The organism is Scytonema sp. NUACC21 (genome assembly GCF_054684315.1).
Genome location: NZ_BAAFZH010000082.1, coordinates 1 through 57,671 on the forward strand (window position 1 = coordinate 1; position 57,671 = coordinate 57,671).

A 57,671-nucleotide genomic window follows, 5' to 3' on the forward strand; every position below is an offset into this window, starting at 1 on the left:
GGGAGAGGGGGGGAGAGGGAGAGGGGGAGCGAGTTTTCTGGTTTTTGTACAGATTGTTTAATCATAACTAATTAACCAGACTTGATATTAGTAGTACACTTGAACGCGTTGAAAGGGCTGGCAGTGCCCACCCTACGTCATGGCAAATGACAAAGGACAAATGACCAATGACATTTTTTAGGTAGATCCCCGGTTGCCTTTTAGCCAATTTTGGTGCGGAAAGATAAACTGGGATCTAAATCAAAAACTCTATGACAAGCGATATGGCAGTAGAACAATTACGCCGTTATAAGGAATATGGGGAATCTGTACTCCAGAGCTTAGATTTAGTATCGCAAAACCCACCTCCCAAGGATAGCTGGGTTCCGGTAACCCTTCACGAAAGCATCCAGCGCCTTCAGCAATCTGCTACGCGGGTCGTAGAACTTGCCTCTTCCCCTGTCAAGATTGGAATTATGGGGGAATTCAGCAGTGGAAAAACGTTGCTTTTGGGTAGCCTCATTGGCTATGCTGATGCTTTACCCGTAAGTGAAACCCCCACGACAGGAAATGTCACTGCCATTCATCTCGTTCAACAACCAGATTTACAAACAACAAAAATTAGTAAGTTTACGGTTGAATATCTTTCTCACGAAGGCGTGAGAGAGTGCTTGCGCTATATGTTGCAGGAAGCAGAACAGCGGATAAAAGCCGTAGATTTACCCCCATCTGAACTGGCTGGTCTGAAAAGCTTGTACCCAAAAACACAAGTTGATAGTCAAGGTATACTGAGATGGTGCGAGCAAACGTGGAAAATTCAAAGCTTGGAACTCAGGTCTTTATTACGAGAACTGGTAGTCTTCCTTCGTACCTATAATGTCTACGGAGATGATATCTGCGGGAAAAGCTACCAGATTGATAGTACCACCGCTCACAAGGGGCTGAGGTTAGCTGAGCCACCCATAAATATTTTAGAACTCAGCTTTGACCGATTGCCCCCGACTCCCAAACCTTGGGAAACTCTGTTGCAGCCTTCCGCTAAAGATTTACAGGGTAGCTTCTCCCTCATTCGCCGTGTTGATGTGACGGTTGAAGTTTCAAAACAAATTTGGGATTTATCTGCCCTACAGGGTACAAATGAATTTATTCTTTTGGACTTCCCAGGGTTGGGGGCTGCTGACTCTAGCGTGAGAGATACTTTTTTATCTCTGCGGGAACTCAGAGATGTGCAAACAATTCTGCTGTTGCTGAATGGTCGATATCCTGGTGGCGTAACTGCAACTAAAATCCGCAGTATGTTGGAACGGGATAAGGGACAAGACCTCAGAGACCGAATTGTTGTTGGTGTTGGACGCTTTAATCAAGTACCTCTCAGCAGCAGTGATGAACGAGCGATCGCCGATCTTTTAGATGAGCCGCTGCTTTCAGAAGAAACAGTCCTGGAACAGCTTAACATTCTGAAACTAACTATTGCTAGCGCTGGTAATTTGACCACAGAGAAAAAAAATATCGTTCTGCTGTCACAACTGTATGGATTAACAAAACTAGCAGAACAATCCTCTCTACTACAAGTTTGTTCCAGAGAGTTTTTCTCTGAACTAGATAAACCAAATAAACCAGAAGAGTCGCAACTGCGAGAGAAGTGGCGACAATTAAGCGAAATGCTCCCTTCCTCCAGCTATTTGCACAAACAACTGAGTGATTTTGCGGAAGATGGTGGTATTAATAGGTTACGTTCTTTACTTAAAGACCATGTGGCTTTACATGGAATGAAGCAACTTGTAGAAGATACAAGAAGAGCAGCTGAGGCTTTGAGAAAGGAACAAAACAACCTGAAAAATCTTTTAGCCGAAATCCCCGCCTACATACCCGTGGTAGAAAGCCCTGTTTTTCTTATCCTGAGGGAATCTATAGAAAACCTAGTGACAGCTTACAGGGAGTTTCAGGAAGATTTAGAAAAAAAACCAATTTTGACTAACCGTAACGGTGTATCAGTAAGCGATGTAGTCAAAGATGAACTCACCAATAAAATCTTCTTTGAATGGAGTGAATGGACATTGCTTTTCGACAGAACTAAAAATGGAACAATTGTTCTGACGAAACGTGAAAGCTTTTTTGAAGAAGATGAGATTGATGATACTATCCCCACCAAAAGTGATGACTTTTATTCAGTCTTTGTGCAAACTATCAAAGATATGCAAGCCTTTGCTCACGATCGCACTACAGAAGCAGTGACAGACTTGTTTGGCAAATTATCGACTGATGTGCAACTAGAAAGGGACAAACTCAGCGCCATTTTACTACAAGAAAAAGAATCTTTGATTGAGAAAAAATTTGGTCGGTCTCAAGTCCGCCTGTTTAGAAACCTTCTGCGTGCGGTTGAACCAGCAAAGAGATGGCAAAACCTCATTGTCCAACACAGTGGGCTGGGTGGTGATGTCGTTCCTATTAATGCCGATGTTTTATTCCCCCTAGCACGTCAGGATGACAGGCATCAGAACGGTCAAATTTTTGACTGGAGTCCTGATAAAAAATTCCCGGTTCCCCCAAGACCATTCAATCACCAAGTCGCCGTTTTACGATTGCGGGATGAAATCACCGCTAGTGCTGGATTACACCTAGTGCAGTATGTCAGCCAACTCACCAAGCAGGTGAAAGTTTCTTTCTCTAAAGCTTTGAAGGAAATTGTGGACAATTTGCAAGAACTTCTCAAATCAAAGCACGAACCCCTACTAAGATACATTGCAGCAGTTGAGCAAACCTCCACTCCCCTTCCACCTTGGTTGGAAACTTTGTCCCAAATTCCAGTAATTTCTTATCCAGAGGAAAAATAACCTCAGGTAAAGACGCACTTGTTGCACTATGGGGTGCGTCTTTCCATGAGATTTAATGTTTAAGGAATACATAAAATGTCTGTCAAAATTGAACTATTAAATCGTTACCAACTGCGTATCAAAGACGAAGATTTACTGCTGCTGCCAGTTATTGAAATTAAACCGACGGATAATTTCAACTTACCTCATATCTCTAGAATTGATATTTCTGTCAGTGGCACACCCGAAGATTTAGCTTCACAGATACAATCAGCTTATAAAAGTGTCAACTTTAGCACCACTAAACTGCTGAAACTTGCTACGCCACAGCGATTAAAGCAGATAGATTGCAGGTGGGATAAACCCTTACCAATAGGTGTGAACTGCACTTTATTGGTAACAGTGGAGTATTTTGATTCTGATGAAGTTGGTAACCCCAAATTGTCCTTATCTCAAATCTCCAAATCTGAATGCAATATATGGACTAGTCCACAAGTTGAAAATATGGATCGAATGTCAGCCAAAACTACACCACCTCCTCCCATACCTTTTTTTCAACCCGAACTACTTACAGAAATGCAAAAGCCAGAGATTTCTTATCCGGGCTGGTTCGCCATAGATTTCGGTACGTCTAATTCTACGGTCACACTTTACGACCCTAAAGTTATTGTCACTCCAGATAGTTTTCCCAGCGAGCAAGAGGCGCGGTTGCGGGGACGCATGGCAGCATGGCTAAATCAACGCCCCGTGGATAATTTACCGGGTATTAGCCGGGATGCGTGGGAACAAGAGTGGCAGAAGTTTGTGATTGAACTCAGCAAGGATTTTAAAGAAATTAACTTGACAAGCCGTCAAAACTTGGGCGAACAACTCTTTCGAGGTGTTAACAGTACTGAATTGTTAGAAACTATCCGGCAAATAGAAATTGGTTTGAGCAAACGCCTCAGCTGGTTTCGTAGTGCTGCTAGCAAAAGGCTAAATCAAATATATCACGAAGTTTTTCGCGTTCCACCCTTAGAATGGCAAAGTTTAATATCAGTAGAATTAGATAAGGATCGCCGTCTTAGTGAAATTTCCAGTGAGTTAGAAGTTGTTAATCTCGACCCATCTCTACCAAAAAATGACTTGGCAAAAGTGAAAGTGGTTTTGGGGGAACAGGCAAAGCAGCACAGGCTTGATGCGATCGGAAATGGAGAGGAAATTGAAGGAAGGTTTCTCCACTCACCCAAACGTTACTTCGGTCAAGAACGCTCTTTTAAAATTACCGTCAATGGCAATTCAGACACCATTGAAGTCAACCAACTGCTTCAAGCTGCTTATGCCCAACTAATAGATTTAACTGAAAAGTATCGCCAGCGTTACCCCGGTAAGTGTTCTGAAGGAAAATTCTATCGCGCTGTGGTGACTTACCCAACAATTGCCTCACCATTTGTCCGTCGTGAAATTGAAAATTTGGTGAGTCAACTGGATATTGAAGATGTGCAGATGGCTTACGATGAAGCTGTCTCAGTTGCCCTCTTTTTCCTCTGGCGAGAATTTGGCGGCGATTTGAATGTAGGAATTGAATCTTTTAAAACTCGTTGCCGTTACAATGGGGACAAATGGTGGCAAAATGTTTTAGTTTTAGATATCGGTGGAGGAACTACAGATTTAGCTCTGATTCGCCTGACTTTAGAGGAGATTAACCCCTTTGAGCCAGGGGAAGATAGAGGTGATGGCGGACGGTACTATAAACTCACTCCCAAATTATTGGGTTCTTCCGGTCATTTGCAATTGGGTGGCGAATTGATTACTTTGCGATTGTTTCTGTTGTTGAAAGCAGCGATCGCAGATTGTTTGCTAACAGCAATTGCGGAAGAAAAGTTAGACAAAAATGTCTTGAAAGTACAACCAGAAGAGTTAAGCGATTACTTCCTTGATAACGGCAAATACCTACCCGGTAGCATACTAGCTTGTGTTGATAAAGAAATTCGAGAAGGTGACGCTTATAAAGATGCATTAAATGCTGCGGAAAAAGTACTAGCAACGCGTTGGAAAAACTCATCATCTCGGGCGCAAACTTTTTACACCCTTTGGGAACAAGCAGAGACTGCAAAAATTACCCTCGGTCAGAAGCGACAAAAAGAGGCTCCCGAACCGATATTTGTGGTGGATGGGCAAAAAATCTTTGAACTTCTTCAACAAAATGATATCCAGTTACCGACACAAGTTATTGATACTCTCAAAGTAACGCTGACAGTCAAGCAATTTGAAAGAGCAGTTTCTCCTGTCATTCAAGAAGCAATTGGTATTGCCCAAGGGCTGGTAGAAAATGCTTTAGGGAATCAGCCCTCTAAGTCTCAAAATTCACAAAACACAAAAGAACAAGTTGATTGGGTCATTCTCTCGGGCAAAACCTGCAATCTTGAATTAGTTGGTCAGGAACTTTATCGAGTCTTCAGTAAGTCCGACTATTTTATTTGGAATAACGAGCGAGTCACATTTGAACCCGAATATACAAAGCTTGCCACTTCTGCTGGAGCCTGCTTTGCTGAAAAAATTAGACAGCTTGGATTTTCTCCCAAAGAATCAAAAGAACTGCTGCGTAGAGGAGCAAATCAACTTTATATAGATGTCAAAAACCTGTTTTACTTCTTGCCATGCTCCTTCAAAAGAGAAGTTATTGGAGGAAATTTAGACCCCATTTTTTCAGCAGGTCAAGAACTTTATCAACTCCAAGCCAATGACGCATTAGCAAGATTTCGCAGCAATTGGCAGGGTTTGCAATTGACGAATAACATTATACGTCAAGATTTTGAGAATATCAAACCCCAGCTTTGGGGCAGCTACAATGGTGATGTCCTCAGAAAGAAACTGAACATGAGTGAGGAGGATTTTAAAAACCTCATCAAAGTTCAGTTTGAAATAAATCAAAAACTTGATATTGATTTGCTACTTTGCCGGGGCAATCCACACTACTTAATTCCTACCAATATTCCTTGCTTGGATGCAGCAAAAGCCATCTCAACATCAGCAGTTATTTCTGATGATGGTCAAGTGATTTGCGATATTGCTGTTAACGTTGCTGAATCAGCAAATGCTTTGAAAACCGATGCTCATACCGTCATCTTTCATGCCAACAAAGACTACAGCAACGAGTTAAGAGTTTTTCGCTATGATGATGGTGGCGTACAGCCTCAAGGAATGGGATTAATTGCTGAGTTACCTCCTTTTCCTGCAAGCGGGAAACATACTTTTTACTTTCAATTCCACAATCCCCAATCCAATAAGTGGGAACTCATCGGTCAATTACCAGAACCAGTCGTGAAAACCGAGTATCCCTGTCGATATTACGTCTCTTTGAACGAGAAAGGTATTCTGAGAGTGCATGCATTTGAGGTACCTTACTGGACATCAACAAATCCAGAATCTCTCAAACAAGAGGGATGCGTTTTTCGGGATGCCCTCCAAGCCCAACCAAATGATGTTAGGGCAGAACGCGATCCATTTTCTGGGGAACACTAAGGGATTTCCAAAAAATAAATTCTCCATCTTCTTGTGGTACGGGCGTCCCCACCCGTCCTGTACAACTGGCGGGCTAAAAGAGGAAGTACAATTAGCGTTCTAGAAGCCCCACACCACAAGAGAAAGTAGGGTGGGCACTGCCCACCAATATGATGTGTAGTAGTAGTAGGGTGGGCACTGCCCACCAATATGATGTGTAGTAGGGTGGGCACTGCCCACCAATATGATGTGTAGTAGTAGGGTGGGCACTGCCCACCACCAATATTATGTTTGTTAGGTAGCACCCTACAAGCCATCCGTAATTTTCTACTGAAATGGAGTTATTACGAATTAGTAATTAGGAGAAAGTATGCAACACCTCAGCAAGTTATTAGAAATTGAAAATTCAAATTTAGCTTGGACACTGCGCTTGGGGTTGCACGGACTGCGGGCTCAATTACAAGAAGCTTTAAAAATAGCCAAGACCGACCCAGGAAGCAGTGTATGTGAGGAATTGCTGAGGGAATTGGATAACCTTTTAGAATTAAAAACTACACCAGAATTGACCGATGAAGAAACTGTTTTACCTGTAGAAGACAATTCTTCTTGGGAAGATGTGTTAGAACCAGTAGCCACTGAATCAAAACTCAGACCAATTGCTGAAGCTATCCTTTCTGACCGAGACTTATCAAATTATATAGGTCAGTACGAATTTCGCAGCACCAATGATTCCGACTTGTGGAATGAAATACAATATTTACTGCTACGAGTTCCTGAAAAAATAGCTCATACTTGGCGAGAGCAAATTTTGAAAGCAGTAAGTCAACTCGGGGCTGTGGAGGATAAGCAACTTTGCATATCACTCCCCTTTACCCGCAATGAATGCATTTACCCCGGTTTGACAGGAACAGTCAAAGCCACGGGATTGTGGTTGTCAGAACGAGTGAATTTTGATTCTCAACTGATGGTGGAAACACGAGGAGGAGAACTAGATTTTCTCGCTGGAGTTGTCTCGACTTGTCTCCAGTTTATTGCACTCGATCCATCTTTGCACCATGCACTTAAAAGTGTAGATAGATTTGGTGTTCGGTCTTTGAACTCAGAATCAGAAAGGTCAAGATATATAACTGTGTTGATAGATCGTTTCCGCCGAGTCCAAGCAACTGCTGACAGTCCCGACCTACCAGTATCTTTACGTGCCAGACTTGATTTAGACGAGGCAATCCACTCATTAGTTTACTTGCCATGTAGCGATCGCTTCTCTTGGTGGGGTAAACTGCAACAAGAAGCACGGCGAACCCTCGACCCAGTTGTAGAAAAAGCACGCCATGCCGGATATCACGTACAAATCCGCCCATTATGGGGAACCTACGCCGACGTTTTTAATTGGTCAAAAGATGATTTGCAATTAGATATTGGTGGGGTACCTGGGGAAGTTTCTGCCTGCTTGCGAGTTTATGCCAAAATTAACGATGAAGTCCTTCCCGGTCGCGTACTTTTTCGTTCTTCTTAACAGGATGCCTCAGACTTGGGAAAGAAACTATGCATCAGTTGATCGTGTTGCTCGTTGCGTTCTTCTCTTGTTTGCTGAATGTAGTCTTCTATTGGTGGGTCAAATGGTTTTCCTTCACGACGAGCGTTAATTTTGTCCCCCAACTCAATCAGCCTTTGAAAAGCCGCTCGTGCGTCTGACTTTTGCAGTTTTTTATCTAAAAGCGTCCGTTCTTCTTGAGAGAGGGACTGGATAATTTGCACAAGAGAATCTACGAGTTGTGTGTTCATAGCTTAAAAGTACAAATAATTTATGCGATCGTACCACAATCCTATCTCATACAAAGCTTTTGCCATGTACGGGTAACTATTTATATGAGGTTATCTACTCATTAGTTTACTTGCCGTGTAGCGATCGCTTCTCTTGGTGTGGTAAACTGCAATAAGAAGCACGGCGAACTCTCAATCCATTCATAGAAAAAGCATTACCTAGTCTACGACCGTGAATCTTCATCATAATATTTCTACCAATCTACCAAAGCATCAATAACAAAATTGGCTGTAGGATGACTTAGAAATTCTCCAAAAGCTTCAGTGCCACCTACATCTAATGCATTAATTCCTCTTTATTAATTTATCCAAAGCTGCCAAAATCCTTAATTTTTATTATTCAACAGATGGAGGGTTTGACAAACTCTTAAAGTACTCAACAACTATTTTATGAGCAGCTGGGTCATCGTGGTAAGCTTCAATCATTAACTTTAGAGTTTCACTTAGCTCGAGTTTCTCTAGTCTTTCTAATTGGTAGATATTTGCCATTACGTTAGCAATCACAGACCCTATTAGAGACAGCAGTGATGGAACAAGGGGCAACCACCAACCGTATAAGAAGAGCAGGAAAAAGACAGATGTGAGACCAAATCCCAAGGAGAGGATAACAAGTATAGACTTGAAAGAACGCAATAACCCACTACCGCTGAAACCCATTAAGGAGAAAGCAAAAATGCACAACCATTCCATGAGGTCAGACCAAGTTTTGAGTAAAGGTCTTCTTTCAAGGACAGCCGAAATTAACTCGCTGATAAAATAAGCTTGTAGTTCGTTACCGGATACAGGCTTTGCCCCGCCAATCAGACGACTGGAGTATGGGATGAGGACAAAATCTTGGAGACTGGGTGCTGTCGAACCAATCAGGACAATGCGGTCTTTGATCCAGCTTTCTGGCACGCGATTGGTTAAGACATCCCGCATTGATACTGTGCGAAAACTACAACGATCTTCTTTGGGTTGCCTGCATCTGACCTTGGGAAAGTTGGACAAGATTTGATAACCTCCGTTATCTGCACCTGCGTAGCTTCCAGAGTTGGGTTGAAAGCGATGAAATACGGTGTTACCTAACTGCATAAAGTTGGGGTTGCTTTTTGCCTTTTTAGGAGTAATGCCTTCAGGCTTGAGATAAAGTAAAGCCAGCTTTAAAGAAAAACTTTCATAGACTTGATTGTCAAGGTGCCAATACAAAAAATTGCGTCGTACTTTGCCATCGGCATCATAGATCACATTGTTAAAACCTACTTGGTTAAGCTGATTGAGTAAAGGTGGGGGTGAAACACTAATATTTTTGTTATGGGAGAGGAGGTGAATGCCAACTAAGTTTGGTGTGGACGCGAAAGTGCGAACTAAGTCCTGATGACCTGGTTTTACAGGTAAATCGCGGTAGATATTCAAGCCAATAGCCCGAGGTTGGAAATCTTTTAACTTTTGTATCAGTTGGGAAATCTGGCGGTCTGGAATCGGCCACGAACGTACATATCTGAGAGAAGCCTCATCAATCGCTACAATAGTGATGCGTTCTTCTGAAGCTTCCTGGGGGCGAAGTTGAAAAAAGTAGTCCAATGCTGCCCATTCTATAGATTGTAGAAATCCGACAGAGCGTAATAATACAACACAGGCTGTAATGCTAGAGGCAATCAATATATTGCTTCTGTGCCAAATTTTTTTACCCAGAATTTTATCTTTGGCTTTCTGTTTGGTTTTAGCCAAAATTACATTTGCCTGTTCTTGTATCTCTTTAACTCTTCTTTCTGCTTCTAAAGAAATTTGAGCTTGCAATTTTTCTATTTCTCTGGCTTTTTTTTCTGTCTCAAAAGCAGATTGTAATTCTTGTTTATCTAATTTCTGGCTAGCAGTTAAAAATCGATAATCCGTATTACTCAAATATTTGTCAGATGCCCATAGCAGCGCATCTTGTAATACTTGTCCATGCAAAAGCCAAAATTCCTCTTTGCAATTGGAAGCTAACCATGCTGATAATGCTTCTGCATAAGGTCGTAAATCTGCTAAAGCTCTGTCAACCCAATCTTTGTTAAAAACAGATTCGTAAATGCGGTTATAAAGCCTTAACTTTCCTTGTTGCTTAACAACTAATCCAGACAGCCGCAATTCCATTTGTTCGTAAGTCTCATTAGCTATAACTTCTTGCTGTAGAAAAATTTGCTGATACAACTCCAGTAGTCTACCAATACGTTGTTCATCTCTGAGAATTCTGTCCCTAATAGTCCTCAAGTGCTCGGGCTCATCCTGATATTCCCAATTCTCAATGATGCGCGACCTTACTACTTGTTCCACAGAGCGAGGATTTTCTCGAGCAGACTCCTCCACCATAAACTGACACAGCTTTTGTGTTAGAAAAGGTTGTCCTCCCGTCCAGTCTAGAATTTCCTTCATTACCGCTTGGGGATCTCGCAATCTTAAGCGCAATCCCTTGATGAGTGGCTCGACTTCATCAATCTGAAAACCATGCAGTTCAATTGCTTCACCAATGTTAAAGGGTGTTTGGGTTTTATCGGTCATTAAATCACTTGGAGTTGCCACACCTAATAAAGCAAATGTGAGCCGTTCAAAAGCTGGATTATCAACACGCTGATTTTGAAAAAATCTAATCAGCGCAAAAAAATCATCCAGAGAAAAATTTTGACTCAGCACCCTGTCAATTTCATCAATGAAGATGACTATCTGTTGCTCAATTTTTGCCAGCAATACTTTTTCGATAAACAATCTCAAACACATTACTGGGTCAAAAACTTCCTGGTGCTTTTGCCACCATGTCTGCCAATCGAAATCAAATTTGTCTTCTAACTGGCAGCTTTCTACCAGTGCGTAAACAATTCCCCCATACCACTGCGCTAGTGTAACCTTATGTTTGCCAATACCCGTTAAGTCGATCGCAGCACAAACTCTCCCAGAAGCTTGCAACCTTTGCATTGTCTTCACTCGCAGGCTAGACTTACCCATTTGCCGAGAGTTGAGCACATAACAAAACTTACCCGCCTTCAATTTTTGGTAAAACTCTTCGTCTGCAAGTCGCTTGACATAGCTGGGAGCATCAACTGGGAGACTTGCCCCAACTTGATAGAAGTTGGAAGTAGGTACTGCCATATCGTTACTCCTTACAAGACACGGCGGAAATACTCACGGTAAAGTTGGCATCGGGGCATAACATAATTACTCTGCCGATGCACCAGTGCGAGACTGTGCAACTTATAAATCTGGATTGAATCTAATTCTACTGGAACAGTTGAATTCACAACTTTTTTCATTGCTTGGGCTAGTTCTGGTACTGGTTGCAAGATGTTCAGTAGCGAGCGCAAGTGATTGGCGTAAATTCCTGCTTCTGTTGTCGCCGACTGTAACAAATGTTTTAAGGTGACTTTCCCAGTAGCAATATGATACATGGCTAACCGTACTAGATAAGGATGCCCTCCTACCATTGACCTGAGTTCTTCTATAAGAGCATTGTTTCCCTTCATTCCATGCTTGTGCGCCAAATCTTTTACTTGCTGCTGATTAAACTCTTCTAGCTCAACAGGTACGCCAGCATTAAAGGGAGATTGATGGATATCTAAGGGGATATAGGCTTCTGTGGAATGTGCTAACACTAGCCGCAGTTGTTTCCAAACATCTGAAATCTTCCCCTTCTCATGCCAAGAGCGTAGCATCCCGAAAAAATCTTCCACCACTTCACTATAAGGAAATAACCGATCTACTTCATCCAAACCTAAAACCAAAGAAGAATCGATTTGAGCCAAAATATACTTTTTGAAGTAAGCTGTGCAGTTATCGTTACTACCCAGAATTTTGGTATTCCAAACCTCATCCACTTTATTATTGAGGTTAAGTTCATCACCAACCTTTCCACAAAGCCAGCGTAGAAATCTATCGAGATTGGTGACTACGGATTTATCTATGCCACCAAAATCCAAGTAAACGGCTTGATAATTCTGAAGAGTTCCATGTGCAAGAATCCTAGTTAGCAAAGAAGTTTTACCCATTAGTTTTGGTGCTTTAATACGAATTAGGGAACCTGGCTTAACTAGTGTTTCGTAACAACCAGACTCGATCCCATTGTGCTCTACATAGAAGGGAGAAGAAAGCGGCACATGACCATTTGGATATTCTAACTCCAATGAGGAAGGAGTGTTCATTAGATAGCTAGAGCGTGGCGGTTCTTCTAGTGTGGAGTGTTTCCTCTGCAGGAGTTGAGGAGTTAAATGCTCTGGTATTCCTGTCATGCGAATAAGTTGACAACCTAGTTTATAAGCAAATTCGTAATCTTTATCTGCTCCAAGTGCATCATAAAAACCAACAGCAAATTCAATAGCTGCTTTATCTCCTATTTCCTGACTCATGCCTACTACATAATTAATGTGTTGGGCTATCTCAGTAGCTTGATACTTGGAGTAGCAAGCATTGAGGACAACACACTCCACTTGGTCAGCAAACAATTGAAACAATCCCGCCAATGCCTCTGCATCAACTAACTTCTGTTGATCCGCCTCCGATTCAAACAATAAGCCGTCTTCTCCTGCTCCATGTCCTGAAAAATGAATGATGTGCGGTTCGTATTCCAAAATGGCTCTGTGTATATCTCTGTAGCGTTCCCGGCTTTGACACTAACAGATACGTATTTATGTCCCCGTCACGGCGCTTTTGAAGCAAATCCCAAAACTGGAGAGTTAATCCATCTACAGTCAGGGCGTCATTGGCGCAGGTGGAATAACGAATGGTATCGGCAACATACACATCCCGATGGCATTCGCTTTGAAATTCATGAGGCGCTAGACAAACTATACACCCAAGGCTACCGAGCAACGCGGGTGATTATTGCCAGGCGTTATCAAGAACTGATGAGTGGTTATCTAGAACGCAGCACCCCTTGGCGTTCCGGACAGTCGGACACAACATCAGCCCGACTATACGGTTTACCTGTCGAGTTTAGCCCCGATCCAACAGAAGAACCCTGTTGGGAAGTGATTAACTTTGACTTGGAAAAAGAGCCAGGAGTGCCAGTTCGCTATCCTTATTTCCGATTATTTGAATAATCGTCATTTGTCATTTGTCATTTGTCACTGGTAATTTGGCAAAGGACAAATGACCAAGGGCAAATGACAAAATTATGATGCACCACACTTCTATTCGTACCGCGAACATTCATCGAGCGATCGCCTTTTACGAACAACTCGGTTTCACGGTTTGCGAGCGTTTCACTACAGGTTATACCCTAGGTTGTTGGATGGAGGGGCTGGGTGGCAGAATAGAGCTCATCCAAATTCCCCAACCCAAACCCGCCCCAGACGCCTTTGAAGACGAACATTATGTGGGGTACTATCACCTCTCTTTTGACTTAACTGAAATAACACCAGATCTATCTAGTTGGTTAACCAATTTAAAAGAAAGGTTTGCCGTTACAGCACAAAGTAATTCAGAATTGTTGCAACCACTGCGAGTTTTGTTAGAGCCAACACAACAGCAAATAGGCAGCCGTATTTACGAAGTGACTTTTATTGCCGATACTGATGGATTACCTTTAGAATTTATTCGTGTTTTAGCAACACTTACCTAGTTGAACTTCCTATTTTTTGCCAGTAGAATATTTAACTCTCTACCGTGTTGCTTAGGCGACAAATTGGTCAGAGGAATTAAAATATAGTCTACAAAATCTGTAATCGAAGTTACAGATATATTAATAGAATATATGTGTGTGTGGTCTAAATCATATCGATATCGTTTTCAGTTTTTACTGTTGAGTGTTCTAATTACAGTGCTTATCCTTGGTAGTGATTCTGCTTATAGTCAATTGATACCTTCACCTACATTGGTAACTACACCTAAAACAACCATTTCACAAGAAACATTATCCACCTCAGTGACAAAAAATGTCCTGAAGACAGTGCTGGAAAATGGTCTGACTGTCCTAACGAAAGAAGCGCACTCTAACCCAGTGGTTACCGTACAAGTATGGTATAAGGTGGGATCGCGCCATGAAGAATCTGGAGTCAATGGCATAGCTCACCAACTGGAACACATGATGTTCAGAGGTACGAAAAATCGTCCAATTCAATTTGGAAGATTATTCAGTGCCTTAGGTAGCGACTCCAATGCTTTTACAAGCTACGAGCAAACGGCATATTACAATACAGCAGAACGCAATAAGCTGAAAGCTTTATTGTTGCTAGAAGCAGACAGAATGCAAAACGCTGTCATTGATACTTTGCACTTAACAAGCGAAAAGCAGGTCGTTATTTCGGAACTTCAAGGTTATGAGAACAGCCAAGAATACCGATTGAGCCGTGCTGTAATGCAATCCGCCTTTCCCAACCATCCTTACGGTTTGCCTGTAGGTGGTACTAAAGAAGATGTGCAAAAGTTTAAAGTCAGGCAAGTACAAAAATACTACCAAAACTTCTATAACCCTGACAATGCTGTACTAGTCATTGTTGGCGATTTTCAAACCGAACCAACTTTAAATTTGGTAAAAGAGATTTTTGGACAAATACCGAGTCGTCAAAATTCAACAATTGTCGAGACTCGTTACGGGGCGTCTGTACAAAACTCAAAAGCTCTCCCCAGTCCCATCATTCTACAAGAACCGGGAGCCGCACCATTATTACACGCAGTCTATCCGTTACCAGATGTTAATCATCCCGACGTACCGGCACTGGATGTCATAGACTATATTTTGACAGATGGACGCAATGCTCGCCTGTACCAGGCACTTGTGGAATCGGGTTTAGCTAGCGATGTTTCGGGATCGGTTGTCAGCTTGCAGGAATCGGGCTGGTATGAATTATCAGTGACAGTTTCCCCAAAGCAAGATGTGAAAAAAGTTGACTCAGTGCTCAAAAGAGAGCTCGCCAAACTGGTGAACAAAGGAGTAGCACTAGAAGAAGTGAATCGAGCTAAGGCGCAGCTGGAAGCATCTCTCATACTTGGCAACCGCGATATCACCAGTCAAGCGATGCAGTTAGGTCATGATGAGACAACTGCTGGTAACTATCATTACACAGACCGCTATTTGGCATCTGTGCGGCAAGTGACAACAGTGGATGTACAACGTGTAGCGGAAAAATATCTGAAACCAGAAGTGTATACAGTAGGGTACTTTGAACCAACCCAGGCCAAAGGCAAAGGCAAAGGCAAAGAAACTAAGGAAACCTCGACTCTAGTTGCTGAAAACTTCTCTTCAGATTCATTAGCAACTAAAGAAGAAATAGAAAAGTACTTACCATCTGTTGAGTTTGCAGAAAGTTCTGTCTCTCATGCATTACCAGAACAGTTCACACTGTCTAATGGGTTGCGGATATTGCTTTTTTCCGATCCCAGTTCTCCTACAGTCACCCTAAGTGGTTATATCAAAGCAGGTAAAGAATTCGATCCACAGAACAAAGCAGGGCTTGCATCTCTTGTGGCAGAAAATTTAATGAATGGAACCAAAACAAAAGATGCTTTGACCATTGCTAAAGTTTTAGAAGACCGAGGAGCAAATTTGACCTTTGAGGCAATCCGCGAAGGTGTCCGAATTGAAGGTGACAGCTTGGCAGCAGATTTACCAGTTTTAATTCAAACTTTAGCAGATGTTATCAAACATCCTACTTTTCCAAGTCAAGAGTTAGAACTCACTCGCAAACAAGCACTCGCAGCACTCAAGCAGGAGTTAGACGATCCCTCAGAGGTGGCAGAAAGAACATTTGTACAATCTGTTTATCCGGAAAAACATCCTTTACACAAGTTTCCAACAAATAAGAGTTTGCGGCAAATTAGCCGTGAAGATGTTGTGGCATTTAAGGAAAAACTCTATCGTCCCGATACAACAGCGATCGCAATCTTGGGAAATTTTTCTCCAACCGAAGTAGCAGCGCTCATTGAAAAAGAATTGGGGGATTGGAATGCCAAGGGTCAACCACCAAAATTAGAATACCCAAAAGTATCTCTGCCAGAAAAAGTTGTCAGCGTTAACCCAATTCTCCCTGGTAAAGCTCAAGCAATTACTTACATGGGCAATCAAGGTATTAATCGTAAAGATCCCCGCTTCTATGCAGCCTTAGTACTGAATCAAATATTAGGAGGCGATACCCTATCAAGTCGTTTGGGCGCAGAAGTACGCGATCGCCAAGGGCTCACCTACGGAATTTACAGCAACTTTTTGGCAGGAAAGAATTCAGGAACGTTTTTAATTGAGATGCAAACCAGCCCGGAAGACACCCGTCAAGCAATTGCAAGAACTCGCGAACTACTACAACAAATCCATCAACAAGGAGTCACAGAAGAGGAAATAGAAACAGCTAAACGCAACCTGATCGGCAACTACATTGTTTCCCTGGCAAACCCAGAAGAATTAGTTTACAGAATTTTAATGAACGAGGTTTATGGGCTAGACAAAGAAGAATTGCGTTCTTTCACTGCCAAAATTCAAGCAGTTTCTCTCGAACAAGTTAATCAGGCCGCTCGTGAGTTGCTTTATCCAGATAAAATTATTGTAGTCACTGCTGGACCTGCTTTATCCGCAGACGAAAGCATGAATAGTCATTAGTCATTAGTCATTTGTCATTAGTAGTAGTAGGGTGGGCACTGCCCACCACTTTAACTAGAAAAAACTTAAGTAAGTCAGTGGAAATAAAAGCAGTTATTTTAAGGAATGTAAAAATAGCCATAACCCCTGACAAATAACTAATGACAAATGACAAAGGACATTTGTGAGATGAGAAATTTCTTAATACTCGTATTACTTGTATATCTTTTTGCAGTCAACCCAGCTTCTGCTAAGGCAGCAAACGCAAAAGATATTCTCAAGCAGCCAGTAACAGAAATGACAGTTGGCTTAAGTAATTCTACAAACGAACTTAAGTTTGAACCAAACCACCTAGAATTTGAGGCAGGAAAACGCTACAAACTCCGACTCACCAATCCCAGTACTCTGAAGCACTACTTTACAGCCAAGGATTTTGCAGACGCAATTTGGACACAAAAAGTCGAAGCAGGAAAAGTTGAAATCAAAGGAGCCATCCACGAACTGGAACTTAAACCGGGAGCAGAGGCAGAGTGGGTATTTGTACCACTCAAGCCAGGAGCTTATAGCTTGCGCTGTCCAATAGCAGGACATACAGAAGCGGGAATGAAAGGAGACATTACGATATTTGCTGACCAGTAATCAGGAAAAATAAGCTAACTTGGAAGTATAAGTAATGTTTCTCAATAACAGAAGAATCATTGACACCTAGGCACTAAGGTACAAAAAATACACATTTCCCATGAATATTCTCAGTCACCTGCTTTCTCAACCGGCTCAAAACGCTAGTAAAACTCCAAAAAAACAACGCAGAGGAATTGAAATCAAATCACCGCGTGAAATAGAAGTTATGCGGCAATCGGCAAAAATAGTGGCAACTGTGCTAAAAGAAATTTCCGAGCTGGTTAAGCCAGGGATGACCACAGCTGATTTAGATGCTCATGCGGAAAAGCGCATTCGAGAAATGGGTGCGACACCAAGTTTTAAAGGATATCACGGTTTTCCTGCTTCCATCTGTTCCAGCATTAATAATGAAGTCGTACACGGCATACCCAGTTCCAAGAAAGTTATCCGTCCTGGAGATGTCTTAAAAGTAGATACGGGTGCCTACTATCAAGGCTTTCATGGGGATTCTTGTATTACGATCGCTGTTGGTGAAGTCACTCCAGAAGCAGCCCGATTGATTCGTGTTGCAGAGGAAACCCTTTACAAAGGTATTGAACAAGTAAAAGCCGGAAATTATCTCATGGATATTGCGGGAGCAATTGAAGACCACGTAAAAGCTAGTGGCTTTAGTGTTGTAGAAGATTTTACCGGGCACGGTGTTGGACGTAATTTACATGAAGAACCTTCTGTCTTCAACTTCCGAACCCGCGAAATGCCAAATGTAAAACTGCGGGCTGGAATGACGCTTGCGATCGAGCCTATCTTAAATGCTGGGTCTAAATTTACACGGATATTATCCGATCGCTGGACAGCTGTTACAGTTGATAATTCTTTCTCTGCTCAATTTGAGCACACAGTCTTGGTAACAGAAACCGGGTACGAAATTTTGAGCGATCGCACAAAGTTGTAATTTAGTGGTTAGTGGATAGTAGTTAGTGGTTAATGGAGGATAGTAGTTATTAGATAGTGGTTAGTAGTTAATAGCTGGTAATTAGTAGAACAACTAACAACTAACAACTAACAACTAACAACTAACCACGAACTATTAACCATTTACTTGCAATAGGCATTCGCCAACCAGTCCCGAAAGCACGGTCGGTAATCTTCAGTCCAGGAGGGGCTTGCCGTCGCTTAAATTCTGCTCGCGCCACTAGATGAATCACTCGGTCTACAGTGACGGGATCGTGACCTGCGGCAACAATTTGCATTGGTGATTGATGGTCGTGAATCAGACGTTGTAAAATATCGTCCAAAATATCATAGGGCGGTAATGAGTCTTGGTCAACTTGACCGGGCTTGAGTTCGGCGCTGGGGGCTTTGCTCAAAACATTTTCTGGAATCGTTTCTTCGTTGCGATTTAACCACCGACAAAGAGAATAAACGCGGGTTTTCGGAACATCCGCAATCACTGCCAATCCGCCATTCATATCCCCGTAAAGGGTGCAGTAACCAACTGCCATTTCTGATTTATTGCCTGTAGATAAGAGCAGATGACCAAATTTGTTAGAAATTGCCATTAACAAATTACCCCTAATTCGGGATTGGATATTCTCCTCAGCTAGCCCAAACTCTGTGCCTGCGAATAACTCGGCTAATGTATTGTCATAATCTTGCATTAACTTTCCGATTGGGATCGTATGAGTTTTGATACCAAGATTATTAGCTAATGCTAAGGCATCACCGATGGAATGGTCGGAACTATAGGGAGAAGGCAGAAGAATGCCGAGAACATTTTCCTTCCCAATGGCTGCAGTAGCAACGGCTGCAACCAATGAAGAATCTATACCACCACTTAAACCCAGGACAACTTTAGAAAAGCCACACTTACGCACGTAATCTCGCAATCCTAAAACTAAAGCGTGCCAAATTTCCTCGTCTTCAGACTCATATGTCTGTGCAATGAAACCCACTTGCAAATCTCGCTGCACTTCGTCAAATTCCACTACAACCAAGTCTTTCTTAAAACCAGAAGCACGGCAGACCATTTCACCTTGACGATTTAAGGCAAAACTTCTGCCATCAAAAATTAAATCGTCATTACCCCCTACCTGATTGGCGTAGAGGATTGGTTGCTGGTATCGCACTGCGCTATACTTAAGCATTTCTTCTCGAAACCTTTGTTTCCCAACGCTGTAGGGAGAAGCCGACAAATTTACAATAAAATCTACGCCCAAAATAGCTAAGTCGGCAATTGGATTGGTGGCGTAACTGCGCTTTCCCCAGAATTCTTCATCATTCCATAAGTCTTCACAAATAGTTACGCCAATATCAATCTCATCTAAAGAAAAATAATTAGCTTGTAAACCTGCTTCAAAATAACGATGTTCGTCAAATACATCATAAGTAGGCAAAAGTCTTTTGTGAAAAATCTGCTGTACTTTCCCTTTCTCCAATAAAGCAATACTATTGAATAAAGTTTTGCCACCAGTACTTTCTGCCTGTAAATTTTTGTCCACTGTTCCAACCAAAACAGCAAGTTCTGGCGGCAAATCTCTTGCCAATTGTTGAAGGGTAAAATCCATTGCCTGTAAAAAACTGGGATTCAGCAATAAATCTCGTGGCGGATAACCACATAAAGAAAGTTCCGGCGTCAATAGCAAACGCACCCCATCGCTAGCTGCTTTTTGTGCCGCTTCCAGAATTTCTTTTGCATTAGATGGCAAATCACCAATGATAGGATTAAGTTGAGCGATCGCAATTTTCATAATTGATTTTATTGCTAAAAAAATATGAAATATAAAGGATTGAAGATGAAAAATAAATTAATAGATGGATACAAAATACTCAATTTATCGAGCTATTTAAGTAAGTCGGAGTGAATAAACAGAAACCCGTTACAAAACGTAAATGCTTTTGAAAACCTGACAAATTGCCCTCCGGGTATCTCCTTACGGAGACGCTTCGCTAACCCCAGTCCCCAGGGCGCAGGAAACCCGCCTACTTTCTCTGGACTCACCAATGACAAAGGACAACCTTTACCAGTTGCGTTTTTTCTTCCCAACCAACTTACTTCATACTTCATCCTTTATACCGTTTTTCTAGATAAAAACTAAAGGTTTATCTTTAAATGGAGCAAAAGCTTCGGCATTAAATCGATATAAACTAGCTGGACGACCAGCACCTCGTGACACCTTTATTCCCGTATCGCATAAAAAACCTAACTTAAGTAGACGTGCTCGAAAATTAGAATAATCAGAAAAGTTTTCCCCTAAAACCGTAGTATATAACTGATATAAATCATTCAAAGTAAACATTTCTGGCAAAACTTCAAAAGCCACTGGGCTATACTCCAACTTATTTCGCAAGCGCCTGTGCCCATACGTTAGGATTTGGTTATGGTCAAAAGCTAGTTGCGGTACCTGTTTTACAGGATACCAAGCTATTCCAGTCACTTTATCAGCAATTAATTCTGCTTCTTCAAATCTTACAAGGGCAAAGTAACTGACTGAAAGATAACGTACACCGTAACTACCGATGTCTTCCCGTGGGTCGCGTTGTGGTCCTCCAAAGGTATACAACTGCTCTAAATAGAGATTGTTAACCCTAATTTTTTCTGACAAAATCCGATAAGCTGCATCTTCTAAAGATTCACCTTGACGCACCAAAGTGCCGGGAAGGCTCCAATAATTCAAAAATGGCTCCTGCTGTCTCATAACTAATAAAACTAGCAGGCGGTTTTGAGCAGTATCTACAGAAAAAATCACACTATCAACACCAACCTTAAAATCTGCTAAAGGTGGTTGATGAATCGGAGCTACAATCTTTCTTTGGCTGCGTCCCGGCATAGGAACTAATTGTTCAAAGCGATGAGAGTCGTCTTTTGTCATTTGTCTTTTGTTCTTGGTAAAAAATTAATTAACAATGACTAATGACCCATGACAGTCAGTTCAACAAGCTAAATTGTTAGACAAGCATTTATACAAATGCTTTTTATGAATATAATCAACGACAAGAGGTGTTAGGGCTTCGCTATCGCCGCTTTCTCTATAAGAAGTTGAAGAAACGTCTGGTCCAATAAAGTTTGCAATATCAATTTTTCCTCCTAGTTTTTCTACAATATGCAAACTCGGCTCATCTAAGGCATACCCCGGACGAGGTACAACTAAAAGTTGTACTTGCTGTAGTAAGTCTTCAATGCGGTACCAGCGTGGTAGTTGAGATAGCAAATCTGAACCCACAACCAAAGTAAATTCTGATTCCCATCCCCAACGAGCTTTTGCTTTTTCCAATGTTTCCAACGTTCTGAGGCTGCTTAATTCCTGTTCCAGTTTAATACTATGACGTGGCGAATCTATATCCTCAATTAATAAATTCAACATTGCCACGCGATGTTCCAAACGCGTTTGATGGGACTTAAATGGGTTATCTGCTGCCCAAACCGCCACCCAATCGTATTTCTGGGATAACCATTTGATGATAGCTTGATGTCCCGCAGTTGGAGGATCGGCACTCGTACCAAATAAGGCAATTCTCATGGTCGATAGTTAGTAGTTAGTGGTTAGTGGTTAGTTGTTAATAGGGGGGTAAGGCATTGCCCCCGTACAGGGGTTAGTAGTTAGGGGTTTGTTTTCTGGTTCGTTGTGTCAGTTCTTCCAGGGCAGTAGAAATACTGACTTGTCCTGATACAGGATTATTTAGTTGTCTGGTCTCATTAGATAAGCTGGCAACTGAGGTAGCTGTTCGCTGTCTAATTTCGGCTACGGTTTCTGGCGATCGCAACCTTTGACCATCTTTCATAAAAAGTTGTAATAAAGGTTGTTCGTCAAAAGAAGTTTCCGAAACCAGTCCCAACCGATCTGCTTTTACCTTGCCTTTCTCAAAAGAGCGAAAAATTTGCTTGCGTCCGGGATAGGTCGCTTTCCCAGTTGATTGTTTCATCACTGGAATCCCATCTATTTCCACCAGTTTGTAAACTCCATTGAGGGGAGAACCTGTCACCAGACGTGTTCCCAATCCATAACCATCAATCTCGGCACCAGCAGCCCTTAACTTTGCAATTTCCCACTCATCCAAATCGCCACTGGCAAAAATCGAGACTTCCGGAAGAAGCAATCGCACTTGTTTGGACAATGATACCAAATCGCCAGAGTCTAACCTAACTCCAGATAACTCCATTTCCCCAGCTTTAACCTTCTCAGCCAAACGTTGGGCAGCAGTAATGGAATCGTAAGTATCAATCAACAATGGCGCACCTGGAAAATAACGATGAAACGCTGTAAATGCCTGTTCTTCGTTGCCTTCCATTGCTGACAATGCCATTACTAAGGAATGTGCCATTGTGCCACTGGGTTTTTGTCCTAGCTGTAGTGCAGCTAAAACATTTGATGTTGCATCCAAGCCACCAGCTAACGCTGCCCGCGCCGCCCATAAAGACGCCTGAGGGCTGAATGCCCGCCGTGTTCCAAATTCCAGCAATGTTGCTTTCTCAGATGCTACATCGCGCAACCTTGCTGCCCTTGTCGCAATCAAACTTTGATAGTTGAGGGTGTTCAGTAGGTAAGTTTCCACCAACTGCGCCTGCCAAAGCGGTGCTTCTACTCGCAGCAGTGGTTCATTTGCAAACACGGCTGTCCCTTCGGGTACTGCCCAAACATCACCTGTAAAATGTCCTTCTACTAGAACTGACCAAAAGCGCTCGGGCGCATTGGCAAAAATTCCTGTTGCTTGTAAAGCCGCTATATGGGAGGGACTAAAGCGAAAATTTTCCAAGTATTCCAACGCTTGTGCCAAACCCATAGCAATTAGGTAACCGAAATTTGGTGGCAGGCGTCTGACGAATAACTCAAAACTTGCCTGTCGTTGTTCTACACTTTCTCCGGTGTAACAAGCCGCCATTGTTAATTGGTAAAGGTCTGTCAGCAAGCTGTAATCAAGAGCTGAAAACGTCAGTTCTTGGTTTTCTAAACTCTGCTGCCCCCGATCGCGTGTATGTGCATCGTTCAAGATTGGAAAACTGGTCATAGCATGGCGCTGTTGCAAGAATGCTTATTGATTTATGGTAGTTTTTACCATAAATTATGTCAACTACTACACCCGAACCTTGCTCGCAAACGCTCCAAACTAGCACTGATACGGTGTAGTTATTATTATTTTAATCAATTATTTAACTTTTTTTAATAGTTAGACGCATTAATAGTCAGAAGAAACTGACCTGACTGAGAAAGCTGAAACTGCCATAGTGCGACTGCGGACAGGGCTGAGTTGAGTGCGATCCGTACCGAACCCTGTTCATTTCAAGCTTAACTATTGCAAACGTCTATCAATTATTATTGCGGAGAATATAAATATGTTTCTATTTTAAGGCAACTAAGAAAATGCGAATTACAGTAAATATATAGCAATTCAAATTACAAAGAACGGGGTATTGTGTTATGGCTATTTCCAAGATACTTGCTGATTTCACTCAGTTTATCTCTGAGGCAGTTATGCTGATTTTTACTCCTAATGATGATAAATATCCATATATCGGTGTACAACCATTTACAGGAGAACCTTATAATGCAAGGACTTCCGACACTTGGTAAAAAATAATATTAAAATGAGTTACATAACTTTAAAGTTGGTGGGCAAGGCTATCCTCAATCCACCAACTTTTTTATGAGGAGTTAGTTGTTAAGAGTTAGTGATTAGTAGATGATTTGAATGCTGAACAATCACTAACTACCAACCACTAACCATTAACTTTTCTTAACAACGATCCCATTCCAACTCAGCTAATAGAAATAGGCAAAAAACCATCACAGCCCCAGTTGTTAAAAATTGCAAAGCAGCAATATAAGGCAAAATCAGAATTCCCAGTAAATGAATTGCACCTGTAAATAGCATGGTACGAGATCGGATTGCCCAACCCGTACAAAAATATCGAGGGCGCATAAACCCAACCACATAGGGCATAAATTTAATAATATCTCTACCCATCCTAAGAAAACATCCAAATCAGTTATAAAAACACTAACGCTCTATACCAAACTCAGTTTATAAGCAGATTTGTACTTTGTTTTGTATTCTAGAATACGCGTTTTTTTCTAGCTGACAAAGGACGACCGCAATCAGTTAACTTTATCTCAACTGACCTACCTAAAAGGTTAGATATTGTTAATAGAGAATATTGCGAAGATTAACAAATAGTAAAGCTTATTAAAAAAATAGAGTAGCGATCGCCAATAACTCTCTTACTTCTGTCGTGCATGATAACCCATTTCTATAGGCTCTGCTTTCTCTTCAACACAAAATAAAAAAGAATAGCTTCAGCCAAAACCTTGCAAAAGGTATTCCCAGCAGACAGGTAGGGAACAAAAAACTAGGAGCACCGAAAGAATGTTGTCCAAAAATAATTATTGGCGGTTTGCAGTTAGTGTTTTGGTATTGCTAGGTTGTTTGGGGTTTGAAACAGCCACAGCACACACACCTAGAAGAATAAAAAACCAACAACAGTCCTCTCAAAAACAAAGCGATTCAGATGTAGTGCATCTGTTCTCACCTGAAGCAGAAAAATATTTATCAACTCAGGACAACCAGGAAACAGAAGGGCAACTCCTACAAGCCAAACAATATCACTGTCACAAAGTCCAACACCGAAAAGTTCGGCATCATCAAGTTCGCCATCATAGGGCTTATCATTGCCCGTGTCCTGTCTATCATCCCCGGCGCGTCCATCATCCCCGGCGCGTCCATCATCCCCAACGTGTTTACTACCATCAAACGGTGCATTATCACTACTACGGAGCCCATCCCCGTAAAAGCTACCGCCACGGCGTTCCACAACACGAAAATGTCTATCGCGGGCATCCACACCACTACAGATAATTTATTGTGGTGAAAAAAATTTTTTCTTTGTAGGGTGGGCACTGCCCACCATTCTTAAATCAAGTTATCTACCGCCCACCTAGCAACACTAACTGATTGCTTTATCTTTCCGGTCATGGTTGGAATATTTTGGTCATAAATATGGTTCGGCTACGGTTGCTGTACCTCCTCACAACACCAGCCAGAACTGTTCTAATTGTGGCAAGAAAGTTCAAAAGTCTCTGTTAACTAGAACCCATGTTTGTACTCATTGTGGGTTTGTAGAAGACAGAGATATAAATGCCAGCATCAATATCCTGAAATTGGGATTAAGTACCGTGGGGCACACGGGAACCTACGCGTTTAGCTAAAGCCAAACAAGAGTTCGGTTTGGTCACTTTAGAAAAACGAGATATTTTTGCAGAGATTCCCGAATTAGCAGCCAGTCATTTACTGGCAGAAATTCTCAACTATAATCTACCGATCGCATTAGGTAGTAATAGTGAAAAAGCACGTTCCGAACTCATCATCGCACCAATTTTAGTGGATTTACGCCGACAATTAAACGAGCGAATCAATTTATTTTCGGGTGTAGATTTTACTGTTGATGATAGCAGGGGATTAAACGGCACTTGCGACTTTCTTATTACAAAATCCCCGGAAATTCTTATGGTGACAGCACCAGTCATTACAGTTGTAGAAGCTAAAAAAGAGAATATCAATGCTGGTTTGGGTCAGTGTGCGGCAGAAATGGTAGCAGCTCAAATTTTTAATGAGCGCTCGGTAACTGATATTAAGATTATTTACGGTGCAGTAACTACGGGCAGCATTTGGCAATTCCTCAAACTACAAGGACAAACATTGTCTATTGATTTAAGTGAATACTATCTCAAAGATGTAAATAAAATCCTCGGAATTTTAGCGAGTGGTGTCTTTGCTGATGAGAGTTGAAATAGAGACAGCGATCGCTCTAACGAATAATGGTTATTTCAGACGGGTAGGGGCGGTCATGTTTCCCTGTCAGATTCAAAATCAAATTGTTGTTCTAATCTGTCTTGTTCCTCTTTTAGCCACTTTTTAAGAGTCTCTTCTGAGGGGAGAGCAACTAAATAGCGAGAAACAAATAATTGATTATCTAATCCAGCAGTGGCATAGTGAACGGCTTCGGCATCTTTTTCAGCACAAAGGATAATTCCAACAGGTGGGTTTTCATGAGGATAGATAATGTTTTCTTTCAAGTAGTTGAGGTAGAAGTTCATTTGTCCAGCGTATTCATGGCGGAACTTCCCAAGCTTTAGATCGAGCGCAATAAGACATTGCAAGGCACGATGGTAGAATAGGAGGTCAAGAAAGTAATGTTCTGCTGCTACTGTAATGCGAAACTGGCGGTCAACAAAGCAGAAATCTCGACCCAGTTCATGCATAAAATCTTGCAGGTGATCGATTAAAGCTTGTTCTAAATCAGATTCCGAATAAGTATTTCGTTCTTCTAGCCCCAAAAACTCTAAAATGTAGGGATCGCGCAAAACAGTTTTAGGGCTATCGATGATTTGTCCACGAGTGGTAAGAGCAAGCATTGCATCCTTATCTTTAGAAAGACCTACTCTTTCATAAAGCATACTGTTAATTTGACGCTTAAGTTCCCTAGTAGACCAAGAACCTTTTATACTTTCTATTTCATAAAAAGCCCGTTTAGTAGTATTGTCGATACGGGTTAATTCCAGTATATGTGACCAAGACAGGGTAGTAAACAAGCGTTGGTAATAGTTACTGTCTTGCCATGAAAAAGAAGGTTGTTGTAACTCGCGTGCTAGAAGTGCAGGGAATAGATTTTGTGGTATTGTTCCAAATTCGGCAGACAGTGTCTGCCGAATTATCTCATCCAATTGTAAACTAATTAATGGTAAAAAAACCGACAATTTTTCATTACTAGCCAAACCCGGATAAGTTAAGGCAAATTGTCTAAAGTTTTTTAAATTACGGTCTGACAGCCCTTCAATATTTCTATTTTTTAAATCGTCAGCAAGTTTTTTAAGCAACTGTGTGCCATATGCAGATCGATCTACTCCATTTTGTTCATACTCCACAATATAAGCACCGATAAACCAGTTGCGAATTGTCTGAATTTGGTTAACTGCTCGTACAACTGCTATTTGAGTTGTATTGTTGATATGGCTAATATCATTAATTAGTTCGTCATAATTCATTATTCATCCTCCCTGCCCTCGTTGATTTTGCCAAGCCTTTTCCTGTATGAATTTAGCTCTATTAGCTACAAAATTCAGTGACGATTACATCCCAACTACAAAGTTCGCATCAACCAATTGAGTTGACTGGCTGTGCAATCGCACATTTCAAATATTTATGATTTGTTGATCCAATTCATCAGGGCCTTTTCTAAAAGCAGAAAAAACGCTTTCTGGAAATTCCATAGATACAGTTTTTATAGTGATGTAATGTTGCTTGTTACTAAATTGATTATAGAATTTATTTCAGACACCATAACCCAAGCATATAAAAAAGTTTGAAGACTGACACAAAGGCTGTGCCTAAGTTCTGCAACTCAAACTACAACTCTACGTTCGTTGAGTTCAAATATGCCTGCTAAAGACTTGTACCACGATACAGTTAGAGCTATTCTTGAAAAAGACGGTTGGACAATTACCGATGACCCTTTTAAGCTAAAATGGTGACTCAGAGAGTTGTTTGTCGATTTAGGCGCAACCAAACTTTTGGCAGCTCAAAAAGCAGAACGGAAAATAGCTGTTGAAATCAAAAGCTTTGTCAATGCTTCCCCAGTTACGGATTTAGAAGTCGCTTTGGGTCAATACATTCTTTATCAAAAGATAATGGAAGAAACAGAACCAGGGCAGCAACTGTATCTAGCAATTCGCATTCGCAACGTATCGGGAGATTTTTAGCGAGCGATCGCTAACGTGTGTTACCTTTCATGAACTAACCCCGCCATCTGTCGTCTTTCTGGACTTTGCAATTGCGAAGTGACTTTTAGTTCTAGCACCAGTAGTTTTGGTTGGGCTGAAATTCTGTGAGTAAGTAGGGGGATAGTGGATATTGATTTGAGATTCGAGAGCGATCGCCTTTCCATAAAGATGTAACAGCAGCACTAGAAGAACTAAAGCAGTTAGAGCAAGGGGATGAATGATGAAATATAGCATTTTGATTCAATGGTCTGAGGGCGATGGGGTGTATGTTGCGAGTTTGCCTGAATGGGGTAAATATGCTCGGACACACGGGGAAACTTATGAAGAAGCACTTGAGAACGCTAAGGAAGTTTTAGACGATCTGGTGTACGCTTATAAGCAAATCGGTAAGCCTTTACCAGAGCCTTTTACACTAGAGGTAGCTTAAAGTTCTGGTTTCATCCTCCCTTTTGGTAACGCTCAAACTACTGGTTCATCGCATTAATTTTGAGGGGTTGGTCTGAGTTGTATTTGGTTTTTATGGTGCTAAAGCGCAACTACGAACCTATCAAAACTTTTGGGACAGAACACTAGCTTGCGTATCTAGCTTTAGAATATATTTTCCAACTTTTTTATTAGTTTTACCTCTTTTATAAATTGTCCAACTTTATTATGATTCTACAAAGATGTAGAGGGATAATTTGCTTGAACAATTTCAGCTTCTAAAATCCTCATTTTTCCGTTATAAGCTTTTATTAATGATTGAACAATTTGTCTTTGCTTTCTGTATTTGCTTAACATAACTTTATTTTTAGCAAGAGCTTTTCCTGAAATTCAACCGGAAAAGCGGTTGAGTTTAGTTACAGAAGTTTTTGACAGTATTGACAGCTTAGATAGATTATGCAGAGTTAGTGGTGGTCACGTGCGGAACTTACTGGGGATGCTTTACAGTTGTCTTCAGGAAGACGATCCGCCCATTTCTCGAAGAATTGTGGAAAAGGTGATTCGGACGGAGCGGGATTCCTTGGTAGCTGCAATTGATAACGAGGAGTGGGATTTATTATTTCAGGTGGTGCAAGAACAAGCAGTTAAGGGAGAATTAGAGTATCAAGCTCTTTTACAAAGTCTCTTTGTGTTTGAATACCAAGATGATGAAGGTAAATGGTTTGGGTTGAATCCGCTTTTGTTTGAAACTGACAGATATAAGTTGTGGAAACAGCAGAATAGTTAGCTAAGTTGAGGTGCTAAGTGATAGATGACACTAATTTTAAAATCAAATAAAGTTTTTCTTGTTAGTGTGGGTTTAGGGATTACATTTACCTATAGCACTAACCCTAGACTAGTAAAACTTACTCTGATGAATCGACCCCATTGGCAAAGGGCGTGATTCAATAAATTGTATTACCATTTCTACAGGCTACTTTCATCAACGTGCCCCTAGAGGAATTAACCAATCAAATTGCTGTTGCTTGTATGAGTGACCAACACCGTTTAAAAGAACTTTCAGCAGATAATGTTCAATCCCTCAAAACCTTGCAACGAGCGCTCGCAAACTCGAAGGGGCAATTTTCCTTGATTCTAGTGCGGTGCAACTATGCTTGTTTGCGCTTGCAGATACTGCAAATCTTGCAGGAGAAATACAATCTAGTTATTCAAAAGTTACCCCTTGAACCGTCTGCCAAGACTGTTTATACTACTATTCTTGAACGCTTCGGTCAGCAGAAACTAGATGCATTAGTTGTTTGGGGCTTTGAGGCAGTGGAAGATATTGATGGTTTGCTTTATGCTACCAATAATGTCAGAGACTCATTTCACCATTTTACTTTCCCACTAGTTTTATTGGTAAGGGATACAGAATTGCGTCAACTGAAACGGAAAGCACCAGATTTTATAAATTGGGCTAGCCCAACAGTTGAATTCAAACTGACAGAACGAGAATTGACAGAGTTACTACATGAAAATGCTCAGCAAGCTTTCGCTGAGCAACCAGAGTTTACCCTGGATAATGCTGAACTGAAAGCAGCTCAACAAAATTTGCTGGAATATGGTCAAGAATTAGAACCAGAAGTTCAAGCTAAATTAGCGTTTCTAGCAGGTTTAAACTGTTACAAAAATTTTCATTTAGATGATGCCATTATACAGTATGAGCAAAGCTTAAATTTTTGGCAGCAAAATCAAAAATATGAACATAGTGGAATCGTTTTATTCCATATTGTCCTAGCTTATTATTTAAAGGGAAAAGAGTATCAGCAAGAAATTAAGAATTATAGTCAGAAATATTTGGAAATATTTGAAGAGATTACATCTTCTAACTGGTTAATGAAACATCTTAATAAGTTGGAAGATGTGCTGCGACAATTAGAAGAATGGGAACAATTACAACTCCTTGCTCAAAAAGCCATAGTTTTACATCAAGAGCAGATCAAGTTAAATTTAGTTGCTCAAGATTATAGTTTTTTAGCAGCAGTCGCTCTCAAAAAAATTTCAGATTGGAAAGAGGCAAAGCGACTAGCACTGGAATCTCTGAAAATTTTTGAAGATTCTGCAATTTTTCCAGAAATATCTAATGATGAAGCTCAAATTTTAGGGCTAACTTACTTGACGTTAGCTCAATCACAGCAACAGTTGGGAGAAATCGAAGATGCTATTGCTAATTTAGAGAAGGCAAGAAAGATAAGTCAACCTGAGTACGATCCCAATCTTTATGTTGAAATACTAGAAGAGTTGCGAAAGATAAAATTTGAGAGAGGGGAACATTTAGAAGCTTTTCGTTTCAAGCAACAGCAACGGGAAGTTGAGAACCAGTATGGGTTACGGGCTTTCATTGGAGCAGGACGTTTGCAACCACCAAGAAGTGTGGTTAATTCTATATTAGATGGTCAAGGTGACAGTCGCGACTTGTCATTGAATGCTATTTTAGCAGCTTCTGGACGGCAAAAGGATGTGGAAGCATTGATCGAACGGATTAAAAGTACTCATCGCAAACTCACGGTACTTTATGGTCCTTCGGGAGTTGGCAAAAGCTCAATCGTGCAAGCAGCCTTAATACCAGCACTTGAAAAAACTTACTTTGAGGGGCGAGTTATTTTACCTCTTTTGATACAAGATTACAAAAATTGGGTTGAAAGATTGAGAGAGCGTTTAGCAAAAACATTGATAGACTATGCTCAGCCTGCGAATATTTCTTCAACCCTGATAGAGAGGCTGAGTGAAAATACACAACGTAATTTATTAACAGTACTAATTTTCGATCAATTTGAAGAGTTTTTCTTTGAGAACACCAACTTAAACAGTAAAACTGAATTTTATGACTTTTTATGCCAGTGTTTAGAAATTCCATATTTAAAGATTATCTTATCGTTGCGGGAAGATTACATACATTACCTATTGGAAATTAGCCGGACTAGAAATTTAAAGATTGACAAAATTTTTGAGGATATACTCTATTACTTGGGCAAATTTTCAACAGAAGATGCCAAAGCCGTTATTCATAGTTTGACAACTCGCTCGACCTTCCCCTTAGAACTAAATTTAATTGAACAACTAGTGAAAGATTTAGCGGGAAAATGGTCAATAGTACGCCCTATTGAATTACAAGTGGTGGGAGCACAATTAGAATTTGAAAAAATTACTAATGTAGAGGAAAGCGATCGCTCTCTATGCGATGGAATTTGCCGTCCACAGTAAAATATCTCAGATATTCAAAGAGAGAGACTACATTGCTAAAAGGATACAATATCAAGATTGCCGTATTTCCGAATATTGGATAGTCGATCCCCAAACTCACACTATTTTAATCTTAGAACTTAGAAGAGATTCTTATATAATTTATTTCAGACACAATAACTTAAGCACATAAAAAAAGTTTGGGGACTGACACAAAGGCTGTGCCTAAGTTCTGCAACTCAAACTACAACTCTACGTTCGTTGAGTTCAAATATGCCTGCTAAAGACTTGTACCACGATACAGTTAGAGCTATTCTTGAAAAAGACGGTTGGACAATTACCGATGACCCTTTTAAGCTAAAATGGTGACTCAGAGAGTTGTTTGTCGATTTAGGCGCAACCAAACTTTTGGCAGCTCAAAAAGCAGAACGGAAAATAGCTGTTGAAATCAAAAGCTTTGTCAATGCTTCCCCAGTTACGGATTTAGAAGTCGCTTTGGGTCAATATATTCTTTATCAAAATATAATGGAAGAAACCGAACCGGAGCGGCAACTGTATCTAGCAATTCGCAAAGCAACGTATCGGGAAATTTTTTCAGAACCCATTGGTAGCCTTGTTATCAAAAAAAATTCTCTTCACTTACTGATATTTGACCCACAAAAGGAGGCGATCGCTCAATGGATAGATTAGATGACTATCGCAAAATAATTCAGCGCATACTGACAGAATATATGCAGATTCCCTATGCTTATGGAAACTTGCAGTATAAACTGATAGTTAGCGCTGATAGCAATAGCTATTTGTTAATAACGATGGGGTGGGAAGACGATACCAGAGTTCATGGATGTCTGATTCACATTGATATTATCGACGACCAAGTTTGGATTCAACGAGATGGCACTGAAGACGGCATTGCTAACGATCTAATTGCTGCTGGAATTCCCACAACGGATATTGTTATTGGTTTCCATCCTCCCGAACTTCGACCTTATACTAAATATGCTACCTCAATTTGAGGAGGTAGCAATTTAATTGCAACAGTCAGCGAGCTAATATTGGATAGTCGATCCCCAAACTCACAATATTTTAATCTTAGAACTTAGAAGAGATTCTTATATAGGAGTAGGTAAATTTAGCAGTAATGATTTACTGCTATCCCCCCGATTTAGACAACAACTTAATCTAAAAGTTTCTGAGGTTTTTGGTAAAGATAAGGTGGATGAATAAAAAGATTGAACAATTTCAGAGCCGAAAACCTTATTTTTCTGTTACGAGTTTTTATATTCAGGTAAGTCACGATTTAAGGCAACACGCTGGTATAGTTCAACGTTCATTTGAAGAAATAACTCCTGAAGGCGATCGCACATTTCTATGTAATGCAATCGTACTACTTCAGGAGTTTTTGCTCAACCAAATTATAAATTGTTCAACCGAATTATTCCTCCACAGTAATGCGTTAAGCCTGTAAAACGCGAAAACATAAACACTAAAACTCTTGCACCGCAAGCTTTTTAAAAATTTCCCAACTTTTTTATTTATTTTTAGATGGTAGTATGATGAAATTTTCCAACTTGATTTTTGCTAAAATGGTCAATAGATAACGATAGAATCAGGATTTGAGCCTATAAAATTTTCCAACTTTTTTATCTCTCCACACGTAGACAAATCATGGAGAGAAGCAACTGTACTCCACTCCAGAAAATACCCGAACGTTGAATTTTTACTGTTATTTGCGGTAGTTCAATCTAGCAGAGAATTGGTATAACTCTGCCAAATTTAGCTATTCTCCATAATGGCGTCATTACTGTTTCCGAAGTGCTAAAAACTTCCTTAAACTTTTCCACCTCATAATCTTATTGCTGCTTATGCGTCACAAAATCTTAATAAAGGTATCGTCTTTAACGATGACTCTTGTTAGCTCTAAATGCATTTGGTAGTGTTTCATAGCATACCTCGGGAATGGTTATATTTTCTTTCTTGTCCTCATCTAACAAGTATCCTTGTAACCATTCACACCCTTCTTTAAGTAATTGTTCAAAATTTTTGACCTCCCAAATTTTGGCAGTTTTGTCATAGGAGGCGGTGACGATGTGCTTGCTATCCGGGCTAAAACTGGCGCTAATGACCTGGTCCTGATGACCTTGTAATGTAGCGATCGGTTGTCCTTTCAAATCCCAAATTTTGGCAGTATTGTCCGTGGAGGTGGTGACGATGTGCTTGCTATCCGGGCTAAAACTGGCGCTATTGACCTCGGACTGATGACCTTTTAAAACTTGTCTTTGCCACCCTACCTTGTTTAACAGTACCTGTAAAGCTAACACTGGATTAGTTGCAGGTAATTCGTTTTCATTTGTCCAATTTTTCTTTTTCAATAAAGTTTTAAGTTTGTCTCCGTCCCTGAGTGCTGCTACCAAAGCTTCTGCGGGATCGATATCTGCCCTTGCTACATTTGCATTGCCAGATCTTTCTAATTGGATAATGTTTCTGGAAAAGTCTACTTCCTGAAGACTACTTGCGGCAAATATTGCCGAGCCAACCGCTCCGGCTAGACTCACTCCAAGCACTACTGAACCAATACGAATGCGCCCATTAGCTTTATGATTGGCTTGAGCTAAAAGAAGTCTTGCTTGTTCTTCTGCTTGTAAAAGTTTTTTGACTTCACGATTATCTACCTCCTGACTCGCTGCTAAAAACTGGTAGTCTAAATCGCTTAAGCTTTTGCCAGCTGACCACTCCTGTGCTTGTTGGAGTGCTTCTCCTCGCAATAAGCGCGACTCATCTTGAAAACTCGAAGCGACCCAGGCGTTCAAAAGCTCTGCATAGGGTCGCAGTTCTGCCAGTGCTTTATCGAGCCATTCTTGGTTAAACACCATCCCATAAATGCGGTTGTAAACTCTAAGCTTTCCCTCATGGCGAACAACTAACCCTGTCAGTCGCAATTCCATCTGTTCTGGGCTGTCATCAACTGCTATTTCTTTCTGCTGTAGAATTTTTTGATATGTCCCTAGCACTCGCCCAGTGCGTTGTCCCCTACTCTGCAAGAGGCGATCGCGTATTGTTTTCAAATGCTCTGGTTCATCTTGAGTTTCCCAGTTCTCAATGATTTTCAACTGGACTAATTGTTCCACCCAGTGAACTTCTTCTCCAGAGGGAATATGAGCCTCAGTGGTTAAAATGAGATGGCAAATTTTCTGAGTGAGAAATGGTTGTCCCCCAGTCCAGTCCAATACAGCTTGTAGGACTGCATTAGGGTTCTCAGCTGTTAACGCTAGCCCTTGTGCTAGAGGTTGGGCTTCTTTCAGTTGAAAACCCACCAATTCGATCGCCACTCCCACATTAAATGGTGTCCGTCGTTTATCTTGAATTAAGTCACTAGGAGTGGTGACTCCTAACAAAACAAAAGTCAGCCGTCGGTACTCTGGTTGCTCGGCTCTTCTTTCATAGCATTCACGAATGGCTGCAAAAAAGTCATCTATGCCAAATTTTAAGCTGAGTACGCTATCGATTTCATCGACAAAAATGACAATATTTTGAGGAATTGACTTTAACAAAACATCTTCCAGAAATTGGCTAAAACGCTGCACAAATGAGAGTGAACCGCGCTCGCACCACCAAGTATTGAAATCAAATGTTTCATACAACCTCAGCCGTCTGGCAATGCTGTTGACGATACCTCCGTACCATTGTTCTGGTGTAATGTCTTCAGCCCCAATTGCCGTAATATCAATGGCAGCACAGGCGACTTCCTCTGCTTGCAAGCGCTGCATGGTTTGCACCCGCAAGCTAGATTTCCCCATTTGCCGGGAGTTTAACACGTAGCAGAACTTGCCTGCTATTAAATTTTCATACAATTCTCGGTCAGCTTCACGCCGCACATAAGTTGGTGCATCTGCAGGAAGACTACCGCCAACTTGATATTCGTAAGCAGGATCGATCGCTTTGCCCATCAGTTTATCCCCAGGCGATCGCGGAAATATCGGCAATACAAGTCACATAATGGCATAACTGCATTACCCTGAAACTTCACCAGCCCCATACTGCGGAGCTTAAATGCTTGTTTTCTCTCTATTTTGACAGGTGTACTGGCGGAAACGACTTTTGTGATGGCAGTGACTAACTCAGCGTCCTCCTCGATATTTAACAGATGGCGACTGAGGTGATCTCCATACAACCCTGACTCAGTTGGCGCATCTTGTAAAAGTTCCTCTAGAGTAATTCTGCCTTTGGTAATCTGGTAGAGTGCTACTCTGACTAAATAAGGATGCCCACCCACCATTTGTAGGAGTTGTTTGAGTTGCTCATCACTCCAATTTAACCCGTGTCGCCCCACTAATTCTTGCACTTGGGCTTGGGTAAGTTCGGGAAGTTCAATCGCTAACCCAACATTAAATGGCGATTGATTGATATTGAGGGGAACATAAACTTCTTGTGAGTGGACGACGATGAGCCGTAACTTTTTCCAGATTGGCTCATTCTTCGCTTCCTCATGCCAAAACCGCAACAGTCCAAAGAAGTCAGCTGCCACCTGACGGTACTGAAAAACTTCATCCACTTCATCCAATCCTAAAGCCAAGGGACTGGATATTTCTTGTAGCAAATACCGCTCGAAATAATCAGTACATTTATCTTTACTGCCCAATCTTCCCTGCCAATATTTGTCTAGCTTATCTGGTAAATTTAATTTTCGAGCAATACTGTGACAAAACCATTGCAAGAATTCATCGAGATTTGTCAAAACTGTACCATCGGCTGACTGAAAGTTCAAAGCTGCGCTTTGGTAGCCCTGCTGGGTGGTATTATCCAAAATCCTTGCCATCAAAGAAGACTTACCCATCTGCCGGGGTGCTTTAATCCGAATCAGTGCCCCTGGTTTAACAATGCGATCGTAACAGTCTGATTCTATGGGGGGACGCTCCACATAAAAAGCTGAGTCGAGGGCTACCTGTCCCTCTGGTTCTTCTAAAACAATGGATTTAGGTATAGTCAAAGTCGAATTGTCGGATGTGCGCTCTTGCTTGTTTTCTAATTTTTGAGCGCCCGAATCTGATACAACTTCTGACTTCTTTATCAGTACTGGGGTTAATGCTTCTGCAATCCCTGCCATCCGAATGCTGCTACAACCAAACTTGTATGCCACCTCAATTGATTTCCCAGCTCCCAATGCGTCATAAAAACCCACTGCAAATTCCCGTGCTGCTGAATCTCCTACTGCCTGACTCATTCCAATGACATAGGGGATGTATTGAGCGATCGCTCGTGCTTGAACTTCTGAGTAACAGGCGTTGAGCAACACACATTCTACTTGAGAAGCAAATAACTCAAAAAGACCTGCTAGAGCTTCTGTACTAACAAGTTTGGCTTGTCCTGTTTCATCTTCCAGTGCCAGCCCATCATCCCCGACTCCATGTCCGGAAAAATGCACAATTTGCGGGCTTATGTCTAACATAGCTCGCTGCACATCTCTTGGTCGAGTCGCCCACTTTTGCTCCAAGATAAATTGGTCGCGGTTTTTAGAGCGGGTTAACCCAGCATCAATCTCTCGCACTTCCTCATCTAACCGCAATGGCACAGAATTTCTTGGATTTGCTGCCAGAATCAGGATTGTTTTGACAACTTTGTGGTTCATGAGTTAGCCCTATCTAGGCTACATAATGAAGGATGGTCATCAACAAGTCAACTCAGAAACTTATAGTTGTTAGCAAAATCAACATATGCATATGAGAACACATGAGTGATTTATATCTGCTAGATAAAGGAGCCAAAAATATTGCTGCTATTGGGGCTGTTTTTGTAAACCAGCCTAGAGGCTCGAATTGTTTGTGTTGTGAACTCAGTACAGACAGTTCATTTAGGGGCGCAAAGCCGCCACGCCCCTACCTGCATCCTACTCCACAGTAACGGACTTCGCCAAATTCCTGGGCTGATCTACATCCAAACCGCGCAGGGCTGCAATATGGTAAGCCAGTAATTGTAGGGGAATTACTGTAAGAATGGGAGACAGCAATTCATTAACATGAGAAACGGGGAGGATATCGTTAAAAATTTCTCCTGCTTCTCCATCGTTCACTGGTGTCACGCCAATTAAACGAGAATCGCGGGCTTTGGCTTCTTGGGAGTTGGAAATCACTTTTTCATAAACACTACCAGGCATTGCGATCGCAACAACGGGTACTTTTGCATCCAACAAAGCAATGGGACCGTGCTTCATTTCACCAGCTGGATATCCCTCTGCATGGATATAGCTGATTTCTTTTAATTTCAGCGCACCTTCCAACGCAATAGGATAATTTATACCCCTTCCCAAAAAGATAAAATCTTTAGTTTCTGCAAAGTTATGAGCCAATTGCCCAATATAATGCTCCTGCTTTTCTAAATTCGCTTCAATTTCTCCTGGAACTTGCCGCAACCCATCAATAATTGCCTGTAATTCTGTTGGGGAAATAGCCTGACGGAGATAAGCCAAATCCAACGCCAGCGCGTAAAACGCCATTAATTGAGCAATAAAAGTTTTTGTCGCCGCCACCCCAATTTCAAGATTCATACAGGCTACGCTGCGGAAACAACACCCTGCTGCATAGGCAACATCACCTCTAGCAACTGCTTTTTGAGCAACGGACAGTGAAAAGCTAATTTCCCAGGCAAACGTATTAACAGTTGCTTGTTGAAGTTGAATCGGATAGGGAGTCGTCTTAGCCTTTAAAGCAGCTAAAACACCATCCGGGTCGTAAAGTGGCAGACAATGAGCAACTTCACCCATATAAATAGAGGATACAAAGCCATGAGGATGCCCTGGTTGGTAATCAATCGTGATTTCCCCTGCATGGCAATCATCAATAATACGATTAACCCGAGCCACATCACGGTAGAGAAAATCTACAGGCACACCTTCTATCCGCAGCCAGCCACCGCCATTAATCCATTTCCCCCATTCACCGATTGGAGTGATTCGATTTGGGCGGCGATCGTCATCAACTTCCGAGGCAAGGTGATTTAGAGCAGCCACATCAAGCGGATTCTCTGGCAGGTAATAAATTCCCAAATCCACATCTGACTTCTGCGTGTGGTTGCCTCTTGCCCTCGAACCACCCAGAGCAATCGCTGCAATTCCCTGAATTGACTGCAAACGCTCAATAATCCGGTGGATAAACTGAGGCAATTGCTGATTCATATTGGCTCTATCACCAGTTATTTAAAACGATGCTACATGATATGCTAACAAACAGCCTCAAATGACCACTAGGCGTGCAAGAAAAACTTTGCAGTGAGCCAGGTAAAGATGGCAGCACAAAGAGGGCTCAGTATTAATGTTCCAACCAGCCATATCCCAAGCCATGCTACTCCACCCATTGAGCCCGGTTCTGGAGGTGGTGTGTTGCGATTGCTCAGCCATTGCAGTAAGCCAGTGAGAAGCATGGCGGCGAAAGCACCAAATAGCAGCCCGATAAACCAGGCTAAAGGCAGCAACAACAACATCCACTTGCAGCCCAATTTGATAAATGCTTGGTAGCTTATCCATAGCAATGGTCCTAAGAATAGCAGAACCAGTACAGCAATTAAACCTATATGCATGGCTTTTTGGGGGGTATGTCTGTGGCATTCAACAACTACACGGTATCGTCCTTAAGGTTGCCAATCTTTTCTGGTAGTCCTGCGATCGACCACGCACAGATTAGCCACTCTTATGGATACTATTTATCTTTATCAGTCAAGCATTCTTGACGCTTTATAACAATATTGTTATATTTGTTTACATAAGTTAAGAATTTAGGAAACAAGTTATGTACACCACTGTTAACGAAGACGGCGTTCTCAACAACTATCCAACCGAGCCAAAAATGTATTTTGCTGAATACCCTGCTATTTGGGAACAGCGTCAATATGTTATCCAGGGTGTGTTTGCAACATTACTGGTAGCTACTCTAGTTGCGGTTGCTTTTACAGCTGTTTAATACTTTTAGATAAAGCAGTTGATAAACTCTCATCTTTTCACCCTGGCTTGATGGCTGGGGTTTTGCCATTGCAAACTTCACCAACTGCTTTACGGAGGAATGACAAGGGAGCCCAAGGCTGGCGATAGCTTCGCTACTTCCTTCGGCAGATCGCTACAACCTACATTCCTTTTACAACATAGATTATGCGGTTATCATGCTGTTCCCTTGGCTTTCTGCTAGGGTGTGGATTGTTCCTCTTGCTTATAACAATAAGTCATCATTACAGTTCGCTTCGTCCTATACCAAGACTTTGGAAAGTTGCTCGAACATCCTCAAGGCTCAAACCGCAGTAGTAATACTTTTTGTCTCTTAGGTTAGCGATATAGTAACCAGCTTTGCCTCCGTTGACTCGAAAGAGAGAAACTAATAATTCATCGCCAGTTATGCCGTAAGCCTCTGCACCTTCCAAACCAATTGGCACATGATTTGGGCTGTAAAATTTCGCGCCTTTAATGTACCATTTCCCCGCCTCATGCCTGACAACTCGATAATAGTTTGGATAAATAATTGCTGTGCTTTTCATAATTTGATCTACATTTAAACAGAAGGAGACAAGCCCCCAGAGGCTACCTGGGGGACTATACGCTAGTTAATTACGGTTGGGATTGCGCGAACCGTCTTCATTTTCGTCCGTTTTTTCCGGTTGTATTTCTTCCGGAAGTTGCGGCTCGAAAACGAGTTCACTTTCACCAGTTTCTGCGTCGGTCTTTGCCCATAAACCCGGATCGAGGTTTTCGTAGACCTCCCCTGGCTGGTAATTGCTATCCTTTCCATTACCACTAGCGTTACTTGGTGAGTTAACCATTGCATCACCTCCTTTGCTCACCTAAACTTGATTATCCCATGAAAACATGGGATAATATTTTTGATGAAATCATTTATCAACTTTCACTAGGATTTTTCTAGATAGGAAATTGCTGCTTCTTGCAGCCATTGAGAGAGAGTTTTTCCTGAAGCTATGAGTGCCGCTTCAATTTGTTGTTCCAAAGAAACTGAAGGGCGAAAGCCCATCATACGACCTTTTGGTTCCCGTCCAGGTTTAACAGCAAAGCTGGTTTCGTTTTTCTTTTTAGGGTTTTTAACTCTTGGATTTCCTGTTCGCCCTTCAACTCCTGCCATATCTTTACCCTATGATTTCCAAATATTGCCTTGTTTTCATGGCATCATATTAGCAAAGCAAAAAGCCCGGTGATTCACCGGGCTTGCAAAAAAATTTTGTCTAAAATTACCGAGTTTTGTAGGTAGTGCTATGTTGCAAAACACGGTGGGCAGTGCCCACCCTACTAAGCCTTAAGCATTTACCGCCTGTCTGTTGTTTGCAGTCTTGTAGTAACCATTACTTTCAGAAACTTTTGCTGGTTGCAAGACTTCCTTACCTGTAATCAACCTTGCTCCACGTTTCCGGGTGAAGTAATTCCAGCCCCACTGAATCATCACCATGAGCTTGTTGTCAAACTCAATTAAGAAATAGATATGAACAAAGAGCCAGAACAGCCATGCGAAGAAGCCTGTAAATTTGGCAAAACCTACGTCTACAACGGCAGAATTTTGTCCGATTACCGCTAAACTACCCCAGTTGATGTAAGAAAACTGTGGTAAGGTCTTACCTTTCATCCGTTGTTTGATTAAGGATGCAACATACTGTCCTTCCTGCATTGCTACGGGTGCAACGCCCGGTAAGGGCTTGCCGTTTTGATGGGCAAAGTTCGCTAAGTCACCAACAACAAAGATGTTGTCATAGCCTTTGATACTCAAGTCTGGCTCAACAATAACTCTTCCAGCGCGATCGCACTCAACACCTGTACGTTCTGCAAGCAGTTGACCTAGAGGTGAAGCTTTCACACCAGCTGCCCACAATACTGTTTTAGCTGCAATCTGTTTGACATCATCACCTTGTTTAAGGGTAACAATATCACCTTCTATATTGGTCACCAGTGTTTTTGTCTTAACGGCGACACCTCGCTGTGCCAGGGAAACTTCTGCTTCTTTTGATAACTCTGGTGCAAAGGGAGGAAGAATCCTATCCATACCTTCAAGAAGCAAAACTTGAGCTTCTGAGGTGTCGATGTTGCGGAAATCTTCTTTCATTGTGTGGTAAGCCAGTTCTGCGATCGCACCTGCTAATTCCACACCTGTTGGACCGCCACCCACAACCACGAATGTCAACCAAGCACGACGTTTTTCGGGGTCGGTTTCCTTTTCTGCGGCTTCAAACGCCATGAAGATGCGCCGACGCATTTCTATAGCATCTTCCACTGTTTTTAAACCGGGCGCGAATTCTTCCCACTGGTCTTTCCCAAAGTAGGAATGTTTGGCACCTGTAGCAAGGATTAGGGAATCGTAGTGGATGGCTTCTTCGGTTGTGAAGACTTTTTGCTCTTGGGGATCGATATCGATAACTTCTCCCAGTAGTACTTTTGTATTCTTGCTCTTACTTAAGACAGAACGCAGTGGTGAGGAGATATCCGCCGGGGAGACAGTACCGGTAGCGACTTGATATAACAGTGGTTGGAATAGATGAAAGTTTCTTTTATCAATTAAAGTAACTTTTACATCAGCACGAGCCAGTGCTTTTGCGGCATACAACCCGCCAAAGCCACCGCCTACAATAACTACGTGATGGGGTGGTCGATCGTCAACAGAGTTCATCATAAGATTTACTTCCTAGTTTTAGCCCTTTGCAATCCTTCTTAACAAATTTTCAACAATCTTGTTAGTGTAGTTCTGCTTATTATAGACATATTAAGAAATGTAAAAGTTTTTGCCGATACAGTCAAATAGTAAACATAACTACATTTGTAGCAAAGCCAACGCAAATATGGACTCATCCTGTAGCTACAGGATAGAAATCCCAAGAAGTTAGCTTTAGTAACTACTACACTTTCCTATCCGGAATTTCCAGGATTCTGGTTACTGATGATTTCTTGACACAAGAGCTGCATTTCATACAATCAATGCCACTAAAATCACTGTACCTGACCTGTCTTCTAGAGGGGAAGATGAGATATTCCATAATATTAAAATTTATTACGATAAGTCAAATTATTTTTACGTATCCCAACCTGTCATAATTGATTCCCTCTCCAGACAGTTGTTTACTTGGGTAACTCGTGAAATTTTTGAGTAGAAGGCTGAACAAGTGGTGAACTAAAAGGGTATGGGTCACTCGTGAACAAACCAACAAGTGTAGCAGTTCAATCTCGTTCCTTAGGGCAAATTCGTGATGAGGTACTTGCTGAAGATATTCGCGATCGCTTAACTCACGATAAACGTACAGCACATCTCCAACTGGTTGTTAAAGTTGACGGAGGCGTTGCACACGTTGACGGTGAAGTCAATTCTGAAGAAGAGAGACAGTTTGTACGGAACTTTCTGCGCCAACAAGCTGGTTTGTATGGTGTTTGGGATTTTCTGACATTACCAGGTCAACAGCTTGAGGTTGTTGATATAGGTTGTGGGGGACAGAAGCAACGAGCTTGGTTCCTCGGGGTGGATCGTGTCGGCTTTCCTGGGGTTGACGTGGTGACAGACCTCGAAACTCATCTTCCCTTCCCAAACAACTCCTTTGACCATGTCTTTGCAATCCACATTCTCGAACACATTCATAACCTCCTTGGTTTGATGCTTGAGATTCATCGCATTCTCAAACCTCACGGAGTTCTTCACGTGCTTGCGCCCCACTGGCAACACATCAATGCAGTTGCTGACCCAACCCACTGTCGTTTTATAGACGTACAGACTTTTAAGTACTTTTGCCATCCAAAATCAGACGTCATGCCTTGGCGACCCCTCATGCTCTCAGCTTCTGAGGACACCGTATTCGCCGACCTCCAACCGATTAAAAATGGTTCCCCGGCATCTCAAGAGGATATTGCCCGGTGGTTTAAGTAATGCCTCCCCACTTCAAACCAACTGAATGACACCCCATTGCCCATTTGTTAACCAAGCAGAATCAGATTTTGCGACTTTCTCAACCACCTCTGGTTGGATACCTGCTGCTACCTCCGATTTTAAAGTGCGTAGGGCTAACATTGGGCTGGGTAAGTAGCATACTATATCTGCAATATTTGTGGTATAATCCCAGTGTCTATCTCCCAACAATCTTCGATAATTTGCGTCTCCTTTAACAATTATCAAACTAGCATTTGATAAATCATCTTTTAGAGAATTAGGTATTTCCCAAAAGGCTAAAGGTGATGTCCAAAAATAATCATCACTGAGAACCAACCGTCCTGATGCAATGTTTTCTTGCAACCGTTGAGCAACAGAACCTGCTTCTTGAACGCTAGAATTTGCTAGAAAATCTAGGGTGTAATGGACGTCTTTTATCATTGCATCGGATACAAAGGTTGGGTGGGACTTCAAATGCAGCTTAATCCCATCGATCGCACCACTGCTTAATAGAAAATCCACAAGACATAAATCGCAAACCAGTTCAAAGCCTGCGTTATCTACGACAAAGTCAATACGCCCGGATTTATTATTTGCTAATAATTCCGTGACTTTAAGTGCGTCATCTACTAATATGTGAGCTTGTTGGCTTTGAATATCAAAACGGCTGCGATCGCCTTCAAATGCCGACCACAAACTCAAGTCTACACGATTGCCCCACAAAGCGAAATATAACAAAGCAATCAAAGTTGTTTGGTGAGATTCATGATTTTGCTGCGATATCTCTACCCACTTATTCACCTGAATGCATAAAGCGGTTATTGAGTCAAGAGTTGTTTCCAAACCCTGACGTTTTTGCAAATCGAAGGGGTCTACACCTTGCCATTCGCCCCTGGGAAAGTAATTCGTAATTTGCAGAATAAACCGATAAAAATAGGTTTCTGCAAAAAACCAAGGAACATCAATCCAACGCTGTCCTCTATATGGTGCGAGATAAGCATCCCAATCGGCAAAATCTGCACCAGTGTCATCTAATAGAGGCGGTACGCATGCACCGGGTAAGTCCCCAGCCAGCTTCTCTAAGTTAGCGTTAATCTCAGGCGGGAAATTGTTTTCAACTATAACTCGACGGGCGATCGCAGGCATCCGCTGAGTGACTGTATACTCTGTAAAAGTGCCAACTTCTGCACCAACCAGTGATGGTGGTAGGGGTAAGCTGGGAACGTGGGATTTATTAACCACTATTTTTTCTTTGCTTTAATGCAGCACTTTCAATGGTGTAACACTTCCCTAGCTTACCTTACTTTAGATATTTGGTGGAAATTAATAAGTAAGTCGGTCAGAAAAAACGTCACTGGTAAGGGTCGTCCTTAGTCATTTGTCATTCGTAAGGGTTTCAGATGCATTTACATTTTGTAACGTATTTCTGTTTATTCACACCGACTTACTTGTAAGTTATCTACAACTTTTATCGAGCCGCTTCCAACACCGGTTCTTGAGATGGTACTCCTGAATTTTCCAACACAATCTTTGAGTCGTTGGAGGAAGCTGTACTAACCATCCCTGAATATTCCCCGTTATAGTTGGTAAATTCAGATGGGGCTCTGCGAATATTAGAGAGACGAATTTGCCAATCGGAAACCTGCTCGTAGGTAAGGTAATTAGTATTGGAAGTAGTTGTCCATACCCCCCAAAGACAGGTGTCTTCAAACTGTAGCAGTCCTGACTTGCGTAAATTTTGGGCTTGGGGAGTTCCGGGCAAGGGAATAATACTGTAGCAAGAGGTTTGAAATTCCAGATTGGGGTTAATCTCTACGAGTTCATCCACGAGTTCTGAGATGGCTTCCTCTAGATGGGACAACTCATCATCATTATCATTCGCTAGCCCGATGATGATACCATAAGTAATCACAGGTACACCAGTTCTAACTACAGATTTCATCAAGGTGCAATGCTCTTGCCACGGTAGGAGCTTCTTGTAGGCTTCTCGGCCAAAAACGGGACGTTCGGCAGGGATATAAGCCAAAGGACAACCAACTTTACCATCCCAGCCAAACAATGCTTGAATCAGTTCTTCGTCAGGTCTGAGGTCGGTGCTTTCGTAGTTACGCCCACTTCCCAAAGTTGTTTTCCTCAGTTCCAAACCATTTGGCCACATCAAAGATATACCTATCTCCCGCGCACCATTGGTAATTTCGAGGATTTCTTCTCGCCCTCCAGGAAAGAGTCCACGAGCAAGGAATTGATCGGAACCGATATTGATTGAAACAGCCCCCGCTTCTTTCTGTATCGCCAACCATTTGAGGGCTGTTTGTGGCGACATTCTCCGATAGCCAGTGCCGTAGGTGGGTGTCATGCAAAAATCACAGGTGCGATCGCAACCAATATCAGCCACCAGAGAACCGACTGGTACACATCCCTGGACATTGGGGAGAGTCCCCAAACATTCCCGCGCTACTTCCACCGAGGGTAGCGCCCATTCTTCTGGACTTTTGGCTTTAGTCTTCCTGGGATATTGTTTGCCATCTGCGAGAATGACACCTGTAAGTTCTTCTCGTGGAGTTCTTCCAAGTACGTAGTCAAAAATCGCCCAATTTGCTGCACCCGATTTATCCTGAACTACTGCTGTTGCGCCAGCCTTCAAATAGTGGTGCGGTTCAGCCAGAGCATCCGATCCGCCAACGACAATGGGACGACCTCCCTTAGCTAGATGCTCAATCAGCATACAACTGACTTGACGGTCTTGGGAGAAATTAACTGTAATTCCCCAAGCATCGTATGCCTCTGGGTCGAGGGCAGAGATTCTGCCCCCAACGTAAGTTTTCCGCAGGGTCATCCCTTTCCAGAAAACCTCCCCAAATTCTTCACTGTAATTGTCGTCTCTGAGGTTGACCAATCGGGCATCAAATCCCCCTGCTTGCAAGTCAGGGATCAAAACTTGTTTGCTGATTAAGGAACGATGTCTGTATAAAGAAGTCCAATTTTTGCCTTCTGCATCGTAGAGCCCTGTTGCTGGAGGTTCAATCAGTCCAATTGTTGGAGACTTTCTAGCTACCATAGTTCAGATTTGGTAATATGGCCTAACAGTAGAAGCTGTTCGAGTCGTCCCAATCGCAATTTTTCACCTTTAGGACACGTCGATTAGCCTACTTTCCATTAAAGCGGACAATAGCAGAAAAATATAAGAAATATATGAGATGACTTGAGTTTAGACTCAGGAATTTCCAAGAAATACTCCCTTCCTGCCAGCTATATTACCTATTAAAAACCGCCAAGACGCCAAGAGCGCTAAGGTTCAGTATCGGTAGTTTTTCACCGGGAAGGGAGTAAATTATCCCTCTTTTAGGAATTTACTCCTCTTGTGGAACGGGCGGGGACGCCCGTTCTGTCGTTATTAGCTCTCCAGAACCCCATACCACAAGAAATTTTAGAAGATTTTTTTATTTGGAAGCTCCTCAAAGTCGCGATCGCAGACCAACAATTCGCCACCTACTATGTTGCTTGATAGATGTCCTACAATACGGTATGGTTCATTTTTTTCACCTATTCTATTAATAGAAGTTCCAACCAGATAAAATGACCAACACACCAGAATCAACCAGCCGCAGGTTAGACCGGATAGAAGCAATTCTTACTGACACGGCTGACTTAGTGCTTGCCCATAACGACGCGCTAAACAGGATTGAGTCTGCGATCGCACAACTGAGTACTAGCACAAATCAGGCGATCGAGCGACTAACAATTACTACCGAGCGACTAACAATCACTACCGAGCGACTAACAATCACTACCGAGCGACTGGCAGCCGAAGCAGCCCAAGACAGGCAACAGGCAGCAATTGACCGCCAAGAATTCCGAAACGAAATTCGGCAAATCTGGGAATATTTGCGCGATCGTAATGGCGGCAGCAGTCCTCAATAGAGCGCTACTAAAGCAATCCCACACCCACTTGACTTTCCTCTTGAGCCTCAAAATGGTACAGTACCCGGTAGGTGAAGTCACTGGGATACGAGGGTACTACCGCTAGCCCTAGAAAAATTGTTGTATCAGGGTTGCAAAAATATTCGCTCTAGTAGTTGTCATTGAGTAGAGCCCTTGCTCAGCTGCCAGTATCCGACTCTTACGACTTTTCTCCTCACAACAAAGTACTAAGAGATTAGCGATCGCACTTATACCGAAAGTAAAATTCATAACTGTGTTTTATCATTGATTATTTTGTTATTATTTATTAACTCTTCTACCTCCACAGCCTTCTCTTCTAAATCTAAATCTTGATAAATTTGCAAACTTTCGGCTAAAAACTGAATAGCAATTGTTTCTGCACTTGGTTGATTTCTTTGTGTACGTTTGAGGTAAATTTCACCCAACAACTTACGTGCTGAGGCTTCTAGTTTTCTGCGGTTATACCCTTGAAAAATTTGCAGACATTTCCGAGCAACTTCTTCGCTACGATTTAAGTTTTCCAAAGCTTCTATTTCCAGGTAAGCACGAGCCACCTCAAGAGATTTATCCGCTTTATTTACTATTTGCCCTAGTTTATCAAGATAGTTTAATCCCCTGTGATAATATTCTTCAAACAGAGCAATATTTTCTGTGATTGATGTGTTTTCGTTAGATAAGAGGCGTAGACGTTGTGAGTAGAGTAAACCAAGAGCAATGTAATCGTAGGCAAGGTTTTCCTGATATTCGCCTGTAGTATTTATTTCTCTAGCTTGGCGAATATTTTCTTCAGCTTGAGCAAGTAAATTAGAAATTTCTGTTGAATTTGTGGTAGTTTTTTCTGATAAGCATTGACAGGATACAAGTTGTCGATAAGCTCTAGCTAAATCATTATCTTTCCCTAGTTGTTGATAAAGTTCGCAACTTTGTTGATAGTAATCGATGGCTTGTTCGTATTGATCCCAATCTTTATAAATCCTCCCTAATCGCCAGTAAGCTAGTGCAATATTCACTTGGTCATCCAACTGCTGACGGATGGCTAATTCTTGATTTTCACACTCAAGAGCTTGCTGGTATTTTCCCCATTCTCTATAGCAATCACCCAGCCAGTACCACAAGTCAGCTACATTCTTATCTCTCCCTAGTTCTTGATAAAGTTCGCGGCTTTGTTGATAGTAATTGATGGCTTGCTTGTATTGATCCCAATTTTGATAAATTCTTCCTAATCGCCTGTAAGCTAATGCAATATTCACTTGGTCATCCAACTGCTGACGGAGGGCTAATTCTTGATTGGCACACTCAATAGCTTGCTGGTATTTCCCCCATTCTCGATAGCAATCACCCAGCCAGTACCACTGATTGGCTACATCCTTATCTTTCCCTAGTTGTTGATAAAGTTCGCGACTTTGTTGATAATAATTGATTGCTTGCTCGTATTTACCCCAACTTTGATAAATCCTTCCTAATCGCCAGTAAGCTAGTGCAATATTCACTTGGTCATCCAACTGCTGACGGAGTGCTAATTCTTGATTTTCACACTCAAGAGCTTGCTCGTATTTCCCCCATTCTCTATAACAATCACCCAGCCAGTACCACTGATTGGCTACATTTTCATCTTTCCCTAATTGTTGGTAAAGTTCGCGACTTTCTTGATGGTAATTGATTGCTTGGTTGTATTTTCCCCATTCTTTATAGAGTTTACCAATAGTGGAAAGTATAGTAACTTCAGACCTACATTTCTTGATTGTTTTTGAGATATTATATACTTTTAGATATAACTCTAATGATTGTTCGTATGTTTCACTTAAATTATGGCACCAACCCCAATCTTTCCAGAACATTAACAAATTGTTTTCTTGATAAAATTTAACTATTCTTGACTTTTTGAAGTTATCATTAGACTTCTCATACTCTTCCCTTTCGGCATAACATATCGCTAATGCCCAAAAAACAAATGATTGGATAATATCTGAACTTACATTTAGCTCTTCAAAAATTTTAATAGCTTTATCATAATTATCTGTACGCATATAAGACATTGCAGTGAGAAAAATTAATGCTGTTTGGCAATCTTCGTCATTCCTACAATGCTGACGAGTGTATTCAAAAGCAGGTGTCATTTCGTCACCCATTTCTTGAACCAAATATCTAATACTGCAAAACAGTAAAGGCTCTAATTGATTAACAATTTCTGTCACACAATCAATCAATCCTGTTAATCCCCCACAAGCAACATACAAAATAGCTGTTTTTGCCTTAATCCGAATTTCTTCAGACAGCGTTGAGTCATTAGCTGCTTGTTTCAATAAATCTATAACTTCACCTTTCTGATAAAATAGTTCAATTTTGCGTAGCAACTTCAGGATTTGCTTAGTTGTATCATCCTCAAAATCGGCATCTATTCCAAGATAGGTAATAACTAACTTGTGAATTGGTTTTTTGCGAATAACAATACTATTAATTTCAATTTCAGCAATGACCTGTCCTGCAAACAGCAAATCTCTCAGCTTAAATTTTCCTTCCCTTAAATTATTTGTTGCTTCATCCTCTTGTGTATAAATAATAGTTGCATTATCTGATGCAGAACTTTTGATTTTAATTTCGCCATGTTGCAGCGAGGGTTGATAATCTTCTAATTTAATAAATAATTTCTCTGCTAGCTTTTTAAATTGTGACGAAAAGTGGCTCCCGTAATACCCCAAAGCCAGTAGAAGTGGTTCATTCCAACGTGGCTCGTAAAGATGTTTTTGAATGAGTTCCAGAATCTCGCTTTGTTCTTTATCAGCAATATAACGAGCTGCAAAATACTCTTCAAACGTCAGGTGCATAAAGCCATAAACCCCTGGCATTCGTTCCACAAATAAACCTGTTGTTTCCCGCACCTTCCGCAAAAACTCCCCTACTGCTTGACGCACGGAGTCTGATTCGGGTTCGGTATCGTTTAATTCCGCCAGTTTTTCTGCTAATTTTTCCTCCACTTCCGTTTGTGTTACCAAACCAGAGGGCTTCTCCTCGTGCATCCAATATGCCAAAGGTGCTAAAAGTTCCACCACCTCAGTTTCTTTTAACACTACCCTTGGTGCATCGGGTAATTTTTTACCGAGTTGCCAATCTTCTGTCAAAGTTTGTACCGCCAACTCGTACAGTTTCACCCGTCGGTTAGGTAAGCGATCGCCATTGCGGTGAATCAATGCCAAAATAGTTAACAGCAGGGGATTTGCTGTCAATCGCTGTACACCTGGATTATCTTTTACAGCCAGTAAAATGTCCTGGGCTTGCTCCGTACCTTTTTTTAGCCATTGCTCCTCGCTAGCATCTGGCTGCTGTGCTTTTTCAACTGTTCGACACCAACGATACAAGAATCGCTCTACCTGTTCGCTGTCCATATCTTCAATAGTAAACTCTGCAAACCGACTGCTGAGTTTGACATCGCGGTAGCCAGCAATGCGGCTAGTAATGACAAATTTGTTAGTAGGGAACTCATCAACAAACTTATTAATACGTTCTACAATCAGTTTGCGGCTTTCTTGGACCAATGACCAATGACCAATGATCAATAACGATAATTAAGCAATAGTCAAATTCACCTTGAGGGTTACATCGTTGTAGTCCCCATCACCACCATTTGGTAAATCCTCAAAGCCAAAGGTATTATTCCCTAACAAGCGAATATGGTCAACTTGACCTGAGTTAGCATTTAAAAATGGGAAGTAAACCGCAGGGTTATTATTTACATCACCATCTAAAAATGCTTCAACTTGACCATTGGCAATAATAAAGGGTGCTAGAAGCGATCCCGGTTCAAAGGTTCCTGTAAAGGTAGCAGTACTTTGGTTAGCTACTGTCAAGTCAATGCCTGGAATACGTCCCCGTACCGCAGCTTCAGCGTAGCCACTATTACCTGGGAGCAAGTCCACAGTGCCATCACCATTGACATCAATCCCACCGTTGACATCAGCAACTCGGTAGAAGCCGATGATATTGTCGAATTCTGCTTCTCTGTTCAAAACAAACTCAGCTTTTATCTGAGTTGTTTGTTGGCGTAGATCGATTGCTTCTCCCTGTAAACCACCTTGAACACCTGTACCCAGAGGTAAGGATTCATTTGTTCCTCGAAGTTTCACAATCAAATCTTGGAAGTCAGTCACGCTTGTACCTTGTCCATCCTCCCAAGCTAGGGAGAATTCACCGTTACCTAAATCTGTTATCTGGTTTGTTGAGACATCGGAAAAGAGTACGTTTTGGATGGGAGTCTTGCCAGCTATGACAGCATCAATAGTACTATTTTTGACCAAAACAAATCCCAGACGTTCTCCTGAGTTAAATTCAAGCACACGTCTTAAATCAGCATTAAACCCATTGGGAACATTAGCGATCGCTGAGAAAATAACTTGGGCTCTTTGAAGTGCAGCTAGCGCATAACCATCCGCACCAGGAGCAATGCCGTTAATGGTTCCCCGGTCATCGTCAAAGACAACCACTCCGAGTTCATGCACCTGAGTGGAACTAAATTTAGTGAGAGAGACTTCGAGTTTTGGGTTACCGCCGCCATCAGAAAAACCTTCCAGTTGAAAAACACCTAAATTGTTAGATGCGAATTTGAGAGCAACAGGAGTATTGGCATCTTCAACGGTAAGTAAAGCAGTGTCAGTCTCAACGCTAAAGGCAGTTGTACCACCGTTAATAATCGTATCAGCAGTGAAACCATTATTCCCAGTAGTTCGATCCCAAGCGCGGAAGGTAATGATATCGTTGATATTGCCACTAAAGCCAGCAGTGGGCTGGAAGTAAATGCGAGTTTTGCCATCAGCCGCCAGCAAAAGAGCATTGGCATCGGATACAGACGGTAAAGATTGCCAGGTATTACCGTCATCAATGCTGTAAAAGAAACTTCCTTTGCTAGTATCGACGCTTGTAATGGCTACACCTTTTAGTGCATCCTTATCTGGCTCAGTAATATTATTAGCCTCGTCGAGCAGCGAGGAAATTAGAGCACCTACTGCGCCAGAGGGTGCGCCCGCATTTTTCTCGACAAAAGTGATAAAGTTGGTGTCAATAAGGCTAGGAGCATCATTGACGGCATTAATGGTAATTGTGGCAGTGTCAGTGGCAGTGCTAAAGGCAGTTGCGCCACCGTTAGTAGTCGTATCAGCAGTGAAACCGTTATTGCCAGTAGTTCGATCCCAAGCACGGAAGGTAATGGCGTTGTTGATGGTGCCATTGAAGTTGGCAACTGGCTGGAAGTAAATACGAGTTTTGTCATCAGCCGCCAGCAAAAGGGCATTGGCATCGGATACAGACTCCTCTAGAGATTGCCAAGTGCTACCGTCGTCAATGCTGTAGAAGAAACTGCTGTTGGTTGAATCGACATTTGTGACAGCAATACCCGTAAGTGCATTGTTATCTGGGTCAGTAATGTTACTACTTAAGCTGACTAAAGAAGAAACTAAAGTACCAACAGCCCCAGTGGGTATACCTGCATCTTCATTAATGACACTTAAGGTGACATCTGTATCGCTGAGAGTAGGTGCTGTGTTGACATTCTCGCTGACAGTAATTGCCGCATTTACCGTAGTACTACTGAAGGCAGTTGCGCCACCGTTAGTTGTAGTGTCAGCAGTCAAACCGTTACTGTCAGTGGTTTGATCCCAAGCGCGGAAGGTAATGGCTTGTTCGATCTCGCCACTGAAATCAGCAGTAGGCTGAAAGTAAATGCGAGTTTTGTCATCAGCCGCCAGCAAAAGGGCATTGGCATCAGATACAGACGGTAAAGATTGCCAGGTGTTACCGTCATCAATGCTGTAAGAGAAACTGCCTTTGCTAGTATCAATATTTATGATGGCAATACCAGTTACTGCGTCCTTGTCAGGGTCAGTCACATTACTACCTAGACTGACTAAAGAAGAGACTAAGGTACCAACAGCCCCAGTAGGTGTACCTGCATCTTTGTTTACGGTAGCGAGGGTGACATTGGTATCAGTCAACGTAGGGGCATCGTTGACAGCGTTAACATCGAAGGTCATCGTGTAAGCTGAAGCACTAAATTCAAGCCCATCACTGACTTTGAACTGGAAACTACTGTAGTTTGTACCGTTGGCATCGGAAGCAGGCTGAAACTTCAACTTGCTAATGTCAGCCACTGCAATTTTTTCGTCAAGGCTAGTGCCTTCACCACTGTCTTGAGTGTTATTGCCATTCGCATCTTGAAAAAGCTTACCTGTCAGTGGTAGTTGAGTAATTTGTAATTCCAGCAAGCTGTCACCACTGTCAATATCAGCAAAGTTGAAATCAGTGGCTGCAAAAGTGTAGATGGTGTCTTCGTCTGTAGTAATAGTCTTGTTATCAGCTATGGGAAGTGTATTGCTCTGCTCCAGAATTTTGAAACCATAATTACCGTCCGCAATGTAGACATATTTCCCCACAACAGCTACACCATCGACTTCACCCTCTGTATCGTAAAGTTCTAGAGGGACAGGTTCGGCAGGATTGCTAATATCAAGAATTTGCAGACCCGCTTTAAAATCAGTTACATAAGCATATTTCCCTGCTAAAGCGACATTGCTGGCATAGCTGGAAGTATCAAAGGTAGCTTTAAGAATCGGATTGGTAGGATCGCTAATATCAACGATTCGCAGACCGTTGTTACCGTCAGTAACGTAGGCATAATTCCCCCGCACAGCTACATCTTGAGCATCGTTAGTGACGTCACGAACTGTGTAACTGCCCTTTAGAATGGGGTTGGCGCGATCTGCCCTCCGGGCAGGAGCGAAGCTATCGCTAATGTCAAGAATTTGCAGACCCGCTTCTTTGGCAGCAACATAAGCATATCCATTTACCACAGTTACGCCAAGACCATAACCATCTAAATTGTAACTACCTACAAGAGTGGGGTTAGTGCGATCGCTAATGTCAAGAATTTGCAGTTCCTTATCATACTCACTAGCAGACAAATCTGGTTTATAACCAGTGACATAAGCGTAATTCCCCTCCACGAATACATCGTAAGCTCTGTTAGAACCAGTATTGTAGCTACCGACAGGGCTGGGATTGTCAGGATTACTGACATCATAGATTTCCAAGAAACCCGTATCAAAGTTAGCAACATAAGCGTATTGCTCATCTACAGCAACATCCCAAGCACCAGCCGTTGCAGTTTTACCCTTGGTCACAGGGTTGCTTAAATCACTGATGTCAATGATTTGTAAGCCGCCCGCACCGTCAGCAACGTAAGCATAGTTTCCTCTCACAGCTATACCGATGGCATAACCAGAGGTATCCACACTTCCTTTAGCTGAAATAGCAAGTACAGAAGGGTACATTGCCATTCCCGCAGCAGAAAATGCCAGTGGTTGATTTGTAAGGTTGCCAATCTTAACTTCTAAGTTCCAATCACCCTCTAGAGCAGCATTCCCAGTGAAGTTGGCAGAAGCAGCAATATTTGCTCCCGTCAGTTGGTGTAGCTTAGAGATAAATTCTGTTCCAGCATCACCTGCAGCAACATTGCAACCGTAGAGGAAGAGAGTGGGGACAAAATGCTGTGTTGCAGGATTTCCAGAGGCAGTTATAGAAAGTAGTGTTGAAGAGTGAGGATGAGAGGTAATGGGAGTTGTAGAGAACCAACTTTGTAGATTTTGAGTGTAGTGTTCCAGGGTGCTGAGGCTAAGTTCGCTATTACCTAAGTAAAGAGTTCCTGGAGAGCCGTGGGAAACAATGTGGATACCTTCCAATCCACTGTAGTGAGACAATGTATCGGTAATTTGCGCTATTCCATCGCGATCGGGATTGAGAACAATAGGCTCAATACCTGCTACAACATTTTTCAGCAAAATTTCGTAGTTGCTTACAGATGGGTCAACGAAAAGGATACCTGTAATTTTCATCTATTCTTAATCAAGAGGACTACGTTTTACACTTAAAGGGCTCATGCCACCCACCGAGCTATTACTATTACTGGTATAAATACCTTTTTTATAGACTTCAGTGGAACTAAATAGAAATACGTAAAAACTCTGTATATTCTGGATATCACTTCTCAACTTTACTAAAAATATATAAGATGATTAACTTCTCTCAGTAAAATAAGGAATGTCCAAGAAATTCATTTTGTAGTCCGGGCGTCCTCGCCCGTTCTACATAAGTGGCTCTCAAGATGCCCACACCACAAGAGAAAGTTGGATATCTTTTTATTTGGAAGTCCCTAACACCCCAGAATACTTAAACCGCCGTAATTGAAAAATTTATACCTAAACAATTTACACTGCTTGTAAAATATTGTACATAAAATTTCATTAATACGTAAAAAAGGAATTAAATATGTACATCCCAGGAATAATTCTTATGATGATTGAACAGACTTTGGCAAACCCACAGATTGTAGGTTGGGTTGAGGAACGAAACCCAACATCCCCCAGTTCGCTCTACAAAGAGATAGATATACAATGCCAAGATTTACCCGATGAAAGACAGATTGTAGGTTGGGTTGAGGAACGAAACCCAACATCCCCCAGTTCGCTCTACAAAAAGATAGATATACAATGCCAAGATTTACCTGATGAAAGACAGATTGTAGGTTGGGTTGAGGAACGAAACCCAACATCCCCCTTCGACAGACCTCACAGACCTTGGAAAACCATGTTAACATAGTAAAAGTGAGAAGTAATTTGCATGACGCTTTACCCAATGGTATTAGTAGTTTTATTTGAGAAGGATGTCTGGTAGTAGCAGCGACTGTTAAGTGTTACACAACACTAAAAGTTTTATTCATCCTTGGGTATTGAAAAACGCGATTTTAAGAAATATCTGAACCCGACAAACTCAAGTCACGAATTGACGAACTAGTAAGCATACCGAAAAATTGGATGCCTCAAAATCTATTATCATGAAAACACTTGTATCTTATTATCAGGAAATAAAGAACAACTTAAAACAGCAACTAGAAGGTGTAGAGAAACCCGAACAAGTTGCACCGATAATCCAAAATGAGCTTAACAAGCTAGCAGACTTCAATAATGATTATATTTACGGGCTGACACCACTACAAGCACGTCTTGCAACAGTGATGTTAAAGATGCTCAATCAGTACACCAACATTTTGATATTGGTGACAATACAAAACTCTACTCCAAATATTTCTGGAACAACTAATAGTACTAACTTGCGATCGCATTGCGAAGTAGGTCTAGCAGAGTTAACTACGGATACCTCACTCCCATTCTCCCAAGTTTCTCATTTGCAGAAAACCCTAAAAACCTTAACATCGCTGGATTATTACAAAAAAGCCCTGTTACAACAAGCCCAGAAAAATCGGGAAGTAATTAGCAGTCTACTCGCTGGAGGTTTAACAGGAACTTTGGCAGGAGGTTATTCATGGGGAATAATAGGAGCAATAACAGGAGCTGCGATCGGAAAAATAGTTCAGCAAACAAAGTTCTCTGAAAACAGAGATGTTAACTCCTACACAGAAGCGGAGCAAAAAGAATTGAAAATAGGTATAAATATTGATAAATTGCTTGACCATCTCTCTCAAGCTTTTCAATCAATAGATATGACTGTTGCTGCTTATGGAAGCAGAGAAGAGAAAGCAATTGGAGCGGGCTTGGAAAATAATTTAGACTTGCTAGAGTATCTACAAGACTTAATGGCAGATACTTTGGATGGACAAACTCAGCTTCCAACTGCTGTCCGCAGACGTATTGAACAAGCGGCAACAATTTTGAGACACTACGGAATTGAGACCCGAGTGTACCAGCCCACTCAGGAAGATATGACGGGGCAAGACGTTCTGTCAATGTTTTACTTTGAGCCAAGTCTCGACCCACAAGTAAAAGATTACATCACTTTAAAACACGCCCTCGTGAAAGATGAGCAAGTTCTTTTACCAGGGTGTGTCATTGAGCCTGGAACGTAAGGATTGTTAGTAGTTAGTGGATAGTGGATAGTGGCAAATAACTATCAACTCCCAACTACTAACCACTAACTACTAACTACTAACCCACACTATAAGTTTTATAGATTAGAAAGATTTAAGAATGGAAAATTATCAAGAAATCAAAATCATTGGCTTTGACTTAGGACATGGAGAAACAGCACTAACTTGGTTGCGAGCAGATAATTCCGAGTCAACTCCTCAAAGTCTGCTCATTAATAATCGGAAAAGCCAAATGACTGCTATTGCTTATCATCCCAAGGGTGGAATTATTATTGG

At 41.7% G+C, this 57,671-nt stretch carries 44 protein-coding genes and 5 pseudogenes (1 of these 49 running past the window's edge); 25 read left to right on the top strand and 24 right to left on the bottom strand.

Features of this window, described 5'->3' with window-relative positions:
* Positions 1–251: 251 nt before the first annotated feature.
* The 3 genes from ACYRY3_RS18780 (at position 252) to ACYRY3_RS18790 (ending at position 7,788) form a co-directional block, all read left to right on the top strand.
* Positions 252–2,813, top strand: coding sequence for a dynamin family protein (locus ACYRY3_RS18780; RefSeq protein WP_460203128.1), 2,562 nt, complete (start codon positions 252–254; stop codon positions 2,811–2,813).
* Positions 2,814–2,888: 75 nt separating this feature from the next.
* On the top strand, positions 2,889–6,296 hold the full coding sequence (locus ACYRY3_RS18785) for a molecular chaperone (protein ID WP_460203129.1): 3,408 nt from the start codon (positions 2,889–2,891) through the stop codon (positions 6,294–6,296).
* 349 nt (positions 6,297–6,645) lie between these two features.
* Positions 6,646–7,788 carry a hypothetical protein gene (locus tag ACYRY3_RS18790; protein WP_460203130.1) on the top strand — a complete coding sequence of 381 codons (1,143 nt, stop codon included), beginning with the start codon at positions 6,646–6,648 and terminating at the stop codon, positions 7,786–7,788.
* Here ACYRY3_RS18790 and ACYRY3_RS18795 read toward each other — a convergent pair.
* The 3 genes from ACYRY3_RS18795 to ACYRY3_RS18805 all read right to left on the bottom strand — a co-directional run bounded on the left by ACYRY3_RS18795 (position 7,785) and on the right by ACYRY3_RS18805 (position 12,673).
* Positions 7,785–8,057 (bottom strand): hypothetical protein, encoded by a 273-nt coding sequence (locus tag ACYRY3_RS18795; RefSeq protein ID WP_460203131.1) that lies wholly within the window; start codon positions 8,055–8,057, stop codon positions 7,785–7,787. The two genes, ACYRY3_RS18790 and ACYRY3_RS18795, sit on opposite strands and share 4 nt — an antisense overlap.
* Before the next feature lie 375 nt (positions 8,058–8,432).
* Positions 8,433–11,201 carry a CHASE2 domain-containing protein gene (locus ACYRY3_RS18800; RefSeq protein ID WP_460203132.1) on the bottom strand — a complete coding sequence of 923 codons (2,769 nt, stop codon included), beginning with the start codon at positions 11,199–11,201 and terminating at the stop codon, positions 8,433–8,435.
* 11 nt (positions 11,202–11,212) lie between these two features.
* Positions 11,213–12,673, bottom strand: coding sequence for an AAA-like domain-containing protein (locus tag ACYRY3_RS18805; RefSeq protein ID WP_460203133.1), 1,461 nt, complete (start codon positions 12,671–12,673; stop codon positions 11,213–11,215).
* A gap of 9 nt (positions 12,674–12,682) precedes the next feature.
* Here ACYRY3_RS18805 and ACYRY3_RS18810 point away from each other — a divergent pair, with 9 nt between their 5' ends.
* The 5 genes from ACYRY3_RS18810 to map all read left to right on the top strand — a co-directional run bounded on the left by ACYRY3_RS18810 (position 12,683) and on the right by map (position 18,184).
* Positions 12,683–13,144, top strand: coding sequence for a TIGR02652 family protein (locus ACYRY3_RS18810; protein ID WP_460203134.1), 462 nt, complete (start codon positions 12,683–12,685; stop codon positions 13,142–13,144).
* Positions 13,145–13,221: 77 nt separating this feature from the next.
* Positions 13,222–13,665, top strand: coding sequence for a VOC family protein (locus ACYRY3_RS18815; protein WP_460203225.1), 444 nt, complete (start codon positions 13,222–13,224; stop codon positions 13,663–13,665).
* 132 nt (positions 13,666–13,797) lie between these two features.
* Positions 13,798–16,632, top strand: a complete 2,835-nt coding sequence (locus ACYRY3_RS18820) for a M16 family metallopeptidase (RefSeq protein ID WP_460203135.1) — start codon at positions 13,798–13,800, stop codon at positions 16,630–16,632.
* Between the two features lie 147 nt (positions 16,633–16,779).
* Positions 16,780–17,250: a cupredoxin domain-containing protein gene (locus ACYRY3_RS18825; RefSeq protein WP_460203136.1), complete on the top strand. Its 471-nt coding sequence runs from the start codon at positions 16,780–16,782 to the stop codon at positions 17,248–17,250.
* Positions 17,251–17,350: 100 nt separating this feature from the next.
* A complete protein-coding gene (gene map, locus ACYRY3_RS18830; protein ID WP_460203137.1) occupies positions 17,351–18,184 on the top strand; it encodes a type I methionyl aminopeptidase in 834 nt (277 codons plus the stop codon).
* 121 nt (positions 18,185–18,305) lie between these two features.
* On the opposite strand, the gene ACYRY3_RS18835 is transcribed toward map, so the two are convergent.
* The 4 genes from ACYRY3_RS18835 to ACYRY3_RS18850 all read right to left on the bottom strand — a co-directional run bounded on the left by ACYRY3_RS18835 (position 18,306) and on the right by ACYRY3_RS18850 (position 23,235).
* Positions 18,306–19,979 (bottom strand): NAD+ synthase, encoded by a 1,674-nt coding sequence (locus ACYRY3_RS18835; RefSeq protein WP_460203138.1) that lies wholly within the window; start codon positions 19,977–19,979, stop codon positions 18,306–18,308.
* 333 nt (positions 19,980–20,312) lie between these two features.
* Positions 20,313–21,059, bottom strand: a complete 747-nt coding sequence (locus ACYRY3_RS18840; protein WP_460203226.1) for an NUDIX hydrolase — start codon at positions 21,057–21,059, stop codon at positions 20,313–20,315.
* A gap of 102 nt (positions 21,060–21,161) precedes the next feature.
* Entirely contained in the window at positions 21,162–21,749 is a 588-nt protein-coding gene (locus tag ACYRY3_RS18845) for a nicotinate-nucleotide adenylyltransferase (protein WP_460203139.1), read from the bottom strand.
* A gap of 73 nt (positions 21,750–21,822) precedes the next feature.
* Positions 21,823–23,235, bottom strand: coding sequence for a nicotinate phosphoribosyltransferase (locus ACYRY3_RS18850; protein WP_460203140.1), 1,413 nt, complete (start codon positions 23,233–23,235; stop codon positions 21,823–21,825).
* 410 nt (positions 23,236–23,645) lie between these two features.
* Here ACYRY3_RS18850 and ACYRY3_RS18855 point away from each other — a divergent pair, with 410 nt between their 5' ends.
* Positions 23,646–23,798, top strand: coding sequence for a hypothetical protein (locus ACYRY3_RS18855; RefSeq protein ID WP_460203141.1), 153 nt, complete (start codon positions 23,646–23,648; stop codon positions 23,796–23,798).
* Between the two features lie 163 nt (positions 23,799–23,961).
* Here the strand turns inward: ACYRY3_RS18855 and ACYRY3_RS18860 are convergent, their stop codons facing one another.
* Together ACYRY3_RS18860 and ACYRY3_RS18865 are read right to left on the bottom strand one after the other, a co-directional pair.
* A complete protein-coding gene (locus ACYRY3_RS18860; protein WP_460203142.1) occupies positions 23,962–24,192 on the bottom strand; it encodes a hypothetical protein in 231 nt (76 codons plus the stop codon).
* A gap of 490 nt (positions 24,193–24,682) precedes the next feature.
* A complete protein-coding gene (locus ACYRY3_RS18865; protein ID WP_460203143.1) occupies positions 24,683–25,066 on the bottom strand; it encodes a hypothetical protein in 384 nt (127 codons plus the stop codon).
* A gap of 118 nt (positions 25,067–25,184) precedes the next feature.
* On the opposite strand from ACYRY3_RS18865, the pseudogene ACYRY3_RS18870 reads away from it, so the two are divergent.
* Both ACYRY3_RS18870 and ACYRY3_RS18875 read left to right on the top strand, forming a co-directional pair.
* Positions 25,185–25,430: pseudogene (locus tag ACYRY3_RS18870) on the top strand (zinc ribbon domain-containing protein); the annotation flags it as partial.
* A gap of 19 nt (positions 25,431–25,449) precedes the next feature.
* A complete protein-coding gene (locus tag ACYRY3_RS18875) occupies positions 25,450–26,010 on the top strand; it encodes a hypothetical protein (protein ID WP_460203144.1) in 561 nt (186 codons plus the stop codon).
* Between the two features lie 56 nt (positions 26,011–26,066).
* Here the strand turns inward: ACYRY3_RS18875 and ACYRY3_RS18880 are convergent, their stop codons facing one another.
* The gene (locus ACYRY3_RS18880) at positions 26,067–27,266 is read right to left on the bottom strand and encodes a PDDEXK nuclease domain-containing protein (protein ID WP_460203145.1); all 1,200 of its coding nucleotides are present in this window, start codon (positions 27,264–27,266) and stop codon (positions 26,067–26,069) included.
* Between the two features lie 390 nt (positions 27,267–27,656).
* Here ACYRY3_RS18880 and ACYRY3_RS18885 point away from each other — a divergent pair.
* From ACYRY3_RS18885 to ACYRY3_RS18915, 7 genes and pseudogenes are all read left to right on the top strand, one after another.
* Positions 27,657–27,980: pseudogene (locus ACYRY3_RS18885) on the top strand (element excision factor XisH family protein).
* A 238-nt stretch (positions 27,981–28,218) separates the two neighbouring features.
* A complete protein-coding gene (locus tag ACYRY3_RS18890; protein WP_460203146.1) occupies positions 28,219–28,428 on the top strand; it encodes a type II toxin-antitoxin system HicB family antitoxin in 210 nt (69 codons plus the stop codon).
* Positions 28,429–28,770: 342 nt separating this feature from the next.
* Positions 28,771–29,211 (top strand): hypothetical protein, encoded by a 441-nt coding sequence (locus tag ACYRY3_RS18895; protein WP_460203147.1) that lies wholly within the window; start codon positions 28,771–28,773, stop codon positions 29,209–29,211.
* A 242-nt stretch (positions 29,212–29,453) separates the two neighbouring features.
* Positions 29,454–31,667 (top strand): nSTAND1 domain-containing NTPase, encoded by a 2,214-nt coding sequence (locus ACYRY3_RS18900; RefSeq protein WP_460203148.1) that lies wholly within the window; start codon positions 29,454–29,456, stop codon positions 31,665–31,667.
* Positions 31,645–31,839 carry a Uma2 family endonuclease gene (locus ACYRY3_RS18905; RefSeq protein ID WP_460203149.1) on the top strand — a complete coding sequence of 65 codons (195 nt, stop codon included), beginning with the start codon at positions 31,645–31,647 and terminating at the stop codon, positions 31,837–31,839. The genes ACYRY3_RS18900 and ACYRY3_RS18905 overlap by 23 nt, the downstream gene beginning before the upstream one ends.
* 80 nt (positions 31,840–31,919) lie before the next feature.
* Positions 31,920–32,336 (top strand): annotated as a pseudogene (locus ACYRY3_RS18910) (element excision factor XisH family protein).
* The gene (locus ACYRY3_RS18915) at positions 32,324–32,662 is read left to right on the top strand and encodes an element excision factor XisI family protein (RefSeq protein WP_460203150.1); all 339 of its coding nucleotides are present in this window, start codon (positions 32,324–32,326) and stop codon (positions 32,660–32,662) included. The pseudogene ACYRY3_RS18910 and the gene ACYRY3_RS18915 overlap by 13 nt, the downstream one beginning before the upstream one ends.
* 882 nt (positions 32,663–33,544) lie before the next feature.
* Here ACYRY3_RS18915 and ACYRY3_RS18920 read toward each other — a convergent pair.
* The 5 genes and pseudogenes from ACYRY3_RS18920 to ACYRY3_RS18940 all read right to left on the bottom strand — a co-directional run bounded on the left by ACYRY3_RS18920 (position 33,545) and on the right by ACYRY3_RS18940 (position 39,215).
* Entirely contained in the window at positions 33,545–35,629 is a 2,085-nt protein-coding gene (locus tag ACYRY3_RS18920; protein ID WP_460203151.1) for an AAA-like domain-containing protein, read from the bottom strand.
* On the bottom strand, positions 35,593–37,272 hold the full coding sequence (locus tag ACYRY3_RS18925; protein ID WP_460203152.1) for an AAA-like domain-containing protein: 1,680 nt from the start codon (positions 37,270–37,272) through the stop codon (positions 35,593–35,595). Before ACYRY3_RS18925 ends, ACYRY3_RS18920 begins: the two co-directional genes overlap by 37 nt.
* A gap of 258 nt (positions 37,273–37,530) precedes the next feature.
* A pseudogene (locus ACYRY3_RS18930) lies at positions 37,531–38,181 on the bottom strand (SIS domain-containing protein); the annotation flags it as partial.
* 336 nt (positions 38,182–38,517) lie between these two features.
* Positions 38,518–38,814 (bottom strand): annotated as a pseudogene (locus ACYRY3_RS18935) (nucleotidyltransferase domain-containing protein); the annotation flags it as partial.
* A gap of 68 nt (positions 38,815–38,882) precedes the next feature.
* A complete protein-coding gene (locus ACYRY3_RS18940; RefSeq protein ID WP_460203153.1) occupies positions 38,883–39,215 on the bottom strand; it encodes a hypothetical protein in 333 nt (110 codons plus the stop codon).
* A 209-nt stretch (positions 39,216–39,424) separates the two neighbouring features.
* On the opposite strand from ACYRY3_RS18940, the gene psb34 reads away from it, so the two are divergent.
* Entirely contained in the window at positions 39,425–39,595 is a 171-nt protein-coding gene (psb34, locus tag ACYRY3_RS18945; RefSeq protein ID WP_460203154.1) for a photosystem II assembly protein Psb34, read from the top strand.
* Positions 39,596–39,857: 262 nt separating this feature from the next.
* On the opposite strand, the gene ACYRY3_RS18950 is transcribed toward psb34, so the two are convergent.
* The 4 genes from ACYRY3_RS18950 to ACYRY3_RS18965 all read right to left on the bottom strand — a co-directional run bounded on the left by ACYRY3_RS18950 (position 39,858) and on the right by ACYRY3_RS18965 (position 42,289).
* A complete protein-coding gene (locus tag ACYRY3_RS18950; protein WP_460203155.1) occupies positions 39,858–40,160 on the bottom strand; it encodes a hypothetical protein in 303 nt (100 codons plus the stop codon).
* A 66-nt stretch (positions 40,161–40,226) separates the two neighbouring features.
* Positions 40,227–40,442, bottom strand: coding sequence for a hypothetical protein (locus tag ACYRY3_RS18955; RefSeq protein ID WP_460203156.1), 216 nt, complete (start codon positions 40,440–40,442; stop codon positions 40,227–40,229).
* 86 nt (positions 40,443–40,528) lie between these two features.
* Positions 40,529–40,756 (bottom strand): hypothetical protein, encoded by a 228-nt coding sequence (locus tag ACYRY3_RS18960; RefSeq protein WP_460203157.1) that lies wholly within the window; start codon positions 40,754–40,756, stop codon positions 40,529–40,531.
* A gap of 171 nt (positions 40,757–40,927) precedes the next feature.
* Positions 40,928–42,289 carry an NAD(P)/FAD-dependent oxidoreductase gene (locus tag ACYRY3_RS18965; protein WP_460203158.1) on the bottom strand — a complete coding sequence of 454 codons (1,362 nt, stop codon included), beginning with the start codon at positions 42,287–42,289 and terminating at the stop codon, positions 40,928–40,930.
* A gap of 516 nt (positions 42,290–42,805) precedes the next feature.
* Between ACYRY3_RS18965 and ACYRY3_RS18970 the strand changes: the two genes are divergently transcribed.
* A complete protein-coding gene (locus ACYRY3_RS18970) occupies positions 42,806–43,528 on the top strand; it encodes a methyltransferase domain-containing protein (protein ID WP_460203159.1) in 723 nt (240 codons plus the stop codon).
* 12 nt (positions 43,529–43,540) lie between these two features.
* Here the strand turns inward: ACYRY3_RS18970 and ACYRY3_RS18975 are convergent, their stop codons facing one another.
* Positions 43,541–44,770, bottom strand: coding sequence for a damage-control phosphatase ARMT1 family protein (locus ACYRY3_RS18975; RefSeq protein ID WP_460203160.1), 1,230 nt, complete (start codon positions 44,768–44,770; stop codon positions 43,541–43,543).
* 226 nt (positions 44,771–44,996) lie between these two features.
* The gene (locus tag ACYRY3_RS18980) at positions 44,997–46,586 is read right to left on the bottom strand and encodes a radical SAM protein (protein ID WP_460203161.1); all 1,590 of its coding nucleotides are present in this window, start codon (positions 46,584–46,586) and stop codon (positions 44,997–44,999) included.
* Positions 46,587–46,889: 303 nt separating this feature from the next.
* On the opposite strand from ACYRY3_RS18980, the gene ACYRY3_RS18985 reads away from it, so the two are divergent.
* Positions 46,890–47,033 (top strand): hypothetical protein, encoded by a 144-nt coding sequence (locus ACYRY3_RS18985; RefSeq protein ID WP_460203162.1) that lies wholly within the window; start codon positions 46,890–46,892, stop codon positions 47,031–47,033.
* 71 nt (positions 47,034–47,104) lie between these two features.
* On the top strand, positions 47,105–47,449 hold the full coding sequence (locus ACYRY3_RS18990; protein ID WP_460203163.1) for a hypothetical protein: 345 nt from the start codon (positions 47,105–47,107) through the stop codon (positions 47,447–47,449).
* 108 nt (positions 47,450–47,557) lie between these two features.
* On the opposite strand, the gene ACYRY3_RS18995 is transcribed toward ACYRY3_RS18990, so the two are convergent.
* Genes ACYRY3_RS18995 through ACYRY3_RS19005 form a run of 3 tightly spaced genes read right to left on the bottom strand, consistent with a single transcriptional unit; the run spans position 47,558 to position 55,347 of the window.
* Positions 47,558–47,719 carry a hypothetical protein gene (locus ACYRY3_RS18995; protein ID WP_460203164.1) on the bottom strand — a complete coding sequence of 54 codons (162 nt, stop codon included), beginning with the start codon at positions 47,717–47,719 and terminating at the stop codon, positions 47,558–47,560.
* The gene (locus tag ACYRY3_RS19000) at positions 47,716–51,003 is read right to left on the bottom strand and encodes a tetratricopeptide repeat protein (protein ID WP_460203165.1); all 3,288 of its coding nucleotides are present in this window, start codon (positions 51,001–51,003) and stop codon (positions 47,716–47,718) included. The genes ACYRY3_RS18995 and ACYRY3_RS19000 overlap by 4 nt, the downstream gene beginning before the upstream one ends.
* A gap of 30 nt (positions 51,004–51,033) precedes the next feature.
* Positions 51,034–55,347 carry a DUF4347 domain-containing protein gene (locus tag ACYRY3_RS19005; protein ID WP_460203166.1) on the bottom strand — a complete coding sequence of 1,438 codons (4,314 nt, stop codon included), beginning with the start codon at positions 55,345–55,347 and terminating at the stop codon, positions 51,034–51,036.
* 457 nt (positions 55,348–55,804) lie between these two features.
* Between ACYRY3_RS19005 and ACYRY3_RS19010 the strand changes: the two genes are divergently transcribed.
* The 3 genes from ACYRY3_RS19010 to ACYRY3_RS19020 form a co-directional block, all read left to right on the top strand.
* Positions 55,805–56,110, top strand: a complete 306-nt coding sequence (locus tag ACYRY3_RS19010) for a hypothetical protein (RefSeq protein ID WP_460203167.1) — start codon at positions 55,805–55,807, stop codon at positions 56,108–56,110.
* A 235-nt stretch (positions 56,111–56,345) separates the two neighbouring features.
* A complete protein-coding gene (locus tag ACYRY3_RS19015) occupies positions 56,346–57,374 on the top strand; it encodes a hypothetical protein (protein WP_460203168.1) in 1,029 nt (342 codons plus the stop codon).
* 121 nt (positions 57,375–57,495) lie between these two features.
* Positions 57,496–57,671, top strand: the start of a protein-coding gene (locus tag ACYRY3_RS19020) for an Hsp70 family protein (RefSeq protein ID WP_460203169.1). 1,786 nt of this gene lie beyond the right edge of the window; only the first 176 of its 1,962 coding nucleotides appear in the window; the start codon lies at positions 57,496–57,498; its stop codon lies beyond the right edge, outside the window.

Coding starts and splice junctions, on each gene's coding strand:
- ACYRY3_RS18780 (WP_460203128.1), top strand. CDS start 252: ATGACAAGCGATATGGCAGTAGAACAATTACGCCGTTATAAGGAATAT.
- ACYRY3_RS18785 (WP_460203129.1), top strand. CDS start 2,889: ATGTCTGTCAAAATTGAACTATTAAATCGTTACCAACTGCGTATCAAA.
- ACYRY3_RS18790 (WP_460203130.1), top strand. CDS start 6,646: ATGCAACACCTCAGCAAGTTATTAGAAATTGAAAATTCAAATTTAGCT.
- ACYRY3_RS18795 (WP_460203131.1), bottom strand. CDS start 8,057: ATGAACACACAACTCGTAGATTCTCTTGTGCAAATTATCCAGTCCCTC.
- ACYRY3_RS18800 (WP_460203132.1), bottom strand. CDS start 11,201: ATGGCAGTACCTACTTCCAACTTCTATCAAGTTGGGGCAAGTCTCCCA.
- ACYRY3_RS18815 (WP_460203225.1), top strand. CDS start 13,222: ATGCACCACACTTCTATTCGTACCGCGAACATTCATCGAGCGATCGCC.
- ACYRY3_RS18820 (WP_460203135.1), top strand. CDS start 13,798: ATGTGTGTGTGGTCTAAATCATATCGATATCGTTTTCAGTTTTTACTG.
- ACYRY3_RS18825 (WP_460203136.1), top strand. CDS start 16,780: ATGACAAAGGACATTTGTGAGATGAGAAATTTCTTAATACTCGTATTA.
- map (WP_460203137.1), top strand. CDS start 17,351: ATGAATATTCTCAGTCACCTGCTTTCTCAACCGGCTCAAAACGCTAGT.
- ACYRY3_RS18835 (WP_460203138.1), bottom strand. CDS start 19,979: ATGAAAATTGCGATCGCTCAACTTAATCCTATCATTGGTGATTTGCCA.
- ACYRY3_RS18840 (WP_460203226.1), bottom strand. CDS start 21,059: ATGCCGGGACGCAGCCAAAGAAAGATTGTAGCTCCGATTCATCAACCA.
- ACYRY3_RS18845 (WP_460203139.1), bottom strand. CDS start 21,749: ATGAGAATTGCCTTATTTGGTACGAGTGCCGATCCTCCAACTGCGGGA.
- ACYRY3_RS18850 (WP_460203140.1), bottom strand. CDS start 23,235: ATGACCAGTTTTCCAATCTTGAACGATGCACATACACGCGATCGGGGG.
- ACYRY3_RS18855 (WP_460203141.1), top strand. CDS start 23,646: ATGGCTATTTCCAAGATACTTGCTGATTTCACTCAGTTTATCTCTGAG.
- ACYRY3_RS18860 (WP_460203142.1), bottom strand. CDS start 24,192: ATGGGTAGAGATATTATTAAATTTATGCCCTATGTGGTTGGGTTTATG.
- ACYRY3_RS18880 (WP_460203145.1), bottom strand. CDS start 27,266: ATGAATTATGACGAACTAATTAATGATATTAGCCATATCAACAATACA.
- ACYRY3_RS18890 (WP_460203146.1), top strand. CDS start 28,219: ATGATGAAATATAGCATTTTGATTCAATGGTCTGAGGGCGATGGGGTG.
- ACYRY3_RS18900 (WP_460203148.1), top strand. CDS start 29,454: ATGAGTGACCAACACCGTTTAAAAGAACTTTCAGCAGATAATGTTCAA.
- ACYRY3_RS18905 (WP_460203149.1), top strand. CDS start 31,645: ATGGAATTTGCCGTCCACAGTAAAATATCTCAGATATTCAAAGAGAGA.
- ACYRY3_RS18915 (WP_460203150.1), top strand. CDS start 32,324: ATGGATAGATTAGATGACTATCGCAAAATAATTCAGCGCATACTGACA.
- ACYRY3_RS18925 (WP_460203152.1), bottom strand. CDS start 37,272: ATGAACCACAAAGTTGTCAAAACAATCCTGATTCTGGCAGCAAATCCA.
- ACYRY3_RS18940 (WP_460203153.1), bottom strand. CDS start 39,215: ATGCATATAGGTTTAATTGCTGTACTGGTTCTGCTATTCTTAGGACCA.
- psb34 (WP_460203154.1), top strand. CDS start 39,425: ATGTACACCACTGTTAACGAAGACGGCGTTCTCAACAACTATCCAACC.
- ACYRY3_RS18950 (WP_460203155.1), bottom strand. CDS start 40,160: ATGAAAAGCACAGCAATTATTTATCCAAACTATTATCGAGTTGTCAGG.
- ACYRY3_RS18955 (WP_460203156.1), bottom strand. CDS start 40,442: ATGGTTAACTCACCAAGTAACGCTAGTGGTAATGGAAAGGATAGCAAT.
- ACYRY3_RS18960 (WP_460203157.1), bottom strand. CDS start 40,756: ATGGCAGGAGTTGAAGGGCGAACAGGAAATCCAAGAGTTAAAAACCCT.
- ACYRY3_RS18965 (WP_460203158.1), bottom strand. CDS start 42,289: ATGATGAACTCTGTTGACGATCGACCACCCCATCACGTAGTTATTGTA.
- ACYRY3_RS18980 (WP_460203161.1), bottom strand. CDS start 46,586: ATGGTAGCTAGAAAGTCTCCAACAATTGGACTGATTGAACCTCCAGCA.
- ACYRY3_RS18990 (WP_460203163.1), top strand. CDS start 47,105: ATGACCAACACACCAGAATCAACCAGCCGCAGGTTAGACCGGATAGAA.
- ACYRY3_RS18995 (WP_460203164.1), bottom strand. CDS start 47,719: ATGAATTTTACTTTCGGTATAAGTGCGATCGCTAATCTCTTAGTACTT.
- ACYRY3_RS19005 (WP_460203166.1), bottom strand. CDS start 55,347: ATGAAAATTACAGGTATCCTTTTCGTTGACCCATCTGTAAGCAACTAC.
- ACYRY3_RS19010 (WP_460203167.1), top strand. CDS start 55,805: ATGATGATTGAACAGACTTTGGCAAACCCACAGATTGTAGGTTGGGTT.
- ACYRY3_RS19015 (WP_460203168.1), top strand. CDS start 56,346: ATGAAAACACTTGTATCTTATTATCAGGAAATAAAGAACAACTTAAAA.